Genomic DNA, 56493 nt, shown 5'->3' on the forward strand with positions numbered 1-56493 from the left:
TAACCGTTTGCTATTTTTTTGCCATCGTTTTATTCCCAATGTTCAACACGCCCTAGTGTTTTTAACATTAATCTGGCTTTTATGTCTTATTACATTGCTACATTGCTACATTGCTACATTGCGACATTCAATTTTCGCATCACTGTCCTAGCATACTTAGCGGCATCGCATTAACTTTCACTGTGTTTTCAAATAAAAAAGGATTGTCCATGACGGCATCACCATCACCGCGGCAAAATGAGCCGTCAGCGCCACAACCACTGGATAAGAACAGCACTGCTGCATCCTCCGATAGTCCAAAGCAACTATTTGGGGTTTATATCCGAGGAATGGCGATGGGGGCAGCGGATATCGTACCGGGTGTCTCTGGCGGTACCATTGCGCTGATTGCTGGTATTTACGAGCGCTTGATTAATGCCCTGAGTAGCATCGGCCCCAATCTCTGGCAGATATTTCGACAGAAAGGCGGAATCAAAGGTTTGGTTGCGGTGTGGCGACAAGTTGATGCCACTTTTTTGTTGTTTTTGTTATTGGGAATCGCCACCAGTTTTGCTACTTTAGCTGGTATTATCAAACACCTACTGGATAATCAACCGTTATTTATTTGGTCGTTCTTTTTTGGACTGGTTGTCGCAACGGTATTTATATTATTGAGTGAGATTCAGCGTTGGAATATAGGGCGAGCAGCACTATTCGTGACTGGTCTTGTTGCCGCTGTAGTCATTAGCAGCTTACCATTGCTCACGACCACACCAAGTTTGCCTTATTTGTTCTTTGCAGGGGCAGTCGCTATTTGTGCCATGATACTGCCCGGTATATCTGGGTCTTTTATTTTATTACTATTAGGTGCTTATGACGCAGTATTAGAAGCCGTACATAGCCTTAACTTTACGATAATCTTCACGGTCATTGCGGGTATGGCAACGGGATTGCTATTATTTACTCGCGCACTTAAATGGTTATTGTCTCGCTACTATCAGGCAACTTTAGCCTTGCTCACAGGTTTTATCGCAGGCTCGCTTGTGAAAGTATGGCCATGGAAAGTAGATGCGTTAGGCGCGCTTAACAGTAACGCGATAAACAACGTGATGCCATGGCAATATCCTACTGGTCCACATTGGCTAACCACTGTAGGACTGATGCTGCTAGGCGCGATTTTAGTCTCACTATTGTCTTGGTGGGGCACTCGTAGCAATCGCGCTTAAACCTGCATCATTCTCTTTTTAAAACCCAAAAACCCTCCTATACACTCTTAATAATAAGCGCCCATCCTTGCGGCGCTTATGCTTAAACCTTGCCATACAAAACCATCAAAATGTGCTAAAAAACCAAACGTCAACGGTTGTCGCAAAGTCGCTTGTCCCCTCTTTAGCTTTGTTCCCCAAACTTTCATAATGACCCTATTGGAATTCACCTTATGAATAGCGAGATGAATGATGTTACTGACTATATTTTCGGTTATTAGTATAGAAACGTGGAGCACGGCGGCACTGCTTGGTTATAGCTTGCTGGCAGGCTTGATTTTGGCGCTTGCCTTATCCTCACAGCGCTGGCTGCTCTGGTATCTATTTGGTGGTATGGCATATTGGCTAGCGGTTGAGGCGATTCAAAGCATTGTGGCGGGTCGTCCTATGCTATCAGAGCTGTCAGAATGGCACAGCTATATCATCGCCATGGGTATCAGTTGGTTGCCTTTAGCGGGCTGGGTGCTGTATCGAGCACTACGTTACGAAGATGTTAGTCGATCGGTTCAGCAGCAGCGTCAATTGGAAGCGGCACGCTATATCGAGCACACGCCTGTTTATGATGACGATTACCAACCGCGCTTCCACTGATAGAGTCGCGCTTATATCAACGAGCGACGCTGTTAGGTTGGCTCATTCTCTACTTACGGTACTTTTACTTGCCTTGTATATAACCTGTATTACATTATCTTTATTCGACTGTATCTCATCCAAAAATTACGACTAACCTGCCGTCAAATTCGCTCAATCTAGCATAGGTAGTGCGAGCATTCATTTTCGTTGCTATTCTCTTTTCTACTGTCATTTTCATAAATATTAACAACTTGTTTTAATCAAGATGACGTCATTGGATGTTACAAGATACTTAACGCTCTCTACGTAACTCCTAAAGAATAGCAACCTCTCTATCGTTTATAATCTAGTTATATATTTGTCACAAAAATTGTTATAAAGTACGCATTATTTTGCGTCTCATTCTTTAGGAGTTCGATTATGTTTACTGTTCCTGTATTAGATATTAAATCTGATCCGTTAGATGTGCTATTGGCTGTGATTGGCTATCGTTTGTCCATGCTTGCTGATAGTGATAACGAAGATGTGAAAGCACTATTCGCTGATCGCAATGTTACGATTGAGCTTGCCAGCACTGAAGCGGATATCGCCCGTTATTTTGTCTTTGATAATGGTAGCTTCAGCCAATACAGTGGTCATGCTAAAAAAGCAGATCTCACCATCAATTTCAAGGATTCGATGACGGGTGTTAAGCTTTTGACCAAAGGCAATCTTCCTGCCTTTATGACTGCTGTACAAGAAGGCAACCTCAGCATCGAAGGCGATTACAGCCTAATGATGTGGTTCAATAAACTTGCTAAGCATATCGTGCCAGCTATTCCAGAAGAATGTAAACCTTATATCCAAAAAGCCAAGCCTTATGCTTATAAAGCACAAAAACTTGCCAACCATTGGATTGGGGTGGCTAAGCATAAACTTGGTAAATCATAACGTAAATAGAGCGACGTAAACAAAGAAAACAGATCACGATTATTTAGCGCTCAGTTACTTTACTCTTTCGCAGTGTTCTGATTTTCTAAAAAGGTTGCGGTATACTATATCGCAGCCTTTTTTATTACCTAAAATTTTATGGCTTTACACACAACTCTTTTAACCACTATTCTCTTAAAAATGATTGTTTCAAAAACTATTATAAAAGGAATTATATGATGGCAGGATTACTTAACATCTCAGAGCCTAATGCCAGTAGCCCCACTGACACGTTCAATAATAAAAATAACAGCCACAGCGGCTTGAACAATGACTTTTTAAACAACTTAACAACGGATGCCACCGCCAGCCAACAAATGACCCGTAAGCATAACCGCGAAGAAATCGCCGAACTGTTTGATTTGCCTTTAATGGATTTGTTGTTGCAAGCGCAAACGATACATCGGGCGCACTTCACTGCCAATGAAGTACAAATCAGTACTTTGTTGTCGATCAAAACAGGTAACTGCCCCGAAGATTGTGGCTATTGCTCACAATCCGGTCACCACCGCGACACGACTAAATTACAAGCAGAGAAGCGCATAGAAGTCGATAAAGTCATTGCTGCGGCCAAACGTGCCAAAGCCAGTGGCTCGTCACGCTTTTGTATGGGTGCAGCATGGAAACATCCAAGCGCCAAAGACATGCCCTATGTGGTTGAGCTGATCAAAGAAGTCAAGGCCTTGGGACTTGAGACCTGTATGACCCTTGGTATGCTAGATACCAATCAAGCGACGCAACTGGCGGATGCTGGATTAGACTACTATAATCATAACCTAGATACCTCTCGCAGTTATTATGAGCAAGTTGTCAGCACACGCAGCTATGACGAACGCTTAGATACGATAGACAATGTGCGCAACTCAGGTATCAATGTCTGTAGCGGCAATATCGTCGGAATGGGCGAAAGCCGTGACGACCGTATCGATTGGGTACACGAGCTGCTAAAAATGCCTAAAGCACCAGAGTCAATTCCGGTCAACTTACTCGTCCCTATTGCTGGCACACCAATTGGCGATAAAGTCTTGGCAGAAGGTCAACTGTCAGTGATTGAATGGATTCGTACTATTGCCGTAGCCCGTATTTGCTGCCCGACCAGCTATGTGCGTTTGTCTGCTGGCCGTGAGAGCTTATCAGATTCAGAGCAAGCCTTGGCCTTTATGGCAGGTGCCAACTCATTTTTTTATGGCGATAAACTGCTGACTACTGGCAATGCAAGCCAATCAGGCGATGACAGACTCATGCGTGAGCTTGGTCTAACAAAGCAATTTGCCGCGCCAAGAGCGCCCAAAGTATTGCCTGTGATAGATGCGATGAGTGGTCATCAATCGCAAGTGGTGATGGCAGAGTAGCGTTTTTTATCGCTACCATTATTGGATAATCTGCGCTAAGCTTGCCGACATTATTGATGATAAAATATTAAATCGTAAGAGAGAATGTGATGGCAGATTATTTCAATTGGATTAAAGCGGCGCATATTATATCGATGGTCTGCTGGTTTGCGGCGATATTTTATTTGCCACGCTTATTTGTCTATCATGCGATGAGTGACGACAGCATCAGCCACGAACGCTTTGCTATTATGGAGCGTAAGCTATATCGCGGTATTATGACGCCATCGATGATAGCCACATGGGTCTTTGGTCTATGGATGTTGGGGCTAGGCTGGGAGGTATATAAAACCCAAGGCTGGTTACACGTCAAGCTATTATTAGTGGTGCTACTCTCTGGCTATCACGGTGCTTGTGGATTTTATCGTAAAAAGCTAATGGATAATCCGCATTATAAGACGCATAAATTTTGGCGCTGGTTTAACGAAGTGCCAGTGTTTGCTTTGGTCATTATCGTCATCTTAGTAGTAGTAAAGCCTTTCTAAAATCCAGTAAATATGCTCATAACTGATTTTTAAATCTGAACACCTCTAAACTAAAAGCGTCCGTTACTTATTAAAGTAACGGACGCTTTTTTTAGGACATCATAAATATGAAAGCTTAAACACTAGGGCGCATGATTTGATAGACATTACTCAAATCATAAACACGGTAACGCGCAGGTTCGCGGCGATTTTCGCCCGCATAGCTGAGGATCAGCGCTTGCTTTGCGCGCTCATCAACCCAGCCGACAAACAGTCCACTATGCTCGACGCCATTATAGCCATGATTGATATAATAGAGCCAATCCCCAACTTCAATCTCGCCACTATTGGCATACGGACCTTGACCATAAGTACCTTTATGAATGGTATCGCGTGTCACTCCGGCGCGTTTAAACACGGCATTCAAATAGTCCCAGCAGCCACCTTGAATGATCGCGCGCTCGTTCAGCGCCATCTTGCGGGCGGTGCTAACCACTTCACGGGCAGCCAAACTACTCTGCATCTCCGCACTGCTCAGTAACGGTAAATACTCGCTATCGACATTATCATAATTACCCGATAAAAAAGCGGGCATCACTGCTGGTGCTTGACGCGCTACTTCAGGATAACGATAGGATGTCTGAATCACTGGTGGAGTACTGGCAGAATTTGAGCGATAAGTTCCTGCACGTTGAATGGTAGAACGAGTACTGACTTTGGCAGAGGGCACGGAAGAGTATGATGGTGTATAGCGTGCACTGAAATCAGATTGCACAGATTTTTGGGCGATCAGCGCACTCATACTATCTGCATGGGCTTGACCTACTAGGCCAACGGTAAACAATAAAAGACTGCACGACGCTGTAACCGACGACGACATAGACACAGGCAAACGCGACATGACCAACTCCTTGTCAATAAAATATAAATGACAACATAAACTATAATAATAGGACTTTCTAATCTTACTTATAAACCATTTAGACATGACGCTGCAAGCATTATTCGGCTAAAATGACCGATAAAAGGTATAAAAATACAGACTAATGGTTAGATAAAAGGAACACGTAGAAGAACGATAGAGAGCTGGTGCTAAATAAAAAGGAAGTGAAATAAGCAGTGTTTAGATTAAATACTGCGTAGATAAAATATTACTTAGATAAAGTCACTTAGGATTTCATAGCTCAATCCAGTAGATGATTGGCTAAGAAATAAGTTAATCGTTACTCATTTTGATATTCACATGCCGCTTGCCCAATGCTTGACCCTGCAAAATAGCTTTGGCAGCGGTTGCCTCTTGGATACTATCAAAGCCGCTAATATGGTATTTGCGTATATCATCACAATCAACAATCTGTAACTGCTCACCAATAAGCATGATTTTATCACCGTCGGTCAACTGAATATGCTGACGCTTACCTTGATTGTCATGCACCAGCTCACCAGCACGCATCCACAAGATGCCGCTACTGATAAGGCCAGCCATGGCTTTTTTCTGTTGTTGGCGTTTTCGATTAAAGATAAAGCTACCAATAATCAGTAGCGCCAATGCCCCTATAGCCAAGCGCTCAGGCAGCAGACTCATTGCCAAAGCAACCGCCACTGCCCCAACCAATAATGCTGAGCCAAACCAAAACATGCCATCATCAGTCGTTTTGGGCTGATCTTGTAGCGTGATTTTGGCACCATCGTCGGTCAGCTTGAGCATGCATGACTACCTGTTACAGAGTAATAAGAAAGTAAAAGTTTAATGAAAATACGATGAGCAAGTAGTCATCAATAAGACTACCAACCCAAGGCTGTTTTTTGCATGGCAATCAGCTCAGCGATGCCTTTTTCGGCAAGAATCAACATATCGTCAGCTTGAGCACGAGTAAATGGCTTTTCTTCCGCCGTTCCTTGTAGCTCAATAAATTCGCCTTTTTGGGTCATCACCACATTCAAATCGGTATCACAGCTGGCATCTTCTTCGTAGTTTAAATCTAGATACGCTTTGCCGTCTTTCATACCAACAGAGACCGCAGCGACCAAACCAATCAGTGGATCTGCCTTGAGTTTTTTGCTTTTTTGGATACTCTCTAATGCATCGATAAGCGCAATAGCAGCCCCTGTCACACTAGCAGTACGAGTACCGCCATCGGCTTGCAAAACATCACAATCAAGATAAATGGTATTTTCACCCAGCTTACTCAAGTCAATCATCGCTCGTAAGCTACGACCAATCAAACGCTGGATTTCTTGGGTACGTCCTGATTGTTTACCACGTGCCGCTTCACGTTGGTTACGAGTATTCGTCGCGCGTGGCAACATACCATATTCAGCAGTGATCCAGCCTTTGCCTTTACCTTTAAGCCAACGCGGTACGCCAGATTCAACACTAGCGGTACACAATACTTTGGTATCACCAAAGCTGACTAACACTGACCCTTCGGCATGCTTAGTATAATGGCGCTCAAAGCTGATCGAGCGAAGTTGGTCAAGCTCACGATTGTCAATACGCATAAAAATCCCTAGTACAATGTTTTAAAGGCGGTGTCATAAAATGAGGTGTCTATCATTATGTGGCTAACCATCATTTATCTAGCAAACTATTAACAAGCTAAAATAAATAATGATTGGATGCCATAGCAGACGTAAATATTGAGATATCCTAACGTGGCAGCGGCGCAATAGCAAGATTCGTTCGAGCTATTGCGCCGCTACTTGAGCCAGTCATTGGCTTAACAAAGAAATAGCACCAACTTTATTCTAACCCTTCCATCTTACGCAATTCTTTACGCAGGATTTTACCCACGTTTGATTTTGGTAATTCATCGACGAACTGTATGTGACGCGGACGCTTGTAACCAGTCAGTTGCTTTTTACCAAAATCAAGCAACTCTTGCTCAGTCACATCGCCTTTTTTGACCACAAATAACTTTGGCTCTTCACCGCGGTCATCGTTTGGAATACCGATAGCGCCGCATTCTACCACAGCTGGATGCTCGCTCATGGCTTCTTCGATCTCATTTGGGTATACGTTAAAACCAGAGACCAAAATCATGTCTTTTTTGCGGTCAACAATTTTAATAAAGCCTTTTTCGTCCATGATACCGATATCGCCAGTTTTCAGAAAGCCATTGGCAGTAAACGTTTCAGCTGTTTCCTCTGGACGATTTTGATAACCTATCATCACCTGCGGACCTTTGACACAAATCTCGCCGCGATCACCCAATGCGACTTCATTTTCATCATCATCGATTAGTATTATATCGGTGCTAGAGGCAGGAATACCAATTTTACCCGTGAATTCAGCAATGGTCATCGGGTTAAAAGCAGCCACTGGTGAGGTTTCTGACAAACCATAACCTTCAACGATAGGCAGACCAGTGATTTTATGCCACTCTTTTGCCACGCTTGGCAAGACAGACATACCGCCACCGATAGACGCTTTTAGGTTAGAGAAATCTAAGTCTGCAAAGCCGTCTTTGTGTACTAGACCGTTAAACAAAGTATTCACCGCAGGGATAAAGGCGGGTTTGTATTTGGCCATCTCTTTAATCAGACCATCTAAATCACGAGGGTTTGGAATAAGCAAGCCTGCATAACCTCGGTACATGCCATACATGCCGCAGACCATAAATGAGAATACATGATATAGCGGTAGTGCCGTCAGGATGACATCATTGGCATCAACATCATCATCAAATGCACTGTCCATCAATGCACTAATCTGTAGCATATTGGCAACTAAGTTACCGTGCGACAGCATTGCACCTTTGGCAACCCCTGTCGTACCGCCAGTATATTGCAATAATGCCACGTCGCTTAAATTCAAATCAGGGCGCTTATATTTGCTGGCTGATACTGCATTTAAAGCGTGCTTAAAACTCACGCTGTTCGGCAGTTTATAAGCCGGAATCATTTTTTTGACATGACGCGCAACGAGATTAACGACGGCTCCTTTCACTATTCCTAGCATATCGCCAATCTTACAAACGATGACATGCTCAACCTGACCTTTGTCTTCCGCCTCTTGATAAGTGTTCGCAAAGTTCTCAACGATGAATAAAGCTTTGGTGCCACTATCATGCAGCTGATGCGATAACTCTCGGCTGGTATATAAAGGGTTGACGTTGACCAACACCATACCTGCACGGATGATCCCCAAAGCAACCACTGGATATTGCAGGAGGTTGGGCATCATCACCCCAACTTTATCACCTGTTACCAAGCCTAATGATTGTAAGTAACTGGCAATTTGGCGACTGTATAAATCCAATTCCTTAAAGCTAATCGATGCACCCATACAAATATAGGCCGTTTTTTTCCCATAACGGCTAAAGTTACGCTCAAACACATCAAGTAAAGAGGTATTGTCATCAGGCATATCGATAGTCGCATCAATGCCATAACGCTCATAAGTTTTCAACCATGGGCTGTCACTATCTATCGTCGGCATAGTAGGAAATACGCTGTCTTTATTATTCATTGCAGCATTATCGTTTGTGGTCTCTTTATTGATACTGTCGGTCATAATTTTCCCTAAATGTTACCGTTAAAAACGTAGAATAATCTAATGAAAACACCATTATTTTTTGTGATTGATCAATGACAGCAGAAGCTTGTGAATAAAAAACGTGATAACAAAAAAGGTTTATCATTCACAAGCTTTGTCAATCAAAGCGCAACGTTAAGTCCTTAATAAATAGCACAATAACTCGGCATTGCCGAATTAAAAACCCCTTTAGCCCTGATAGTTTTATCAGAGATATAGCGCAAAACTAACGTCATCTCGTCGATAAATAGACAAATATGTCGGTAAGCACTATAGCAGTTTTGCTAAAAATTCTCTATCTCTACCTGACTGGGTCATAGCGACAAAAAAAGCAATAAATACAAAAAATGATAAGGCAGCATACCAGCAACCTTACCATTTTTGGATCACGACACCCAGTATCACAACCACCACTATCACGACGACTTAGCATCCTGATAGTTTCTTTCAGATTTAGTTCGTAGCGTTAGTTTGTAGCGTTAATTTTTATCATTAGTATCGTGGTGACTTATCATGATGACTTTACGAGTGCCTAACAAACAGTAGCAGACACTCATAAAAATACTCTGCCGCTGAAAGCTAGCTGATTAACCGTGGTTCTTTTCTTCCAGCACGCGCAAATCTTTGTGCAAAATCTTACCGACATTTGATTTTGGTAATTCATCGATGAACTCAACATAACGAGGACGCTTATAACCAGTTAAATTCTCTTTGCTATAAGCAAGCACTTCTTCTTTAGTCAAACTGTCATCACTACGCACAACATAAATCTTTGGCACTTCGCCGCTCTTTTCATCTTCGATACCGATGACACCGCACTCCAAAATCTTTGGATGACCTGACATCACATCTTCGACTTCGTTTGGATAGACGTTAAAGCCAGATACCAAAATCATATTCTTTTTACGATCAACGATTTTAAAATAGCCTTCTTCATCCATCACGCCGATATCACCCGTACGGAAATAACCGTCAGACGTCATGACTTCAGCAGTAGCATCATCACGTTTCCAGTAGCCTTTCATCACTTGTGGACCACGAACACAAATCTCGCCGCGCTCACCCAGTGCGACCTCATTGCCTTCTTCATCCAAGATAGCCATGTCTGTTGCTGGCATCGGTAGACCAATATTGCCTGAGAATTCGCCCGTACCTTCTGGGTTTGCTGACGCCACAGGAGACGTCTCTGACAGACCATAGCCTTGTACGATTACATTACCAGTAATTTTTTGCCATTTATCAGCGGTGTCTTTTAATACTGCCATGCCACCGCCCATCGACATCTCAAGCTTGCTATGATCTAAAGCTTTGAATGGATCGCTATTTGCTAAAGCATTAAACAGCGTATTGACCGCTGGGAAAAACGCTGGTGGATAATCTTTATAAGCTTTGATTAAGCTTGCACCATCACGTGGGTTTGGCACCAGTAGCCCGATACAACCGCGATATAAGCCAAACATGCCGCAAACGGTAAACGAGAAAATATGATATAGCGGCAAGGCGGTCATGATAACTGGCTGCTCATCCATACCTTCAAACTTATCAAAAGCATCGCCAAGATAGGTATCACATTGAATCAGGTTGGCGACTAAATTACCATGCGTGAGCATTGCGCCTTTAGCGACACCGGTCGTACCACCGGTATATTGCAAAACGGCAATATCATCAAGGCAGATGTTATCTGGACGTTTGTAATTTTTGGCTGAGAAGCGATTCAGTGCTGTTTTGAAGCTGGTGCTGGTTTTAAGATTATAGTCAGGTACAAGCTTCTTCACGTGACGCACGACCATATTAACGATAAAGCCTTTCAATGGACTCATCAAATCACCCATCGACGTCACGACGACATGGTCAACCAAGTCTTTACCAATGTCTTCATACGTTTTGGCAAAGTTCTCTAAAATAAATAATGCTTTAGTGTCAGAGTCTGTTAGTTGATGCTCAAGCTCTTTTGAGGTGTAAAGCGGGTTAACATTAACCAAGGTCATGCCAGCACGCAGCACACCCAATACGGCAACCGGTAGCTGCAAAATATTTGGCATCATGACGCCGACTTTATCGCCTTTTTTTAAGCCAAGTGATTGCAAGTAGGCAGCAATTTGTTTGCTATAACGATCTAAATCTTCATAGGAGAGTTTTGCATCCATACAGACAAACGCTGTCTTGCCAGCGTGCTTCGTAAAATTCTGCTCAAATATATCGATTAAAGAAGTATTAGCGGCTGGCATATCAATGTCGTATTGAATACCAAGCTTTTCGTAAGTTTTGACCCATACTTTATCGTTACGACGAATTAGGTTACTGTGATTTTCCATAATCTTTTCTCTCCTAGTAATAGTACGCTACCGTCAACCCATGCGAATCACAGTGTGATAAAAATATAAAAACTCAGAGCGCAGGCTTGTCATCGTAATGGCAGGCTTGGCTGTGAGGCAATCATATGGTGATGAGCAAACAATATAGCGGTAAATAGCCCTCTGTTCATTAACATACACACTTTATACAGACTACTCAATATAAAAGATTGCTACTTGAGTTCGCAAACTGTCTTGACGGTCAATAATATCTTAGTTATCAAAACCTTAATAGCGATAAGCGATAATTTTTCAGCGATTTATTAGCGAACATTTATTCATTAATACTCTTTATAGTGTTTTATCGTTAACTATTTTTTACCTTTACTATCAAGGGCAGTAGCAAGCTCTGTTAAAGTCATAAAGTTACGCTGTGTACTCTCTTTATCATTATCCAGCACGTCACGACCTGTCGTCTATTCTGACTTATGCCTTTTTAATTTTGCCAATATCCTTTACGATAGCGCTATCCTATTTGTACGCTTGCACCAATTATTTATACCTATTAAAACTGATAAGTGAACCCTATTTTATGTCCGATGTTATTGATCATACGATTGACCCTATTATTCCCAATGAACCGATGGATACTCGCTCAGTCGCAGAGTTCACTGAGCAGGCCTATCTCAACTATGCGATGTACGTCATCATGGATCGGGCGCTGCCAAATATCGCTGACGGTCTAAAGCCTGTACAGCGCCGCATTGTTTACGCCATGAGTGAGCTGGGGCTAAAATCAACGGCGAAGGCGAAAAAATCTGCGCGTACCGTCGGTGACGTCTTAGGTAAATACCATCCACATGGCGATAGTGCTTGTTATGAGGCCATGGTGCTCATGGCGCAGCCGTTCAGCTATCGTTATCCGCTCATTACGGGTCAAGGTAATTGGGGTAGCCCAGATGATCCAAAATCATTTGCGGCGATGCGTTATACCGAAGCCAAAATGTCGGCTTATGCCAATACTTTGCTGGCAGAACTCGGACAAGGTACAGTCGATTGGCAAGATAACTTCGATGGCACCATGCAAGAGCCAACCACCCTACCTGCTCGCCTGCCTAATATTTTATTGAACGGCACAACAGGTATTGCAGTCGGCATGGCAACGGATATCCCACCGCATAACTTGAATGAAGTGGTTCGTGCTGCTATTCGCTTGCTGAAAAATCCTGAACTATCGGTTAAGCAGCTCACGCAATCGATACCAGCGCCTGACTTGCCGACCCCTGCTGAGATCATCACCAGTAAAAAAGACTTGCAGGCGATGTATGAGAGCGGCCGTGGTAGCTATAAAATGCGCGCGACCTTTCATATTGACCCTAAAGAGAAAAATCTCGTCATCATCGACGCCCTTCCTTATCAAGTCTCAGGCAATAAGATTCAAGAACAAATCGCTAAGCTGATGATTGATAAAAAGCTGCCGTGGATCGTTGACATTCATGATGAGTCAGACCATGAAAACGCTTGTCGTATCGTCTTAGAGCTAAAATCTACCCGCGTCGATGTGCAGCGCGTCATGAGTCATTTATTTGCCAGCACTGATCTTGAAAGCAATTACCGCGTCAATATGAACATGATTGGCCTAAATGGTAAACCACAGGTCAAAAACCTAAAAGAAATCCTTGATGAATGGCTAATCTGTCGCCGCTCTGTGGTCACGCGCCGTCTGCAATATCGCCTCGATAAAATCGACAAGCGCTTACACATCCTCGCAGGCTTACTGATTGCTTATCTTAATATTGATGAAGTCATTCGCATCATTCGCGAAGAGGACGATCCAAAATTATCGTTAATGCAAGATTATGACCTGACTGACATCCAAGCCAATGCTATTTTGGATATTCGTCTGCGTCAACTGGCAAAGTTAGAGGAAATTGAGCTGCGCCGCGAGCAAGATGAACTGGCTGCCGAACGCGCCATCATTCAAGAGTATCTGGACAATCCAGACAGTCTGACCAATCTGATGATTGACGAGCTGACAGCCGATATGAAAGAACATGGCAATGAGCGCGTGTCACCATTGGCAGAGCGCGAAGAAGCGCAAGCATTAAAAGAATCTGACCTTGTACCGAGCGAACCGATCACTGCCATCCTATCAAAGGCAGGTTGGATTCGTGCTGCCAAAGGTCATGACGTCGATGCCGCTGGCATGAGTTATCGTTCAGGTGACAGCTATCAAGCGCACGTCCGTGGCAAATCCAATGAGAAAATCTACGTGCTCGATAGCACTGGACGCAGCTATAGTATTGATGCACATAGCCTTGCTTCGGCTCGTGGTCAAGGCGATCCGCTGACCAGTGTGTTAAAGCCACCAGCTGGTGCCAGCTTTGAGCAGCTATTAACGGGCGCTGACAATCAGCGCATCATCCTCGCCAGCTCCGCAGGTTATGGCTTTATCAACTCCATTGGTAATCTCGATAGTAATCAAAAAGCGGGCAAAAATATCATCAATCTAGCAGCTGGTAGCCGTTTGCTCCCTGTTGCGCGTATCGATGCGCCAGTAGATACGACTGCCAATGCTGATGGTGACAATACTAATGCAAAGGTAGCGCCTGACCATATCGCTGTCGTGACCAATGCTGGATATTTGCTGATATTTGCCCTCGATGATTTGCCTGAACAGGCACGCGGTAAAGGTAATAAGCTAATTAAATTGAAAGAGAATGAGGAAGTGCTCGCCATTACGCCTCTCAGTCAGCAAGACAGCCTAATTATTACTGCTGGCAAACGTCATGTGACGCTAAAACCAAATGATTTGGCTAATTATAAGGGTGTTCGCGGCAATCGTGGTGGTCAGCTACCAAGAGGTTTTCAGAATGTGACGAGTGTTGAGGTTGGGTAGTTTTGGTTTAATTATTTTTTATAAGTTGAATATGTGATTGAAACTATATTAAAAGGTATTAATAACAGAGATATTGCTTCATTTTTTTGGGTGCTAGCAATATCTCTCTTTATGATAGTTCAAAGTTACAGGAAAAGTACTGGTATATTTTTGGCCCTTAAAGCTTTAATTAAATCGGTACTTAATAAGAAATTAATAACAATATTTCTTATTTTACTACTCAGTACTTTATGTAGTGTTTATTTTCTCAAGTTCCTCAATCTTTGGGATTTTTCTCAAGTCAAAAATACATTCCTATGGATAATATTTACAGGTCTATCATTTATTGGGAAGTCTTTTAGTAGCCAGAATTATAAATTATTATTAAAAAGCACTATTCTGACAAACCTCAAACTTCTAATATTTCTTGAGTTTTTTATAAACCTATACGTTTTTAGTTTATCAATTGAAATTTTCTTGGTGTTTATTACCACTTTTTTAGTAATATTATCTGTATTCTCTGAAAGACGTACGGAAGTAAACGAGGTGAAAGCACATAAAACTATCAATATGTGTATCTTTATAATAGTCGTTCTACTCTCCACTATTACATTTTTTAAATTTATAAATAATCCTGAATTTTTTTTAAATCGTTTAAACTTCCTAAACCTAATCACTCCAATCAACTTGACAATACTTTCTCTACCTTCAATATTGTTGTTATTCATAGTCAAGTCATACGAAGAATTTTTTGCTTATTATAGTCAGTGTCTGAAACACTCAAATGGAGCCAAAAATATTAAAATAACAATAATAAAAAGAGTAAACATTAAAATAAATAATTTAAACAAACTCAGAATACTTGTTGCTTCAAAAAATATTATAACCTTACAAGGAATTCATGAAGCCATTAGCTTAATTGAAAAGCATAATAAGCTTGAAGCTAATCCTCCAGCAGTATCATTGCAACAAGGTTGGTCACCCTATCTAGCTCTTAATTTCTTAAAAGACAAAGAAATACAATGTAGCTTTTATAAACCTATAGACATTGAAGAATGGTTCGCAAGCTCTAATAGCTACGAATTAAGTAGTTTTCTGAACAATATTTTTTATTATATTTCTGGAACTGAAAATTATGTTACTCGCTTAAGCTTAAAACTCAGCATTACCGATATTTCCACCCAACAGGAAGATATTGATAAGTTTTGTATGCTGATATCACACCTATATTTTAATGCTACAAACGAGAAAATACAGGACATAATTATTTTTAAAGTTTTAAGCGTCCAAAATTTTGAAATCACTCATGAGCTTTATAAGATATCTGTAGAAATAAATAACTATATGTATAATAACGGATTTTCAATAAACTTTATCATGAAGAACCATAATCATATCAACTAAAAAATCTATCAATATAGACGGATTTTTTACGCTAGTTATAATAGAGAACTCATCTAAGGCTTATTGGATTCAGCATCTTTAAAAATCGCTTTCAAAAAGCTTTTAATCTGAGCACTTGTCATTAGATAGGGATTATAGTCAGAACCTGCTGAGAAGCTTTTTAGGGCATATTCTTCGTCTTCAGCGCTTGATGTTAGATGTTTCACTAAAAACCCATTCCATTGACGCGACTCTATTTCCTCTATATTAACAATATTGGGAAAAATGGTTGAATGCTCGTCAAGTATTTTTTCTAAGGCAATATTGATAGCGGGCCTTGTTCCTTGAAAACTTTGAACGAAATAACCTTCACTAATGACTAAAGCTGAAGCTATATTGTTTTCTTCAAAATACCTTCGCCAATACTCAAGTGCGCGAGTTAGCTCGATTCCTGAATCTAGGTCGACATTTTTGGCGATATATATCATGTTGATAAGAATATGCTCGCCATTTATTTTTTTGCTTTCTGGAGTATGGCTTGTCGCTATAGTCATGAGAAACCTTATTTATAAAAACCTGATCTAATTTAAGATAAAGTATAATCAATAAAATTTTTTTTCTTAGTGGTTTTTTGTCATCTAGCATCATTGTATTTCTAGAAATAACCATTGGAATTTTAATGAAATAGGATGCTGACATTTCTCGGAGTACAATTGTACTATAAAACTTGGCACAATGACTGCGATATCATTAGTCTAATAATTAACAAGCCTAATCTATATTTTCCTATAGCACGGTCTCAACCCTAACATACGACTGACCCACGCTTACTCATGTCTCAGTCGTTGCAAACATCACTTACTCTTACTAAAAATCCGTCTATACACACGGTATAGACGGATTTTTTATGCTCATTAAAACGACTAAGGCATCAATACCGACCCATCTCAACCGTTGTCTCAGCAAGCACACTATCGCCTTGCCATGCCTGCACATCTACCGTATACAGATGGTTTTTGCCACCTGAACAAGGTGGTTTATATGCCCCTCCCGCTTCCCCTGCACGGCTACGATATTCCGCGACCATCTCAATCCCAACTGGCACTTCATAAGTATGCCCAAACACACGTGGAATCTCAGCACTCGTAGCACCTTCTGGTAGGTTAAACTCTACAATGCCATGTCCACCATGTTGCATACGTTTATTGCTCACATCGCTGTAAACGAAAACCAAGCTCTCCGCGCCCATCGGTATGTTTGAGACCGTCATGCTCGGCGTGGCTGGATTTTTGCCATCATAGTTTAGACACTGCTGCCCTTCAGGTATTTTTTTGCCATTCCAAGCAGCATCGTTAAACTTAACATCCATTGCAAAGGCATTGGAAGATAGTGCCAATGTTGCCAAAGCCGTCAAAGTGGTGACTGATTTTAAGGTAAAAATTTTCATACTAGCTCCTTCAGGTAGCGGATACACTGATAAAAACCGTTCATCATTTTATTAACTGATATTGATCGTTAATCTTAACCTTATAATAAATAGCCACTATTAAGTTAATTATATCGTTTAGGGTTTTTGTTAACCCTTCGAATAAGCGCAAATCAATCGCAATGCCAGCAAAGCGAATACCGCAGCAGTAGCCAAATTTGCATCATCGCAGGTTACTCTATAGGTATTTATCTCTTTGGGTGTGTTGTAGTAGTATCTAAATCATTGGTATTGAAACGACTAAAAAACAATAGGATCATCATGTTTATCGAAGACAAAATCGCCAAAGAAAGTATGACTATCAACACTCCGACACCCAAGATCATCTTTTTTGACATCGATGATACCTTGAGCCGCAATGGCATCATTGCCGAACACAACAAAGCGACCCTTGAGCAGCTTGCAGGTACTGATATTAAGCTGGTGATTTCAACGGGACGCTCCAAAGCCATATTGCCAGCAGATATTTTAGCCTTGCTCGAAGCTGATGTCTTAGATGCGATTATTTGTATGAATGGACAGTATAGTTTTGATAAAAAGGGTCGAATTAGCCACTATCCGTTGTCCGCTGAGCAAACGGATACAATCGTGCGTCTGTGCCAACAGAGCGAGTTGATTCATAAGTTTGACTCTGCCACCCATCTCGCTTGGTCAGGTGAAAATGAGCGCTTGCGCGAGTTTAATGCCATCACGCCAAACTCTATCGTTGACCCTGAATATCATAAAGGGAATACCGTCTATCAATGCTCAGTATTTTTTAACAATCAACAAGAGAAAATGCAGGACGTCGATTTTGCCCAGTACGATTTAAAGCTCGTCCATTGGCATCATATCGGCGCAGATATCTTACCGATAGAGGCATCCAAGGCGCGAGGCATTAAAGACGTCTGTCAATATTATGGGGTGGATGCCAGTGAGTGTATGGCGTTTGGTGATGGGATGAATGATTTAGAGATGTTTGACTTGGTCGGCTATGCGGTGGCAATGGGCGATGCAAAGCAAGAATTGATTGCGCGTGCAGACTTTGTTACGGGTACGATTGAGGAGCGCGGTATTCAGTCGGTGCTTGAGCAGTTTCATATTGCGTCTTAATAATCAGACTTTGCAAATTGCTATTTATCTAGGACGTGTTCTCACTTTTAAAATAAGGACACGTCCTAGCAAAATCTAACCACGCTTCGTCATTAAACTATAAACCCAACTACCGATTTTATAAAATCCGACAACAATCAAAATAAGCACCACCGCTGCCAGCATATAAGCCAACCAAACCGGCACATTACTCAACCAGCCAATCGTAAATGCCAAACCCATGTACGTTTCAACCGGCCAATTAACGATAGGTGTCGGCGAGCCAGCGTTAAACATGGTCATAAAGGCAATTATGCCAAGCACAGCAGTAATCAGTCCAGCGCGTTTACGATTATTCATCTTTTGCCTCTTTTAATTCGAACCATTTAATTAACATTCGATTATTTTTATTTTATCGGTACTCTTTGCATCTTATAAAAACCACGTTGTAAACTCATGGCTTAAGGGTAAAGCAGCTCTCATCATAGCATGATTATTTACGCTTATTATCTTACTCAAATTCAGCAGTAAATCTCATATTTCTAATTTTATACATTCTTCAGCCATTCATCAGCGCCACTTTTAACAATATTATGAAGAACGAACTTCTTTCTTGCCCTTTAAATTCTTAACAATCATAGCCATAATAGTTTCACAACTGGCTCGATACTTTATATTCAGCACTTAGTATTTAGCCCTTAGCTTCCATTATCTATCATTTAACTTTTTACTCATTTGCATCATTCTTATTTAGGAGAGATATTTTGACTCATTTATCATCGCCCCACAACATTGCTCGTCGCGCTCGTATACTACCAAAAGCACTATTAGCCGTAGCTGTTGGGCTAGCACTTGCTAGCTGTAGTAAGTCAGATAATACGGCGGCTGATGGTACAGCGGCGAGTGCTGAAACGCTCAATCTGTATAACTGGTCAGAGTATATGCCGCAAGAAATCCTTGACGGCTTTACTGAAGAGACAGGCATTCGGGTCAATTACACCACCTTTGATTCTAACGAAGCTATGTACGCCAAGCTTAAATTGCTCGATGACTCTAGCCAATATGACTTAGCCATCCCATCGACCTATTATGTCGAAAAAATGGCCAAAGAAGGCTTGCTGCAAGAGCTCGATAAATCTAAATTAAGCAACTTTAAGAATCTTGATACGTCTTTTACCAATACCAAGGTTGATCCAGAGAACAAATATTCGATTCCTTATATGTGGGGCAGCACCGGTCTTGCCATTAATGGTGACAAGGTCGATCCTGCAACCGTAAATAGCTGGAACGATTTATGGCGTCCTGAGTATAAAGGGCAAGTGATGCTGATGAACGATATGCGCGAAGTGTTTGGCATGGCGCTATTGACCCTTGGGCATTCAGGTAATAGTAAAAATCCTGACGAAATCAAAGCCGCTTATGAGAAGCTCACGACCTTGATGCCAAATGTGAAGACCTTTAACTCGGATGCCTCGCGCATGCCTTATATGGAAGGCGAAACCACGGTTGGTATGAGTTGGAATGGTGAAGCTATCATCGCCAATAACGAAGGCTTGACCAGCTTGGTTTATAAATATCCAACTGAAGGCGCTATCTTGTGGATGGATAACTTTGTCATTCCGAAAAACGCCAAACAAGTCGATGCAGCCCACAAGTTTATTGATTACTTACTGCGTCCTGAGAACTCTAAAATCGTCAGCGAAGAGATTGGTTATGCCTCGCCTAATATGGCTGCGCGTGAGATGATGCCAGAAGAGGTGAGAAACAATCCAACCATCTATCCGAGCAAAGACGTACTGGCAAAAGCGGAATTCCAAGAAGATGTGGGCGATGAAGCATTGCAAGTCTATCAGCAGTATTGGGATAAGCTAAAAACTGGTCGTTAATCACTGTTTGTTGATAGCTGTTTTTTTATAGCTCGTTTTAATAACTTTTTTTAACAGCTGTTACCGCAAGAAAACGTTGACTTAATAACGTCAGCGTTTTTTATTTATTCTTTATTTGGCTGTTATTTAACTTTTATAGTCGGTTCAATACAATTTGGATACAAGGAAGGCGAGCAAAAGTACTACAAATAGTAGACTAAGCGAGCCTGACACCGTATCTGATTTATATAGGATTGACTAATTTATAAGTGCAAATCGGTTTCACTACCTTTATGCTCGATACGGCGCTGCTCGCGGCGTTGATAGCGCAGACCGGAGGCGGCAAACCATTGCGGCTTAGTCGTTTGCAATAAATCACTAAGTCGCTGCAACTGTACTTGCAGCGTTTGGGTGAGCCAAAAATAGCCTTGCCACTCAAAGCCTAAGTTTTCTACACTTGGATATTCTGATACCGCGATACGCGTAATCGGTCGAAATACTTCATCATTTGGACTACGTAATACCGCCGCCATATGCTGCATCGCTTGCGTCAATTCGTGCTGATAATGAATAAGCAAAATATGGTTTTCATCATCAATCTCAATATTAGCCAAACGCGGTGCGGCACTTAACAGCAAATCAATGGTACCAATAATATTACGATGGGTACGCTGAATAGTCTCTAGCGTTTCTTTTTCAATCCCAGATTCGCTCGCTGTGGCGGCGATATGCGGGCGCACGGCAAGCAAACGCTTATTAATCTTCTGTAATGCTTTCACCAAAGACTTATTGACGGGTGTATCTGGTATAGAGCTGTTCGATGGATAAATAATACTGGCCGAACTGGTCGCCTTACTATATTTAAACGGCTTGGGCACTAAGACATCCGCATCAATATGATTGCCAACCCCTGCATACAAATTGCTGCAGGTTTCAAGATTACTGGCCAATAAAAACCGCCACATCAACGTCGACTTCAGCGGTAAAATTAACGTAGCGGCCACCGCTACTCCTGCACCAAGCAAAATATTGAACGCGCGATATAAGCCATCTTGAGTAATATTGCTGTGGTCAGGACTCGATACAATCATCAGCATGGTAATACCTGTCAGCAGACCGATATAACCCAATTGCTTGACCGCTACATAACCAATAATGCCACTGATAATGCCAATCAGCCCATAATACAACCACAGCCAGCCACCGATATCTTTAATCAGCCATAAGAAGCTAAGCCCAACCACCACCCCAAGCAAAGTACCCAATATCCGCTCTTTAGCCTTGGTATAAATCGCCCCTTGATATTGTAACAAACCCAAAATCACAAACACAAACACAAACACAAACACAGTAATAGTCGTCCACTCACCATGCGGCAAGTGCGTAAACTCATTTAACAAGAGCGCAATAAGTACAGCCAGACCCAAACGTATGGCATGCAAAACGTCTGCATGCTGATAACGGGCGTAAGGCTCTACAAACGGGGCGGTAAATCGTTGCCAAAAAGTCGGTTTCACGCAGGGTATCTCTTATAAGTGAAGAAAGAAAAAATCGGTTAAATTGTAGCTACTGGCTTAACCACTGATAAAGCGCTGATAAAGTCATGACCAAAAAATAACGCCTTTTACCTATTAAAAGATAAAAGACGCTGAAGGTCAAAACATGCTAGCACATAACGACAAAAAAACACCCTAACAACATCGCATTTGGCTATTGGTAATGCTGAAAGGTGCTGACAAATACTTGCCAGCATCTCCTATATTTACAAGTGTAAATCGGACTCGCCCCCCTGCTCTTTCATTCTACGCTGCTCACGCCTTTGATAGCGCAGACCAGAAGCAGCATACCACTGCGGTTTGGTCGTTTGTAGCAGATCACTTAACTGTTGCAGTTGTGCTTGCAACGTTTGCGTCAACCAAAAATATCCTTGCCACTCAAACGTTGCATACTGTACGCTAGGATATTCTGATAGCGCAATACGCGTAATAGGTCGAAAAGTCTGATCGCTTGGACTGCGTAGTACTGCCGCGATATGCTGCATGGCTTGGGTGAGCTCGTGTTGATAGTGAATCAGTAGCGTATGATTATCATCGTCGATATCGATATTCGCTAAACGCGGTGCTGCACTGAGCAATAAATCGATGGTACCGATGATATTGCGATGGGTACGCTGAATCGTTTCTATCGTCTCTTTATGAATGCCGGACTCGCTTGCTGTTGCAGCGATATGTGGACGTACTGCAAGTAGTCGCTTGTTTATTTGCTGCAGCGATTTTATCAACGCTTTATTGACAGGCATATCTGCAATAGCGCTACTTTGAGGATAAGACAGGCTAGCTGAGCTTTTTGCTCTAGTATAGACAAGCGACTTGGGAGCCACTATTTCAGCATCGATATGATGTCCGACACCAGCATAAAGAGTACTACAGGCTTCTAAATTATTTGCCAATAAGAATCGCCACATCAACGTCGACTTTAGAGGTAAGATCACTGTCACCATGACCGCAATACCTGTACCGATTAAGATATTGAGTGCGCGATAGACACCATCTTGCGCCATATTAACTTGATTCAAGTTAGAGACGATCATCAGCATAGTAATGCCAGTGAGTAATCCAGTATACCCTAGCCGCCTGACCGAAAAATAACCAATAATCCCACTGACGATACCAATAAGCAGGTACTCTATCCCTAACCAAGCACCCGTCCCTTTATTGAACCATAAGATTGCAAATGCCACGACAATACCCAAAACCGTGCCTAGTACTCGCTCTTTGGCTTTGGTATAAATAGCGCCTTGATACTGTAGCAATCCTAAAATAATAAAGACAGTGATCGTCGTCCATTCTCCGTGTGGAAAATGGCTTATTTGATTGGCTAACAGCGCAAGTACAATGGCTGCACCGATACGTATGGCGTGCAAGATATCAGCGTGCTGATAGCGCGCATAAGGTTCAATGAATGGTGCAGTAAATCGTTGCCAAATTTTTGGTTTCACGCACAGGTACTCTTATTAATTGAAGAATATATAGTCAATGAAAAGTAATATCGAACCATCATGTACTGCTGATATCAAAAAAAACGTCTCTTACCTGTTAAAAGGCAAAAGACGTTTGAGATCGAAATAGAGTGGTCAATAATTGGATGTAAACCAAACCCATTATACCTCTAAGAAGTCCAAAATACCTTCAGCAGCTTCACGACCTTCCCAAATCGCGGTCACGACCAAATCAGAACCACGTACCATATCACCACCAGCAAATATCTTGGGGTTTTTGGTTTGGAATTTAAAGGTTTGCTTTTCCGCTGCCAGCACGCGCCCAGAGCTGTCCATTGCCACTTGCTGAGACTCAAACCAGTCAGCAGGGCTAGGACGGAAGCCAAAAGCCATAATCACAGCATCACATGGGATAATTTCTTCTGAATTAGGAATCGGCTCAGGACGCTGACGACCACGGTTGTCTGGCGCACCCAAGTGAGTCGTGACGACTTTCACGCCATTCACTTTACCATTCAAGCCAATGATTTCTGTCGGTTGACGATTGAATAGAAACTCAACGCCTTCCTCGCGAGCATTGACCACTTCGCGGCGCGAACCTGGCATGTTCTCTTCGTCACGGCGATAGGCACAAACTACTTGCTCAGCGCCTTGGCGAATACTGGTACGGTTACAATCCATCGCAGTATCACCACCACCTAGCACCACCACTCTTTTACCCTTAAAGTCGATATATTCTTCAGGATTTTTTTCCCAATCGTTGCAACGATTGACGTTGGCAATTAGGTAATCTAGCGCATCATGAACACCGGAAAGCTCTTCACCAGCAAAGCCGCCACGCATATAAGTGTAAGTACCCATGCCCATAAATACCGCATCGTACTCGCTTAACAGTTCATCAATACTAATATCAGTACCGATTTCTGTCTCAAGACGAAATTCCATGCCCATGCCTTCAAAGATGACACGGCGGTTACGCATGACGTCCTTTTCCATTTTAAACTCTGGAATACCAAAGGTCAGTAAACCACCAATTTCAGGACGCTTATCAAACACAACTGGTTTTACGCCATTTCTAACGAGTATATCCGCACAGCCCAAACCTGCTGGCCCTGCACCGATGATCGCGACTTTTTTATCTGTCCAAACCACATCAGACATATCCGGACGCCAGCCAAGTGCAAAGGCGGTATCGTTGATGTACTTTTCGACATTACCAATGGTCACAGCGCCAAAGCCATCATTTAAGGTACAAGCGCCTTCACATAAGCGATCTTGTGGACAGACGCGACCGCAGACCTCAGGCAACGTATTGGTGCGGTGACACAATTCAGCCGCTTGAAATATCTGCCCTTCGGTGGCCAATTTGAGCCAGTTAGGAATGTAGTTATGTACAGGGCACTTCCATTCACAATAAGGGTTACCACACTCCAGACAGCGGTGCGATTGCTGCGCAACGGCTTCACTCTCGAACGGTTTATAAATTTCAACAAATTCCGTTGAGCGCGTGGCGATGTCTTTTTTGGTCGGCTCAAGCCGTGGTACATCTAAAAACTGAAAACTATTTTCTAAGCGTTTTGCCATGGTATTGTCTCTTTAATATGAGGCTTTTTATATCAAGCTTTTTTAAAGTGGGCGGTGACAGTCAACGATGTCTCATTTATCGCAAAATTAAGAGCTTTATATCGTGACCGTCACTTACCTGCTGAAAACCTCTGAGTTAAAAGGTTTTTAAAAGCGGAACATTGGATAATCCAAGCAAAGCTACTGTGGGTCAGCCATGGTGGTCTTGAGAAGGCTCGCAATGTTTGCCGCTTTAGGCTTCACCAAATAAAACTTACGAACATAGTGCTCAAAGTCAGCCAATATCGTCTGACCCCACGCGCTGCCTGTTTTATTAACATGCGCTTCAATCACTTGCTGCAAATGAATACGATGCTCTTCGGTTTGCTCACTTGAGATACGATTCAGATCGATCAGCTCATGGTTACAACGGTCAAAGAAGTCCCCTTCCATATCGAGCACATAAGCAAAACCACCTGTCATACCTGCCCCAAAGTTGAGACCCGTACGCCCAAGAATAGTGACAATACCACCTGTCATATATTCACAGCAATGATCGCCTGTGCCTTCGATGACTGCGTGCGCGCCAGAGTTACGCACCCCAAAGCGCTCGCCAGCAGTACCAGCTGCATATAGTTTGCCGCCCGTTGCGCCATATAAGCAGGTATTACCAATGATGGCGGTCTCTTGCGCCGTAAAGCTTGAGTCTTTTGGTGGATAAATAACAATCTCACCGCCAGCCATGCCTTTGCCGACATAATCATTGGCATCGCCTTCTAGCTCAATATTTAGACCACCTGCATTCCAGACGCCTAAACTTTGCCCAGCAGTACCAGTCAGATGCAGTTTAATTGGCATATCACTCATGCCAAGGTTGCCCCATACTTGCGCAATTTCACCAGAGATACGCGCGCCGATAGAGCGATCACAGTTACCGACATAATAGCTATAATCGCCGCCATTACCTTGACGAATATTGAGCAGCATATCACTAATCATCTGTTCAGCGAGTAAGCCTTTATCAAATGGCTCATTACGCTCAACCTGACAGGTTTGGGCTTTACCACTACTGGCCGGATGGCTAAATAATAATGGCGTTAAATCCAAATGACGCTGCTTATCCGTGTTACCTTCTAATACTTCAAGCAAGTCAGTCCGTCCGACCAACTCTTCCATACTACGCACACCAAGGGCGGCAAGCCATTCGCGCGTTTCAGTTGCTACAAATTTAAAGAAGTTAATGAGCATCTCTGCTTCACCAATGAAATGCTCGTCACGTAGCTTGGCTTTTTGCGTCGCAACCCCAGTCGGGCAATTATTAAGATGGCAAATGCGTAGGTATTTACAACCAACGGCTATCATCGGCGTGGTACCAAAGCCAAAGCTTTCTGCCCCAAGGATAGCGGCTTTTACCACATCAAGTCCTGTCTTTAGACCACCATCAGTTTGAATACGAACTTTATGACGCAAGCCATTTACTCGTAGTGATTGGTGGGTCTCAGCCAGTCCTAGCTCCCATGGTGAGCCTGCATGATGGATAGACGATAGCGGAGAGGCTGCTGTGCCACCATCATAGCCTGAAATGGTGATTAAATCGGCATAGGCTTTTGCCACGCCAGTCGCGATAGTACCAACGCCCGGACGTGAGACCAGTTTCACCGATACCAAGGCATCTGGATTGACTTGTTTTAAGTCAAAAATGAGCTGTGCTAAATCTTCGATAGAATAGATATCATGATGCGGTGGCGGTGAAATCAACGTCACACCCGGTACAGAATAACGTAAGCGCGCAATCAGAGCATTGACCTTACCACCCGGCAGCTGACCTCCCTCACCCGGCTTGGCACCCTGTGCAACCTTGATTTGCATCACTTCTGCTGAACGCAAATACGCTGGGGTGACGCCAAAACGACCCGAGGCAATTTGTTTGATCTTTGAGTTGCGCAGCGTGCCATAACGTACTGGATCTTCGCCGCCCTCACCAGAGTTTGAACGTCCACCGATGGTATTCATCGCCATGGCAATCGCTTCATGGGCTTCGGGTGACAATGCCCCCAATGACATGCCCGCCGAGTCAAAGCGCGTCAGAATGGATGAGATATCCTCTACGTCATTCACATCGATAGAGTTATCTGTTTTTAATTGCAATAAATCACGCAAGGTCGCCACAGGACGGCTATTAACCAAATCAGCATAATGACGATAATTATCATAATCACCCGTACGAACCGCGGTATGCAGGCTATTAATCACGTCTGGGTTAAAGGCATGATATTCTTTGTTGAAGACAAACTTCAGCAAGCCACCTTGATCGAGTGGCGCGCGGCGCTTAAAAGCATTCGCCGCTAGCTGTGCTTGATCAGCAGCTAAGTCAGCAAAGGTCGCACCTTTAATACGACTCTGTACGCCTTTAAAACACAGGCTCACCACCTCTTCAGAGAGACCCACTGCTTCAAATAACTGCGCACCGCGATAAGAGACAATGGTCGAGATGCCCATTTTTGATAAGATTTTTAGCAAGCCTTTATCCAAGCCTTTACGGAAATTAACCCGCGCTTGAATCGGATCACCAAGCAGCTCACCAGTCGCTACTAAGTCATCAATAACATCATAAGCCAAGTAAGGATAAATACAGGTCGCACCAAAACCAATCAAAACTGCCACTTGATGCGAGTCGCGCGCCAAACCAGTCTCAATGATTAAATTAGCATCAGTACGAATACCTTGACCAATCAAATAATGATGCACCGCACCCGTTACCATGATGGCGTTGGCTGGTACTTTATCAGCATCGATGTCTTTATCAGACAACACAATCAAAGTGTGACCAGCTCGGATGCTGTTAGCCACTTGCTCGCAGATAGCCGTGATGGCTTCTGATAGCTCAAGGATGCGATCATAGTTTAAATCAATACGCGCCATTTTAAAGGCTGGATCGCCCAAGGTCTCGAGCTGCTGCATCTTGCTGGCTGACAGTACAGGCGACGATAAGATAATACGGTGTGCATCTCGCGCTGATGGCGCAAACACGTTAGTTTCAGCACCGAGGCAGGTCTGCAATGACATCACGATAGATTCACGCAATGGATCAATCGGTGGATTGGTCACCTGTGCGAACTGCTGGCGGAAAAAGTCACCGACATGGCGGATTTGCTGCGACAGCACTGCCATAGGCGTATCATCACCCATTGAACCGACAGGTTCTTGACCATTTTCGGCGTTGGGGCGGATAATTTCAGTACGCTCTTCATTGGTGATGTGATACATTTTTTGCAGTGTTTTTAGCTCATTACCACGGCATGTTTGCGCTGCTAACTCTTCTTCTAAACGCTCATCATCACGGATACGGGTTGCTTCTTCACGCAGCCATTTACGGTACGGATGGGCTTTTTTCAGTAACGTCGCAATCGCTTTAGTATCTAAAATTTGACCCGTTAAAGTATCAATAACGAGCATTTGACCAGGGCCAACGCGTCCTTTTGCCAATACATCTTTTGGCGAGTAATCCCACACACCAACTTCAGAGGCAACGGTGATATAGCCGTTCTTGGTCGTCACCCAGCGCGATGGGCGTAGACCATTACGATCAAGCATACAGACCGCATAGCGTCCATCTTGAATCACCAAACCTGCTGGACCATCCCACGCTTCCATGTGCTGCGAATAGAACTCATAAAAGGCGCGCAAATCCATATCCATGCTATCGACATTCTGCCAAGCAGGTGGCACGAGAATCGACATTGCATGGAATAGATTCATACCACCTGACATGAGGACTTCAAGCATATTATCTAAGCTTGATGAGTCAGAGCCCGTACTGTTCACTAGTGGCGTCAACTCATTCAAATTGGGCAGTTTGTCTGATTTTAGTTTTGGTGTCCGTGCCTCAGACCAGTTGCGATTGCCTGTGATGGTGTTCAACTCGCCATTGTGGGCAAGATAACGAAACGGCTGCGCCAAGGGCCAACGCGGTAAGGTATTGGTGGAGAAACGTTGATGAAATACCACGATATGCGATGCCAAACGCGCATCTTGTAAATCCAAGAAAAATGCTGGCAAGTCTGATGGCATCACCAAACCTTTATAGATAATCGTCTGACAGCTCAATGAGCACACATAAAACAGCTCATCATCAGCCAAGCGCTGCTCTGCTTTTTTGCGTGCGACAAACAGTTTACGGTTAAAGTCATCCGCTGCCAAATCATCGGGTGCGTTGACAAACACTTGCTTAAAATCAGGTAAAGTCTCACGGCCAATGTCACCGACGATGCTCAAGTCAAGCGGCACATCACGCCAGCCAGCAACCTCTAATCCTTGGGCGACAATCTCATCGCTAAGCACTTGCTGGCTATCACGAGCTTTTGTCTCATCTAAATTGACAAAGATCATACCAACGGCAAAGTTGTCAGTAATCGCGAACCCTTGCTCAGCAGCAATACCTCTAAAAAACTCAACAGGCGTCGCCAGTAGTAGACCACAACCATCACCCGTTCTACCATCAGCAGCAACACCGCCGCGATGGGTCATACAGCTTAGACTATGAATAGCAGTTTTTACCAAATCATGGCTGGCTTGTCCCTCAATATGAGCGATCAAACCAAAACCACAGTTATCAGAAAAGTCATCTGGCGTGGCCAGGTGGGTTTGCGAGGAAATCATTGACATGGCTAGTCCTTTTAGGTGAACGGGCAATTTATGCATCCAATGCAGATCATAAACTGAAGACCGTAAGCAGAACGGGCTAATAATTAATATTCGTATATCCGAATTAATAAATGGTGTGACGCTCATAGACATCATACTTTGCGACTAAGGTAAAAGCTCTGGCACTCCCAGTCCTTGAATGATGTTTCAATAGATCATTAACATATTAAAAGATAGTAAACGGTCGCCCTTGGCAATGACATACAGCCCTGTATACCCGTTACCTAATCATCAATAACGCAATGTCGCTATCTTGTGTGTCACTTGTTATCACACCATGCCTAGCAATCCAGACTGATTGACTACGCATGTAATAACCGTGCATTTGATTAATTTTGAATATCTGACGCTCTGTAATCAAGCGCTTCATTCACTCTAAAGAGAGCGATAATAAGAGAGGTTGCGCCACTTGCGATAGCTTAATTATAGATAGCAAGTGACAACGCTTGAGACAAAAAAATTTAGTAACGTATCTTTTAAATGATAGAAGTTTACCAATTCATTGTTAAAAAACAATTTTTACGATAACTATACAGAACGTCGCCCACAGTTATATTAGTTAATGACGGACAAAAAATCTAGTCTTTTCTATCGATTCACCCACCATATTTTGTAAGAGAACTTATTACTATTGGTTATAGGATGATTAAATGTTCTATGCAAATTTTGATACATAGTATCTGTGACAAGGCTTAGTTGAGAGACTTAATTAAGATCAACTTCTTTTGGAAATGTATTTTTAGCACTAATTATATGCTTTGTGATGCCCCACAAAAAAACCCACTAACCAGCTTGTCAGTGGGTTTTTGTCAATCATAGTAGTAACGAGGTTATCATAACTATCAACGATATGGTCACAGGACAAACATACTCTAATTGCTTTTGTCTTCTATCAATGTTTTTATGCTGTCGTTATTGGTCTTAGGAGGATTGGTATTCTTGCTAGTAGCGTTTGCGCCAGAATTTGTACTACTGGTACTACTTGGCGGCTTCGGTGTTGCGACTACTGGGGGTTTTTTAGTAGTATTTTCAGTGCCTGATGTCGCTGGTTTTTTATTCTCTGGTTCAGACTTAGTTCCACTACCTTCGTTTTTGGGCGTAGTGACAGAGGAGACTTCCTCTTCATTGCCAACAATACGCTCTTCAGTGACCGATAAAGTATCGGAGGTATCCGCTGACTGACGGATACTTTCATTGTCGCTGTTACTGGCAGTTTCTTGACTGCTACGACCAGCATTGTCCCCATTATCCGTTTCTGGCAGTGGCTGGCGCACTGGCACTTCGCGCTTAGTCGGCTTTAGATCAACAGAACGTGTGCGTCTGGTGCTCAAATCTTTAACTGGATCAGGGCGTTCATAATTATCGATGATACCGACATAACGATTGATCTCTTCTGGCAACACACGCACATTGGCTGGCAACTTAAAGTCTATCAGTTTTGCCGCGCCAACCGCTTCTTGTGGACTACTCATGAGCCCATAAGTTAACATATAGCGAACTTGATTTTCATCATCAAGATAACGGAAATAAGCAAATTTATTACGGTCTGCGCGGCCTTCTAAATAACTGACAATCACATCGTTTTCGGCGACATTCATCACCTGCACTGTCCATTTGCCTTTATTCGCCAACAAATAACGTTTGTCTTTAAACTCAGCAGGATAATTGCGCAAATCACGTACCGTCGTATCAAAACTAATGGGCTGCACGTCGGTATCAAGCTCGTGTAACGACTCGATTTTTAAGGGCTGCTCAAGCTCAGCACTCAATGGTTGCGGTGCTGATATGGGGGCATTTTCAATTTTGGCACCCATCGCTGGCGTTTGACTAAACATCCAAATCAGAGCCGTAACCACACCCAGCAGCAAGGTCATTATCAGCCAAATCAACGCTTGACGGCGATATGACTGGCTAGCGGTACGCGGCGTCGATCTTGAAGCTGCCATGGGAGTATCCTTGGTGAAAATAAAGTTGACCGCATTCAAGAGATGCGCAGTAAGTAGAATGGCGGCGAGCCAGTCTGCTTTAAACCGTTGCGTTCAGTGAGTATTCACGAGCACTAAAGCTTTAAGACATTATACGCGGTGTTGTGATAATACCTCGTACAAAAGCTCTTCATCGAAATCACTGGTCAATACGGCCTGACCTAGTGATTTTAACAAAATCAGGCGGATTTGTCCGTGTTTCACTTTTTTATCATGTCCCATCAAACTTAGCGCCGTTTGTGTATCAATGCGTGGCGGGGTGATAGGCAAATTTGCTAAGTTTAAAATACGCTTAATACGAGCAATGTCTTCGACCGTTAACCAACCCATTCTCTGTGATAACTCTGCGGCTTGTACCATGCCAGCAGCGACTGCCTCACCGTGTAGCCAATTACCATAGCCTTCATGTGTTTCAATGACATGACCAAAAGTATGACCGAAATTTAACAATGCTCGCACGCCTGACTCTCTTTCATCTTGCGCGACGATATCGGCTTTATACTGACAGCAGCGTTTTACGGCATCACCAAGTACCGCTAAATTCAAATCCATCATCGCTGGCAGATTGACTTCCAGCCAATCTAAGAACGTGACATCCATAATGAGTGCATATTTAATGACCTCAGCCAACCCGGCTGACAACTCGCGCGCTGGCAAAGTCTTGAGCGTACTCATATCAGCAAGTACCATTTGTGGCTGCCAAAAAGCGCCAATCATGTTTTTGCCTTGAGGATGATTGATGCCCGTCTTACCACCAACGCTCGAATCCACTTGTGACAGTAGCGTGGTTGGAATCTGGATAAAATTTACACCACGCATAAAGCTTGCTGCAGCAAAGCCCGTCATATCACCAATAACGCCACCACCTAGAGCAATAAGCGTAACGTCACGATTAAAATGCTCGGCCATCAATACATCGTAAATTTGATTGATACTGCTCTGATGCTTATATTGCTCACCATCTGGCAATACGCAAACACGCACAGTGAACTGCTCTGTTAACTCTTTTTCTAAAGCGTTTAGGTATAAAGGCGCAACAGTATCATTAGTGACAATCAATACTTGGCGACCACGAATATAAGGTGTGATCAGCTTTGCCATACTGTTGTGATTTATCGCTGTTTTCTCAGTAATGACGATTGGATAGTCATGGCTTTGCGTATGAACCGTTAAACCGTCATGAAACAGTGGCGTTGCCATTAAGCACTCCCTAAACATTTTGAATGAGATAAAAGTAGCTGAGCTTAACTAGGGCGCGTCCTGATTTTTATCACCATTTTTAAATGAGGACACGCCTTGATAAAGTTTATCATTATGGTTAATTTTCTTTATCTTCTGGTGCTATAGCAGTCGAGTCAGTAAATGACTCTAGTTGCTGTAAGAGCTGATTGACCATATGACGGGGATAAGTATGACCAGTTGGCATAATAATATGAGCGACTTGGCGATATAAGGGATCACGAGTGCTATATAAATCTTGCAAGATTTTTCTAGGATTTGGCTGCTGTAACAGTGGTCGTGATTTGTCTTTAGCCGTGCGAGCCATTTGCACATCAACTGGCGCATTCAAATAAACCACGATGCCGCGCTGATGCAAAAACGCTCTGTTTTCAGCACACATCACAGCGCCACCACCAGTCGCTAAGACGATTTGGTCTTTTTGAGTCAACTCATCGATGGCGCGCGTTTCACGCTCACGGAAGCCCGCCTCGCCTTCTTTAGCGAATATCCAAGCTATGTCAGCCCCTGTCTGCGATTCAATGTACCAATCGCTGTCTACAAAGGTGCGCCCCAACTGCTTAGCCAGCAATTTACCGATGGTTGTCTTCCCTGCTCCCATCGGCCCTACTAAAAATACCGACGGCAATTCCTCCACCATAATACTTACTCAGCTAAATTAGCTATGATACAACGTCATTGATATTCTGGCTAGTAATGAGCGTTGATTATTGTTAGTAAAATTCAATCAATATGAAAATTTTCCCATAAAAAAAGCAAGCGTTGATGCTTGCTTCTTTTGAGCGAAAACCAATCAATAAATGATTAATCTATGCGGCTAATACCATCATTGATCAATTTTGGCGTGATAAATATCAATAACTCTTCTTTCGAATTACTACGCACGTCTTTACGGAAAGCGCGACCAATATAAGGCAGATCTCCTAAGAAAGGTACTTTATCGACACCATTGCTGGTACGATTCTTAAAGACACCACCCAACACAACCGTTTGACCATCTTCAACAATAACATTGGTCGAAATAGAGTCTTCAGCAATAGCAACCTGATTGTTAATAATGGTCGGCGTACCGTTAGTGATTAACAATTGCAAGCCGATTTTACCATCTGGGGTGATATTTGGTGTGGCCTCTAAACTCAATGCTGCTTCTTTAAAGCTAGTGGTAGTTGCTCCACTGGCAGACGCTTCTTGATAAGGAATCTGCGTCCCTGAAGAGACTTTCGCCGTTTGCTTGTCTGCTGTCAGAATCTTCGGCGTAGAAATCACTTCACCGCGATTATCCGCTTGCAGTGCTGACAATTCAAGATCAAGCATCACATCTGACATGCTCAGCAAGCCAAAGGCAATACTACCAGCAGGGTTGGCAACCCCTAAATCGACGTTTAAGTTATCAGGACGAGTAATATCGTATGAAGGATAAGAAACTGTTTGACCATTTACCGTCGTCGTTTCTACATCAAAGTCTTTTAAATCCCATAGCGTTTGATTACTACCACCGACCAATAAATTACGGTTGTTAGCAGCACCATTTGACAAGATACCCCAACGAACCCCAATCTCTTTACTAAAGCTATCAGTGGCACTCACAATACGCGCTTCAATCATGACCTGACGGACTGGAATATCAATTTTACCAATCAATTTATGGATATTTTCGATACTGTCAGCCACATCTTTAATAATTAAAGTATTGGTACGTTCATCTACCGTTACCGTTCCACGATTAGACAATAAGGTATTGTTATCAGCAGCATTTGCATTGCTGCCACCTGATGAGCCACTGCCTTGAGAAATAAGTGTCAAAACATCTGGCGCTTTTGCATAGCTAAGACGAATATATTCTGTGCGTAATGGCGCAAAAGACTCAACTGCTTGCTGTGCTTCAAGCTCACGTGCTTCTTGCTCAGCAAGCTCGGTGGAAGGCGCAACCAAAATGACATTGCCATTCTCACGCTTACCAAGATTCTTACTCTTTAGAATAATATCTAGCGCTTGATCCCATGGGACATTAATCAGGCGTAAGGTGATATTGCCCGCGACTGAATCACTAGCCACAATATTCATTTCTGTGAACTGCGCTAGGATATCTAAGACACTACGAATCTCAACGTCTTGAAACTCCATAGATAGCGCTTCACCGCTATAGACTTTTTCTTCAAGTGTTGGCTCACGTAGTAGCTCAGGTTTTCTGATATTAATATTCAGCTGATTGCCTGATTGATAAGCCTGATACTCATAATCTTCTTTGACATTAATAGTAATTACACCATTTTGACCTTGGTTTTTAGTATCAATACTATCAACCAGACCACTATTAATATTCAAACGGCGCAATAAATTTCTTGGCACGGTGCTACCCGTTAAGCGTACCACTAACTTGTTGCCTTGACGTTGCACATCAACGGGAATGGCTTCATTGGTAAGTGCGATGCTAACGTTGCCACCACCATCATTTCCTGCGGCAAAATTGACGGCACTCAAACCATCATAGCTATATTGCTTACTCACTTGCGATGCAGCAAGTTGTGGGCTTAATAACGGGTTAACTCTGACCACCATGGTATCAGCAGGTACTTGGTTTTTAACCACAGTTTTACTGGCTATATTGACTGCCGGTGCACTACTGGTTTCTACAATCGGTGTAACGACTGCTGTCGTCGTGATCGCATTATTGTCATTGAGTACGTCTTGGATAGGATCATTGGTCATTACTGGACGGTTAGGATCGGTAATGGTTAATAGTAAATCGTTACCCTCAATCGATGTCGTATAGTTACCTGCCTGTTTTAGCTCAACAATCAGGCGCGTGGTACTGTCACTATTTAAAGTCGTGACCTTATCAATCATACCAATATTGTATTCATTAAAGCGACTAGCAAGTCCATTCTGCACTTTTTCAAAATCTAGTACCAAACGGCTAGGGTTATCAAGCTGATAGGCGGCAGGTAACACTGGTAAACCGTCAAATCCCAAACGCATTTGTGTCACCGCTGGCGCAGTTTGTACCACAGAAACTTCGTTAATGCGCTGTGCGGCATGGGCACTATTACTCACTGCTACCATGCTGATTGCCAATGCTGAAATGGCAAAAGCAGAAGATACGCGGTTACTCATCATCGTTACCTTGTTATTGCGTACTGTCATTATTTATTCCTCAAAAAATCTGCCGACTTAGCTTATGGGTGAAACCAACGACTGGGGTTTTTCAACAAACCCAGCGCGGCTGTCTGGCACAATTTCAATCAAGTTAATCTGGGTCGGCGTGATTTCAACAATACGGCCGTCATTTAGTCCAAGATAATCACCTACTTTCACACTCGCGACTGAACCATCAGGGCGTTGTACCAACGCATATCGCTGACCTTCAGGTGAAATTACGACACCACGAAAAATCAGTTGCGATAGCTCATATTGCTCAAGAGGTTCTTTCACTCTGGTAATGTCAGGACGCACACCATCGATGGAAGTGATAGGACCTTGGACATTGACTAAACTCGGTGGTAAGAATGGACTGCGCTGTGCGCTGGCACTATAAACAAAGTCTTCTACTAGCTCAGCTTTGGGCGGTGGTTCAATAGGTTGAGCTGGCTGATTACGGATATCGGTCATTGATTGCTCTGCCATACCAATGCGATCCGCACACCCTGTCATGGACAATACAGCCATGCTTAAAACCAATAGCGTAGGCAGTTTTTGAATATTCATTAGTTGCCTCCTGCATTATCAGTGGTCGCAGCGTCAGTGACAGCAACCGTTTCATCACCCTCAGGGTCAGCTTCTTTTGAACGATAGGTTTTGGTTTGTAATACCAAATTAAGCTCCGGTAAAACATCCAATGTCGGCTGCGGATTGCTGACCTCAAAATCATGCATAGTAATGATTCGTGGTAAGGCGGCAAGACCACTAATAAAGCTACCAAACTGATGATATTCGCCCAAAGCAGCAATGCGGATAGGTTGCTCAATAAAAAATTCGTTTTCAATCTCAGGCTCTACTGAAATGTCTTGAAAACGTATATTGCTGCCGACACCCGTCATGTTAATGCCCTCAACCAGCTCTGATACACGCGTATCTTTTGGTAACTGATCGAGTAAGGTATTGAACTCAGCTTCCATTTGGACAACTTGCTCTTGGTAAGCTTTTAAATGACGCGCGCGTGATTCTTTTTCACGATAGCTATCAAGTAACGTTTGTTGCTGGCTCTCAGCAGCATTGATCTCATCGATTTTACTACTAATCGGTAAAGCCCACGCCAACGCTGCGATGAGCGTGATGATAAGCCCTATTACCGTTACCTTTACAGGTAATGGCCAGCTGCCGTAGTTTTCAGAGTCTAACGACTCAAAACTGCGGCGAAACTCCTGTAAATCAAACTGTTGCTTTGGTTTCAGGGCTGTTTTTTTGGTTTTAATCAGGCTTTTTTTACGGTTAAGCTTCATAACTCACCTCCAGGTACAGTGGTACCGTCAGCACCTTCTACAGGAACGGCTGTTTCCGACTGTACTTTGGTCGTGATCACAAACTGTACATAACTGTCTTCAGGATAAATAGGACGCGGCTGTTCGCCAGCGGTGACCGTATTATTAAGCACTGGTGCAGATTCATAAGCACTGATATTTTGTTGGATATTACTAACGGCTGAATCACCCATCCATTTACTATCATCAAGATTACGAATCAAACTTGATACAATATTTGGATTATCAGCTCGACCTGTCAGCGTCAAAACATCGCCTTCACGTTTGAGGTTATTCAAATAGAGTGCCGGCGGGATAGCTTTAGCAAGATCATCCCATAAACGAACGGGCACAGGACGTCGACCCTGCAAGTCTTGAATGACTTGCATACGTGAAATAATATCCTCACGGCGCTGCTCCAGACTATCAATTTCAGTCAAAGCCGTATCTAAAAGAGCATTTTCTTTTTCAATCAATGCGTTTGCATCAAGTTGTTCATCAAGCTCGTTGTTAAAGTAGCTCCATGAAGCAAATGCAGCCAATAAAGTGAGCAAAGTCACTGCCACTACTAACGTGAGAAATTCTTTATTGCGACGCTCGCGCTCTTCTTGGCGCCAAGGTAATAGGTTAATACGAGCCATTAGTCGAAGCTCCTTAACGCAAGACCGCATGCAGCCATTAAACTTGGTGCATCAATGGCCAGTTGCTCATTATCGATATTTGGTGCAATAGTCATATTGGTAAAAGGGTTGGCAATACTGACAGTCACCCCAAGTTTTTGCTGTGCCATGCCAGCAAGACCAGAAATAGAGCTACTACCACCAGCAAGGACCACATGATCGATACTACTGTATTGGCTTGAAGAAAAATAAAATTGCAATGAGCGAGTAATTTGTTGAATAGCATTTTCGATAAAAGGCGTCAGCACATCAAGATAGTAGTCATCTGGTAAGGTACGCTCACGCTTACTAACAGCCGCTTCTTCAGCAGATAGTCCATAACGGTTTTGTATCGCTTCTGTTAACTGAACACCACCAAATAATTGTTCACGGCTATAGATAAACTCACCGTTCTTAGCAACATATAAAGTCGTTTGATTGTGACCAATATCTATCAAAGCAACTAACTCAGGGGCATTTGGTAAGTTATTTACCATGAGTCCAAAAGCACGCTCTATCGCATGGGATTCAATATCCATGACCTTCGTTTGAAGACCACCAAAGGTTAAGGCATCAACTCTTTGGTCAACATTCTCCGAGCGTGATGCGGCAAGTAAGACTTGCACCATGTCATCACTTGCTAAAGAAGGCCCTAAAACTTCAAAGTCTAGGTTGACGTCTTCTAATGGATAAGGTATGTATTGATCAGCATCTAAACGTATCTGCGCTTCACGCTCAACGTCGCTTAGCGCAGCATCCATATCAATAATTTTAGTGATTACTGCTGACCCTGACACGGCAGTTGCAGCACTACTACCAGCGACATGACAACGTTTAGCTAAGTTAGCAATAATATGACCAACCGCTTCAGTATCTACAAGAAGTTTATCGACGACTATACCTTCTGGCAGTCTTTCAATACCATAAGATTTTAGATGAAACATGCCCTGTTGGCGCTGTATGTCAACCAACTTTACTGAAGTGGCACAGATATCCACACCAATTAAATTCTGACTTTTGGAAGTAAATAGCCTCACAAACTCTATACCTTATATTAAGTGTACAATCTGATAGTTATTTGTAATAATTCAGTACAATAGTTTACTTAACAGATAGATTCAAGCATTTAAACAGGTTATTAAGGTCAACTTACACATTTATTATGACCTGCTGATTTTGTTCAAGGTATAATGTTTTATCTGTTGCAAATTTTAATTGATAAGTCTTCTTATGACCAAAAAAAATGCTACCGCCCGTCTCATTCACTTTTTGGTGGGGCTTGTTATTGCCTGCTTGGCATTGGCAGTTATCTTAGCACTTGCTGTGCCCATTGGTTTTTATGGGATGGCAATGTATTTATCGCCTACCCTACCTAGCATTCAAGAGATTAAAACAGCAAATTTAGAGATGCCATTACAGATATATAGTAGTGATGACAAACTCATTGGCCAATATGGTAACCGTTTATCTTTACCCGTTACTTTTGAAGATATTCCTGAAAATTTGACTCATGCTTTTTTAGCAGCAGAAGATGCGTCCTTTTTTCAGCACAGCGGTATTAGTATTAAAGGTCTTGGTCGCGCAGTGACAGAAGTAGTGACTGACGACGACAGCCAAACGGGCGGCTCTACCATTACTATGCAGGTTGCCAAAAACTACTTCTTAAGTCCAGAGCGCACCTTAAATCGCAAATTGGTCGAGCTATTTTTAGCACGTAAAATAGAAGATGAGCTCAGTAAAAATGATATCTTGACGCTTTATGTCAACAAAATCTATCTAGGTGAAGGCGCTTATGGTATCCGCGCCGCGGCCAAAAAATACTATAGTAAATCCTTAGAAAACCTCACTATTGCTGAAACAGCAATGTTGGCAGGTCTGCCCAAAGCCCCTTCTAAATACAATCCTGTTGCCAATCCCAGTCGCGCGCTGACTCGCCGCAACTGGATCATTGGACGCATGCACGAGTTAGGCTATATCAGCAAAGCACAACGCGACGAAGCGATCAGCTCACCAGTAGGCATTAACCTCTATAAAGAGAAGCTCGACGTCAATATGCCGTATTTGGCAGAAATGACACGCTCTACATTGGTCAATCGCTATGGTGAGCAAGTGATGCATAGTGGATGGCGGGTACGCCTTACGGTTGATAGCAAAGCACAGACAGATGCGGAAGCGGCGGTACTGACCGGTTTGGTGGCTTACGAACATCGTCATGGTTGGCGCGGGGCTGAAGCAAATGATGAACCGCTAGAAAATTTCCGCCGCTATAGTAATATGACTCCCGCCAAAGTCACCAAGGTTAATGCTCGCAGTTTTGAGGCGACAATGCCCTCTGGTGAAAATGTGACCGTTGGTTGGTCTGGGATGAGCTGGGCACGCAAGTATATTTCTGCCAATCGTATCGGTTACTTTCCTGACAACGCCCGCCAAATTGTCAATAAAAACGATATCATTCGTTTGATACCGACCGCGAATGGTAATTGGCAGCTGGGACAAATTCCCAAACTACAAGGAAGTCTGGTCTCCTTGAATCCAGAAACTGGCGCTGTTAAGGCATTGGTCGGTGGCTTTGACTTTAATCACAGTAAATTCAATCGTGCTCTACAAGGCTGGCGTCAACCAGGCTCAACCATTAAACCGCTTGTCTATACCGCTGCTCTAGAAAAAGGCTATCGCCCAGATAGCATTGTTTCGGATCGACCGATTCAAGTGGGTGACTGGAAACCGAAAAATTCTGATCAACGTTTTTTAGGCGAAATCACTTTACGCCGTGGACTGTATTTATCTCGTAACTTAGTCTCTATTCGTCTCTTACAAGCCATTGGTATCTCTGATACGCGCGACCTATTAGATGAATTCGGACTTGATAAAGAAAAGCTACCGACGACTTTGTCGTTAGCGTTAGGTGCAGGACAAGCAACACCGTTACAAATGGCAACAGCCTATGCTACGTTCGCGAATGGTGGTCACCGTGTACAGCCGTATTTTATCGAACAAATTTATAATTATAATAATAACCTCCTCTTTCAGGCAAACCCACGCCAAGCGTGTGCCACCTGCTTCAATGAAAAACTTGAAGACCTCAATAGAAATCTCCTCGAAGATTATAAGAAGTCAATTGAAAATGAAGACAGTGCTATCGATGATGAAGTGACGGTTAAAGAACAAAATTTAGAGAACAATGATGATATTGATAACATTGAACAAAGCGGTAAAGCGCTAAATCTAAAGGTTTATGATGCTAGTCCACAGGCCGATCGCTTAAAAGCACCAGCGGTTCAATATGCAGTGGCTAAGCAAGCACCTAGAATCTTACAACCCAGAGTCGCTTTTGAGATGGCAGATATCTTACGTGACGTCGTACAGCGTGGTACGGCAGTACGAGCCAAGGCTTTAGGTCGTGATGATATTGGTGGCAAGACCGGTACCACCAATGAAGCAAAAGACGCTTGGTTTGCAGGTTTTCATCCTACCAATGCAACTGTCGTGTGGATGGGTTTTGATCAACCATCAACCATGGGTCGTCGCGAATATGGTGGTGTGGCAGCTCTACCCGTTTGGATGGATTTTATGAAAGCCCAACTTAAAGACACGCCTCATCAATGGGTGTCTATCAATAACCGCGCCAAATCGAAAAAACAAAAGCAAAAAATTATAGAAATGACTGATGATGGTATTCTGGCCGATGATGAAGATACGGATAGCAGCGAATCAGAAAAACCAGTTAAGACGCAGACTCAACAGCGTAAATCACCACCAGCTGAACCTGTTGAAGCACAAACTAGCTCTCAAGCAGCCAAACCTAGTAACAGCCGTAGTAATGATAGTGTGCCGCAAAACCCTTTATCGGTAACACCCGTTGAGCGTATGCCACCGATACCAGAGTAGACAACCATTAATAATATAAACTTATGACTTAAAAAAGGCTTATTTAGCACTCGCTAAATAAGCCTTTTTTATACTTAATATTTTGATCAATACCACTCTATTAAAGGACAGTCATCAGTCAACTAGGACATGTCTTCATTTTAAAAATGGTGATAAAAATGAGATAAAATTTTAATAACTATTTTTAGAACTCAACCATACCAGCACGTAGTTGCTCAATCAGCTCTAAAAACTGCTGACGCCACTCTCGTATCGTCGCCTCATCTGGCAGCCATTGATTCGACAAGGTCACAACGTTAACAATAAGATCAGGTGAGGCAGTATTGCTTGGTGTTTGATCTACGATAGCATCTGGCGGTACGGCGTACAGACAACGCTGATACGCACGCTCTATATTGGCCAAAAAACCCTGCTGCTGTAACTGCTGTAATCGCTGAATCTCAGGCGATACTTGGGTACGCTCGCTCAATGCTTGCTCAATATCTGACAATGTTGGTGCGCTCATGTTTAAACTATAAAAATAACCTAGCTCTTGGGTAAATGCGAGAAAGGCACCGTACAGATGAAAAATAGCAGTTTCACAATGGGCTTGATAGTGCTGTTTATCATCGGTACTTCCCGCCGCTTGGCAGGATAAACGACAGAAATACAGTTTTTGATTGGTTCGATCTGCTTGATATTTGGCAACGCGGGTTTTACCTGCCATTTGCGACTTATCCTTATATGAAATGTAAATTAGGGCATATTTTCCAGTGTACTATTTTTTTAGATAACAGTACCATGCATTTCTCACTTTATTGCACACACAAAAAAGCCAGCAACTTAGGCTGGCTTTTTATCAAATTAACAATAAATCAAAGACGCTTAATACTATTAATTATCCTGATTAAGCTCTTGTGCAAAGGCTTCATCAAAGCTTGCAAAGTCTTTACTATCCGTGCTCGCTGACATATCAAATGCTGCATTGTCAAACCCTGCTTTAAGATCTTTATCTAGCAGTTTTTGCTCCGCTTTCTCTTTGCGTGCTTTATGATAAGCAAGACCAGTACCAGCAGGAATCAAGCGACCAACAACGACGTTTTCTTTCAGACCACGTAGCTCATCCACTTTACCAGTCACGGCAGCCGCAGTTAGTACACGGGTCGTCTCCTGGAACGATGCTGCTGAGATAAAGCTTTCTGTTGCCAGACTTGCTTTGGTGATACCTAGTAATTGACGCTCGAACTGTACTGGGAATTTATCTTCCGCTTCCAGCTTCGCATTCAATGCTTTGATATCAGAGTACTCTGCTTGATCGCCTTTGAAGTGGTTTGAATCGCCGCCATCGGTAATCTCAACTTTACGCAGCATCTGACGAATAATCACTTCGATGTGCTTATCGTTGATTTTTACACCCTGCAAGCGATAAACGTCCTGTACTTCGTTAACGATGTAATCAGCAAGTGCAGTCTGACCTTTCAAACGTAAGATATCATGTGGATTCTGTGGACCATCAGCGATCACTTCACCACGTGCTACCGTTTCGTTTTCAAAGACGTTAATTTGACGCCATTTCGGGATCAGCTCTTCATGAATCTCACCATCTTCATTGGTGATAATGAAGCGATTTTTACCTTTGGTCTCTTTACCAAAGCTAACCACACCTGTCATTTCTGCCATGATGGCGTGATCTTTCGGACGACGTGCTTCGAACAAGTCAGCAACACGTGGTAGACCACCGGTAATATCTTTAGTACCTGAAGAGGCTTGTGGTACACGACCCAAAATCGAACCGGCTGCTACTTTTTCACCATCGCTGACGCGAATGATGGTTTCAGCTGGTAAGAAGTAAACCACTTCTTTACCTTCGTCAGTGTTCAAGATAATCGCAGGACGTAAGTCTTTTGCTGAACTTGAACGGTCACGAGTAGCAAGAATCTCAAATGAGCTCATACCCGTCGCATCATCAACTTTTACGGTAGCAGTTAAGCCATCAGTAATCTCACTGAAGCGTGCAGTACCAGCAAATTCTGTGATAATAGGATGCGTGTGCGGATCCCATTTAGCGATGGTTTGACCAGCATCAACCTGATCTTCGTGTTTCACAAGCACGCTAGAACCATAAGGCACTTTATAGCGCTCACGCTCACGACCAAGCTCATCGGTCAAGGCGATTTCAGCTGAACGCGATACGATGACTAAGTGACCATCGGTATGTTGAACCGTTTTCATGTTTTCGAAATGCGCTTGACCAGCACTACGAACTGAGATGCTGTTATCCACTGATGCTGAGCTTGCTGCCCCGCCCACGTGGAATGTACGCATCGTTAACTGAGTACCTGGTTCACCGATAGACTGTGCCGCCATAACACCGACTGACTCGCCAATGTTCACTTTATGACCACGAGCCAAATCACGACCATAACACTGTGAACAAACACCATGCTCAACATTACAAGTAATAACTGAGCGTACCCAGATATCATCAATCGCATTGTTATCAAGCACGTTTACCCAATGCTCATCGATCAAAGTACCTGCTGGAATCAATACCTTATCAGCATCATCGTTATAAGTCACATCACGAGCCGTCACACGACCTAGCACTAGCTCACCTAACTTCTCAATGATTTCACCACCTTGAATATGTGGTTTCATGAGCAAGCCTTGCTCAGTACCACAGTCATCACTGGTAATAACCAAATCTTGTGCCACATCAACCAAACGACGCGTCAAGTAACCTGAGTTAGCGGTTTTCAGTGCCGTATCCGCAAGACCTTTACGTGCACCATGCGTTGAAATAAAGTACTGAAGTACTGTCAAGCCTTCACGGAAGTTTGCTTTAATTGGCGTTTCGATGATTGAACCATCTGGCTTAGCCATCAAACCACGCATACCAGCCAACTGACGAATCTGAGCCGCACTACCACGAGCACCAGAATCTGACATGATAAAGATAGAGTTAAATGACTTCTGCTCTTCTTCCTCACCTTTGGCGTTCATGATTTTATCAGTGGCTAAGTTGTCCATCATCGCTTTAGCGACTTTGTCATTGGTACGTGACCAGATATCAACCACTTTGTTATAGCGCTCACCAGCGGTCACAAAACCTTGCTCGAATTGATCTTCGATTTCGCGAACTTCGCCTTCTGCCACTTCGATAATTTGCTTTTTCAGTGGTGGAATGACCATGTCATCAATACCGATAGACACACCAGACAATGTCGCTTGGGCAAAACCAAGATACATCAATTGGTCAGCAAACATGACACTTTCTTTAACGCCAACTTTACGGTAGCAAGAGTTAATCAAACGAGAAATATTTTTCTTCGTCATCTCTTGGTTACATTCATCAAAAGACATACCTTTAGGCATGATGTTCCAGATCAATAAACGACCTGCAACCGTTTCTTTTAAGCTGATTTCTTTAGTCTCATTGCCATCTTCATCAATATGCGTCTCGGTGACACGCACTTTGATCTTAGCGTTTACATGCAAATCGTTTGAACCAATCGCACGCAATGCTTCATTAACGGTGGCAAAAATCATGCCCTCGCCTTTGGCATTGATAGACGAGCGACTGATGTAGTACAAGCCCAATACAACATCTTGCGACGGTACGATGATTGGATCACCGTTGGCAGGCGACAAGATGTTATTGGTAGACATCATTAGCGCACGTGATTCAAGCTGTGCTTCTAGCGTCAATGGCACGTGAACGGCCATTTGGTCACCATCAAAATCGGCGTTAAACGCGGTACAAACGAGCGGATGCAATTGGATTGCTTTACCTTCGATTAGTACTGGCTCAAATGCTTGCAAGCCCAAACGGTGAAGCGTTGGTGCACGGTTAAGAAGCACTGGATGCTCACGGATAACCATGGCCAGCATATCCCACACTTGCGGCTCTTCACGCTCTACCATCTTTTTGGCAGCTTTAATCGTGGTCGCTAAACCATGAGACAATAATTTGTTATAAGTAAATGGTTTGAATAATTCAAGTGCCATTTTCTTTGGTAAACCGCACTGATGTAGACGTAGCGTTGGACCAACAACGATCACCGAACGACCAGAATAGTCAACACGCTTACCAAGTAAGTTTTGACGGAAACGACCTTGCTTACCTTTGATCATATCTGCCAAAGACTTCAATGGACGCTTGTTACTACCAGTGATCGCACGACCGCGACGACCATTATCCAGCAAGGCATCCACTGATTCTTGCAACATACGCTTTTCGTTACGTACGATGATATCAGGGGCGCTCAGCTCAAGCAGACGCTTTAGACGGTTATTACGGTTGATCACGCGGCGATATAGATCGTTTAGATCTGAAGTCGCAAAACGACCACCTTCTAGTGGTACTAGCGGACGCAAATCTGGTGGTAGTACTGGCAAGATGTTCATCACCATCCACTCAGGCTTGTTATTAGAATCACGGAAGGCTTCTAATAATTTAAGACGCTTAGACATCTTTTTAAGCTTGGTTTCAGAACCAGTTTGCGGAATCGCTTCGCGCAAATCATCGATTTCAAGATCTAAATCGATATCTTTCAATAGGTCTTGAACCGCTTCAGCACCCATTTTAGCAGTGAATTCATCGCCAAACTCTTCAAGCGCTTTATAATAGTCTTCATCATCAAGCAGTTGATACTTCTCTAAAGAAGTTAAACCTGGCTCAGTAACGATATAGCTTTCAAAATACAGAACGCGCTCGATATCACGTAGCGTCATGTCTAGCAATAGACCGATGCGGCTTGGTAATGATTTTAAGAACCAAATATGCGCCACTGGGCTGGCTAAGTCAATGTGACCCATACGATCACGACGTACTTTCGCAGTCGTCACTTCTACGCCACATTTTTCACAGATAACGCCTTGGAACTTACGGCGCTTATATTTACCACATAAACATTCAAAGTCTTTTACTGGACCAAAGATTTTGGCACAAAATAGACCATCACGTTCAGGCTTAAACGTACGATAGTTAATAGTTTCAGGCTTTTTCACTTCGCCATGTGACCATGACTTAATGACGTCAGGTGAGGCTAAAGTAATTTGAATGCTATCAAACTCTTGATTACCGTTGCCGGTAGGGCTTTGCATGATATCGAGTAAATCTTTCAAGTTGCTTCTCCGTTATCTTTATAATCATCTGATAGCGTATTATTGACGCAAATAAGATGAATGAAGGCAATGAATAGGGTTGAGACAAATCACTAAAAGCAGCAGCGATGCGCATACTGCTTTTAGGTTGACCACTAAGGATAATAATTAACTGAAGCTATGTTAAAGGTAGCTTCAGTCAGCCGTGCTTAATGGGTTTGTTTTAACTCAATATTAATACCCAATGATTTGATTTCTTTGGTCAGTACGTTAAACGATTCAGGCATACCTGGATCCATATACTGCTCACCATCAACGATGTTTTTGTACATACGCGTACGGCCTTCAACGTCATCCGACTTCACAGTCAGCATCTCTTGTAGCGTATAAGTCGCGCCGTAAGCTTCTAGTGCCCAGACTTCCATCTCACCGAAGCGCTGACCACCGAACTGAGCTTTACCGCCGAGTGGCTGCTGCGTCACAAGTGAATAAGAACCAGTTGAACGCGCATGCATCTTGTCGTCAACCAAATGGTTAAGTTTGAGCATGTACATATAACCAACGGTTACTTTACGGTCAAACTTCTGACCAGTACGACCATCATACAACGTCTGTTGACCATCACGGTCCATACCAGCAAGCTCTAGCAGGTCTTTAACTTGGCTTTCTCTTGCGCCGTCAAATACTGCTGTGCCCATTGGTACACCAGCGCGCAAGTTATCTGCTAGCGCCATGATGTCATCATCACTCAAGCTATCAAGATCAACTTGCTCACCGCCGACTTGGTTATAGATTTTGTCTAAGAAGTCACGTAAATCTTTGATCGCTGCTTGCGATTTGAGCATACCATCGATCTTCTCGCCCAAACCTTTCGCTGCCATACCCAAATGCGTTTCTAGAACCTGACCGATGTTCATACGCGATGGTACACCAAGCGGGTTCAAGACGATGTCAACGGTATTACCATTTTCATCATAAGGCATATCTTCAACTGGCATAATGCGCGATACAACACCTTTGTTACCATGACGACCGGCCATTTTATCACCAGGCTGAATACGGCGCTTAACGGCGAGATAAACCTTGACGATTTTTTGTACGCCGTGCTGCAGATCATCACCAGCGGTTAATTTGCGTTTTTTCTCAGCAAACTTCACATCGATATCTTTTTGCTTATCAACCAAATACTCAGCGATTTGCGTTAGACGCTCAGAGATTTCTTCTTCAACTGGTTGGATATCCAGTAAGGTCTCAAGGCTCATATCTTTCATATCAGCCAATGCCATCACTGTACCGGCTTTTAGACCAGAACCACCGCTGACTTTTTGACCATCTAACAAGTTACCAATACGCCCACGAGCTGCTTCTTCAAAGATACGTAGCTCTTCTTTTAAATCTTTACGATAGCTATCAAGCTGTGATTTTTCAATTGCTCTTGCACGTGCATCTTTTTCCACGCCATCACGAGTAAAGACTTGCACGTCAATAACCGTGCCTTTGCTTGAGGTTGGTACGCGTAGCGACGTGTCTTTAACATCAGCCGCTTTTTCACCAAAGATAGCCCGCAGTAGTTTCTCTTCTGGCGTTAGTTGCGTTTCACCTTTTGGCGTCACTTTACCAACTAAGATATCACCAGCGTCGACTTCAGCACCGATATAAACGATACCTGCTTCATCAAGACTTGATAGCGCCGCTTCGCCAACGTTTGGAATATCGGCAGTAATTTCTTCAGTACCTAGCTTGGTATCACGTGCTACACAAGTTAATTCTTGAATATGAATAGTCGTGAAACGATCTTCTTTAACCACTTTTTCAGAAAGTAAGATTGAATCTTCGAAGTTGTAACCATTCCACGGCATAAATGCGATGCGAATGTTCTGACCCAATGCAAGCTCACCAAGATCCGTTGACGGACCATCAGCTAAGATATCGCCTACAGCAATAGCATCACCTTGGTTGACGATAATACGTTGGTTGATACACGTGTTTTGGTTAGAACGCGTATATTTAACTAAGTTATAGATATCAATACCAGCTTCACCAGCAATCATCTCATCTTCATTGACACGAACCACAACACGTGATGCATCAACGTCTTCGATCACACCGCCACGCTTAGCGATCACACAAACACCTGAGTCACGCGCAACGTGACGCTCCATGCCCGTACCGACTAACGGCTTATCAGCACGTAGCGTAGGAACCGCCTGACGCTGCATGTTCGAGCCCATCAAGGCACGGTTAGCATCATCATGCTCTAGGAACGGAATTAGACCAGCAGCTACCGATACAACCTGACTTGGCGACACATCCATATGCGTCACTTTTTCTGGCGGCATACGGACAAATTCCCCATAGCTACGGACACTGACCATCTCATCAGATAACGCGCCTTCTGCGGTTACTGGCGAATCAGCCTGAGCAATAACTGTACCGACTTCTTCAATTGCTGATAGATATTCAATAACATCCGTTACTTTACCATCAACCACACGGCGATAAGGCGTTTCTAAGAAGCCAAAGCTGTTGGTCTTTGCAAAGGTCGCTAATGAGTTAATCAAACCAATGTTTGGACCTTCAGGAGTTTCAATCGGACATACGCGACCATAATGCGTATCATGAACATCACGTACTTCAAAGCCTGCACGTTCACGAGTCAGACCACCAGGTCCTAACGCTGATACGCGACGTTTATGGGTCACTTCAGACAATGGGTTGTTCTGATCCATAAACTGCGATAACTGGCTTGAACCAAAGAATTCTTTCACCGCAGCAGCAACAGGTTTTGAGTTAATCAAATCTTGTGGTGACAAGTTATCAGATTCCGCTGAGCTTAAACGCTCTTTGACTGCACGCTCAACACGCACTAGACCAACACGGAATTGGTTTTCTGCCATCTCGCCGACCGAACGAATACGGCGGTTACCTAAATGGTCGATATCATCGACTTCGCCGCGACCATTACGAATCTCAATCAATTCTTTTAGGACATTAACGATATCGGCATTGGTCAATACACTACGAGCGCGTTGGATGTCTGGATCATCAGTATTATCAAACTCTAACCCTAAACGACGGTTAAATTTCATACGACCGACATTTGATAAGTCATAACGATCCGCGTTGAAGAACATGCTGTCAAATAGTTTTTCAGCGGTCTCAACCGTTGGTGGCTCACCTGGACGCATGACTTTATAAATTTCAATCAAGGCTTCTTCGCGGCTTGAGGTGCTATCTGCACGTAGCGTATCGGCAATATAACTGCCTTGATCGATATCGTTGGTGAACAAAATGCTGAACTCTTTGATAGACTCGCTGGCTTCAAATGCACTTAATTTAACCAATAACTCATGGTCAATTAGAGTATTCGCTTTAGCGATAACTTCGTCATTCACCACGATATCTTCAGCTAAAATACGCTCATAGAGATACTCATCAGGTATCGCAATCTTCGTCATACCTGCTTCTTCAAGCTGACGAATACGGCGTGCATTAATACGCTTGCCCTGCTCTACGATGACATCACCTTCTGGTGATACGATATCGAACTGAGCCATCTCACCGCGCAAGCGATCAGCAACCAGATCAATCTCGAACTGCTCTTCACCTTTATAAACGGCTACTTTATCAAAGAACAAATCTAAGATTTCAGACGTTGTCAAACCAAGCGCACGTAGAATAATTGAAGCCAATAGCTTACGACGACGGTCAATACGAGCAAAAACTAAGTCTTTGGCGTCAAATTCAAAATCTAACCATGAACCACGGTAAGGGATAATACGGGCGTTATAAAGCACTTTACCACTTGAATGCGACTTACCTTTATCATGATCAAAGAACACACCAGGTGAACGATGTAGCTGAGATACGATAACACGCTCAGTACCATTGATAATAAAAGTACCGTTAGCCGTCATCAACGGCATTTCGCCCATATAGACGCTTTGCTCACGGATATCTTTAATAGCCGCTTTGCTGTCTTTGTCTTTGCTATCTTTGTCTTTGATGATCAGACGGATTTTGACGCGCATCGGCGCAGCAAATGTTGAGCCACGCAAGATACACTCACGCTCATCAAATTCAGGCGTGCCTAAATAATATTCAACGAATTGTAGCTCTGCATTACCAGAGTGACTCTCAATTGGGAAAATAGAGGAATACGCAGCTTGCAAACCAGTATTCTCACGAGCTTTTGGCTTTTTGTGCTCTTGCAAAAATTGCTCGTAAGAATCTACTTGAATAGACAGTAAATAGGGAATGTCCATCACAGTGGGCAATTCAGCAAAACTTTTGCGAATACGCTTTTTTTCAGTATAAGAATATGCCATCGAGAGTCCTTACAGTAAACGTGGAAACAAATTAAAAGCGTGGCCAGCGTGCATAAATACGATACAAACTTGGCGACGTAAACGATAATATAAAACAGGTAATCGTGTTCAGTTGATATCTTTTGTCAATTACTACTTCTGCTATCAGTGCTTACTTAGCACCCTTACTTTCATTTTATGATCGGTATCTAAGTCAGTCTATATGACCACTCAGACGACCAAATTCAATATCACATCATCTAAAACATATTACTTTTTAGGCAAAACTTACTCATAGAGGTAAGAAAAAATGACTCGTTCAAGGGTATTTCTAAGTTATCTGCTATCAAAACTGATTGTATTTAGTCATTTTTCTTTCAAAAAACCGGCTCTTTCAAAACCAACAATTCTATCAAAACTAATATCGTCGCTGATATGTACCGTCTATAAGCCTAACTACTGACAGTAATACTCTGCGAAACGGACAACCTAAACTTAATAGCTTTTCAGAATTAATAATAATCGGGGTAACTATAACTTTTAGAATCAGTATAAACTATAGTGTTAATGGGAAAGCATGCAGACACAAAAAAATGCCAAACATCTATGGACGTTTAGCTTAAATTAACTGATTTCAAAAACTGGCATGTGTGCTTGCATGTATATCGTCTGTCCTTTTGATGGGTATCCACCGTGATGTTGCATACGACTGTTGGCAGACACAAAAGGTCAAGCTACGAATTATAGTAAAAAAAAGCTGGCAATGCAAGGCATTACCAGCTTTTTTTGTACAACACTAAGATAAGCGAAGCTTATTTTAGTTCAACAGTTGCACCAGCTTCTTCAAGTTTCTTTTTCAACTCTTCAGCTTCAGCTTTGTTAACGCCTTCTTTGATTGGAGCTGGAGCGCTTTCAACCAAATCTTTCGCTTCTTTCAAGCCAAGACCAGTAGCTTCACGTACGGCTTTAATTACGCCAACTTTCTTCTCGCCAAAGCTGGCAAGAACTACGTCAAACTCGTCTTTTTCTTCAGCAGCAGCAGCAGCAGGGCCAGCAGCAGCAGGTGCAGCAGCAACAGCAGCTGTTACGCCGAATTTTTCTTCCATAGCGCTGATTAATTCAACGATATCCATTACTGACATTTCAGCGATTGCGTTTAACACGTCATCTTTAGATAGTGCCATGAGAACTCTCCGTTATCTGATAAAAATTAATTGATTTTAAAATCGCTTGGATTGCTTGCCAAATTTTCAAATAGTGTTGGCAGTAAAGTGCAATCGGCGATGTCAAAGTTACGTTAAAACAAGCAATTATGCCGCTTCTTTTGCGTCTTTGATTGCTGCTACCGTGCGAACAAGCTTACTAGGAACAGCGTTCATAGTTTGAACAAGCTTGGTAACTGGTGCATTCATAGTAGCCATCAAGATAGAGATTGCTTCGTCGCGAGTTGGTAGCTTCGATACGCGCTCTAGCTCTTCTGGACCATAAACAACACCACCAACTGATACCAATTTGGTCTCTAAAGCTTTGTGATCTTTACTGAACTCGAAAACAACTCGAGCAGCAGATCCCAAATCTTCCATAGAGAAAGCCAAAAGTAATGGACCAGTCATACGGTCTGACATGCTCTCAAACTTAGTGCCTTCAAACGCACGTTTTGCTAGGGTATTTTTTACCACTTTCAAAACGACGCCTTTTTCACGGGCTTGTTCGCGCAGCTTAGTAAGCTTTGCAACACCAATACCATGATATTCGGCAGCTACTGCTGAGTAAGCATTAGCAGCAACTTCAGACACTTCAGCCACAACTTGTTGTTTTTGCTCTAGCGTTAATGCCATAAGTTGACTCCTTTAATCTTATCAATCAGCTGAATATTTAATCATTTAAACCTAAGCTTTTAAGCATTGGCATTCAATAATTAAACGAATCGCTTAGACTGACTTGATACGACACGTTATCAGCATATTTATTAATAATAAATTTACTCATAACGACTGATTACGGCACCGTTATCAGAATGACATCAAGTGATAGATTGAACTATCGGCTCTTATCAACAACTGGGTGGGTCACCGTCTGCGTAGGACAATTGAGATTTTCATCTTTCGTCGATTAACAAAAGCAGCTCGTTGTTATTACTAATGATCCGAAAACAATTAATAAAAACGTAAAACTGCTTTCTACCTACGGTCTTAGACAGCATAGCGTTTGCTACGCTGACCTAATTCTTTAAAATATTTTTGCAGCCTTTATTTAAAATCGTCAAATAAAGGCACATATCTAATTATTTTGCTGTGCGATATGGAACTGGATCAATACTTAGACCAGGACCCATCGTGCTAGACAAGGTAATTTTCTTAATGAAAGTACCTTTAGAAGTAGCAGGCTTAGCACGTCTTAAATCTGCAATCAGTGCTTCAGCATTCTGGATTACTTGCTCAGCAGTAAAACCAACTTGACCGATAGTCGTGTGGATGATACCTGCTTTGTCTACACGATACTGTGCTTGACCGGCTTTAGCGTTAGTAACCGCTTCAGCAACGTTAGGCGTAACCGTACCGACTTTAGGGTTAGGCATTAGACCACGTGGACCTAGGATAGTACCTAGTTGACCAACAACACGCATTGCATCAGGAGCAGCAATAACGATATCAAAGTCCATGTTACCAGCTTTGATTGATTCTGCTAGGTCTTCAAAACCAACGATATCTGCACCAGCTTCTTTGGCGGCTTCAGCAGCAGCACCTTGAGCAAATACAGCAACGCGTTTGGTTTTACCAGTACCAGCAGGTAAGTTAGTAGCGCCACGAACCACTTGATCAGATTTACGCGGGTCAACACCCAAGTTAATCGCAATATCAATTGACTCTTTGAATTTAAGAGGTGGTAAATCGTTTAGGATTTGAACCGCTTCTTCAACTGTATACTGCTTTTCATGTACGATACGGCTTTGAATTTCTTTTTGACGTTTGGTTAGCTTGCTCATTTACACACCCTCCACGGTAATACCCATTGAACGTGCAGTACCAGCGATGGTACGAACAGCAGCATCAAGATCAGCAGCAGTTAAATCTGCATCTTTGGTCTTAACGATGTCTTCTAGTTGTGCACGGTCAACTTTACCGACTTTAGCGGTATTTGGTGTACCAGAACCTTTAGCGATACCAGCAGCCTTACGTAGTAAGTATGCAGCTGGTGGTGACTTCATGATGAAAGTAAAAGACTTATCGCTATATACAGTGATCTCAGTAGGAATCGGTAGACCCGGCTCTTGATTTGAGGTCGCAGCGTTAAATTCTTTACAGAACGCCATGATGTTCACGCCTTTTTGACCCAATGCTGGACCAATCGGTGGTGAAGGATTTGCTTTGCCTGCAGGGACTTGTAGTTTGATGTAACCATCAATCTTCTTAGCCATGATTTTCTCCTAAATGGGTAATAGCGCCAAATCAATGTGGTATAAACCTTATTGACTAACAGCTCCCCGGTTAATGAACTTTTTTGCTGATTTAGTCTAGCTTTTCAACTTTACTAAATTCAAGCTCGACCTGAGTCGGTCGATTAAATACGTTTACGGTTAAATGTAGTTTAGACTTCTCGTAATCCACTTTTTCTACCAACCCTTTAAAGTCAGTAAATGGACCATCGATAACCAACAGCTCTTCGCCCGGCTCAAATAAAGTCTTAGGACGTGGGTCGGTTTCAGTCTGATTCAAACGGTTTAAAATACGATCCGCTTCTACTTGCGTAATTGGCGCTGGTGTTTCAGGTGTGCCACCGATGAAACCCATAATACGTGGGCACTCTTTAACAATGTGCCAAGTATTGTCGTTCATTTCCATCTGGATCAATACATAACCTGGAAAGAACTTACGCTCACTCTTACGCTTTTTGCCGTCTTTCATTTCAACGACTTCTTCAGTAGGAACCAATACGTCACCGAATGATTCAGCGAAGTCACTACGATTAATACGATCAGTTAATGAACGCTGTACTTGCTTTTCATATCCTGAAAACGCTTGGACAATATACCAACGCATATCACGCTCCTGATCATTATAAGTAAATTTTGGGGTAAGACTCACTAATACGTGCGACTAACCAATAAAGATGCCAACGAACCAATTGAAAAAGTTATCTAATAACCAAACCAGAAAACCAACAATGGCAATCATGACAATGACCTGCCAGGTATATTGAAACGTTTCATCCTTACCTGGCCATGTCACTCGGCGCAATTCAACAGCAGCGTCTTTTAATAATATTTTAAAAGCGCGGCCTTGATGCGTTAATGCCAAGCATACTAAGGCGAATACAATAAGGGCAACGATAATACCAATACGTACCCAGATATCATTGGCAGGTTGCCAATAGCCAGGTAAATACTGATTAACTAACGTCGCCCCGATTAATACTGCTGCGGCAAGTAGCCACAGTACCACATCTTTTATTGAGCCTGTCTTAGCCACTTCAACAGCAGTTGTTTGATTGCCCGCTGAGATGTGCTTACCTTTAGACAGCATTCCACCAGCACCCGCCTTGGCATCAGATAACTTAGTCTCGAGGTTATCTTGATCATTGCTCATAAAGAACTCGCTTCGGAGATGGTGAGGTATAACAAAGATGTGATAAGAAGATGGCAGGCGATGTAGGACTCGAACCTACAACCCTCGGTTTTGGAGACCGATGCTCTACCAATTGAGCCAATCGCCTATGGGTGTAAAGGACAGCATTATACAATATTTGATATAAAATGCAAGCCTTTAGCGGTAAAATTATTACTTTACCTAGTTTTACTCTTATTTGAATGTGCTATTGAATCATCATTACTTTAACAAAATGAAGATACAAGCGACTAATAAGAAGCAGCGTTAATATAGCAAGCTCCGCTAAGAATTACAATAGATGGGAAAGTAAATTATAAACGTTATAGATATAACTGGCTAATCATGTTGGCTAAGATAACAAAAGGTTTGATCATACTACCGAAGAATAACCATATTTCCTGATCATTTTATCTAAAAAAAGCCACCCTTAAACAAGGATGGCTTTTTATGACTAACTTACAAGCTCATTACTGAGACTGATAGATTAGTTTAGTACGTTAGCAACAACACCAGCGCCTACCGTACGGCCGCCTTCACGAATAGCGAAGCGAAGACCTTTGTCCATAGCGATTGGGTGGATAAGCTCTACGCCCATCTCAACGTTATCACCAGGCATAACCATTTCAGTACCGTCTTGTAATTGGATTGCACCAGTTACGTCAGTAGTACGGAAGTAGAACTGTGGGCGATAGCCGTTTAGGAATGGTGTATGACGACCACCCTCTTCTTTTGACAGTACATATACTTCAGCGTCAAACTTGGTGTGAGGAGTGATTGAACCTGGCTTAGCTAGTACTTGGCCACGTTGTACGTCTTCACGCTTAGTACCACGTAGTAGTACGCCAC

General features: G+C 42.9%; 39 protein-coding genes, 1 tRNA gene and 1 pseudogene. 10 read left to right on the forward strand and 31 right to left on the reverse strand.

Annotation, left to right across the window (positions count from 1 at the left end; all coding sequences use genetic code 11):
* Positions 1–209: 209 nt before the first annotated feature.
* From I3257_RS07815 to hemJ, 5 genes are all read left to right on the forward strand, one after another.
* Entirely contained in the window at positions 210–1205 is a 996-nt protein-coding gene (locus I3257_RS07815; RefSeq protein WP_238049334.1) for a DUF368 domain-containing protein, read from the forward strand.
* A gap of 228 nt (positions 1206–1433) precedes the next feature.
* Complete coding sequence (gene aciT / locus I3257_RS07820; protein ID WP_238049335.1) at positions 1434–1835, forward strand: AciT family ciprofloxacin tolerance protein; 402 nt, start codon at positions 1434–1436, stop codon at positions 1833–1835.
* A 402-nt stretch (positions 1836–2237) separates the two neighbouring features.
* On the forward strand, positions 2238–2747 hold the full coding sequence (locus I3257_RS07825; protein WP_238049336.1) for an SCP2 sterol-binding domain-containing protein: 510 nt from the start codon (positions 2238–2240) through the stop codon (positions 2745–2747).
* A 356-nt stretch (positions 2748–3103) separates the two neighbouring features.
* Positions 3104–4138: a biotin synthase BioB gene (bioB, locus tag I3257_RS07830; RefSeq protein ID WP_238049350.1), complete on the forward strand. Its 1035-nt coding sequence runs from the start codon at positions 3104–3106 to the stop codon at positions 4136–4138.
* A gap of 89 nt (positions 4139–4227) precedes the next feature.
* Complete coding sequence (hemJ, locus tag I3257_RS07835; protein ID WP_045453451.1) at positions 4228–4662, forward strand: protoporphyrinogen oxidase HemJ; 435 nt, start codon at positions 4228–4230, stop codon at positions 4660–4662.
* Between the two features lie 115 nt (positions 4663–4777).
* On the opposite strand, the gene I3257_RS07840 is transcribed toward hemJ, so the two are convergent.
* From I3257_RS07840 to I3257_RS07860, 5 genes are all read right to left on the reverse strand, one after another.
* A complete protein-coding gene (locus tag I3257_RS07840; RefSeq protein ID WP_238049337.1) occupies positions 4778–5542 on the reverse strand; it encodes a hypothetical protein in 765 nt (254 codons plus the stop codon).
* 315 nt (positions 5543–5857) lie between these two features.
* Entirely contained in the window at positions 5858–6349 is a 492-nt protein-coding gene (locus tag I3257_RS07845; protein ID WP_238049338.1) for a hypothetical protein, read from the reverse strand.
* Positions 6350–6426: 77 nt separating this feature from the next.
* Positions 6427–7143 carry a ribonuclease PH gene (rph, locus tag I3257_RS07850; protein WP_045443953.1) on the reverse strand — a complete coding sequence of 239 codons (717 nt, stop codon included), beginning with the start codon at positions 7141–7143 and terminating at the stop codon, positions 6427–6429.
* A 241-nt stretch (positions 7144–7384) separates the two neighbouring features.
* Positions 7385–9157, reverse strand: a complete 1773-nt coding sequence (locus tag I3257_RS07855; protein ID WP_238049339.1) for an AMP-binding protein — start codon at positions 9155–9157, stop codon at positions 7385–7387.
* Between the two features lie 608 nt (positions 9158–9765).
* Entirely contained in the window at positions 9766–11493 is a 1728-nt protein-coding gene (locus I3257_RS07860) for an AMP-binding protein (RefSeq protein WP_238049340.1), read from the reverse strand.
* A 571-nt stretch (positions 11494–12064) separates the two neighbouring features.
* Here I3257_RS07860 and parC point away from each other — a divergent pair.
* A complete protein-coding gene (gene parC, locus I3257_RS07865; RefSeq protein ID WP_238049341.1) occupies positions 12065–14371 on the forward strand; it encodes a DNA topoisomerase IV subunit A in 2307 nt (768 codons plus the stop codon).
* A gap of 33 nt (positions 14372–14404) precedes the next feature.
* Positions 14405–15754: a hypothetical protein gene (locus I3257_RS07870; protein ID WP_238049342.1), complete on the forward strand. Its 1350-nt coding sequence runs from the start codon at positions 14405–14407 to the stop codon at positions 15752–15754.
* Between the two features lie 53 nt (positions 15755–15807).
* On the opposite strand, the gene I3257_RS07875 is transcribed toward I3257_RS07870, so the two are convergent.
* Positions 15808–16287: a BLUF domain-containing protein gene (locus tag I3257_RS07875; RefSeq protein WP_238049343.1), complete on the reverse strand. Its 480-nt coding sequence runs from the start codon at positions 16285–16287 to the stop codon at positions 15808–15810.
* Positions 16288–16664: 377 nt separating this feature from the next.
* The gene (locus I3257_RS07880) at positions 16665–17180 is read right to left on the reverse strand and encodes a hypothetical protein (RefSeq protein WP_055124819.1); all 516 of its coding nucleotides are present in this window, start codon (positions 17178–17180) and stop codon (positions 16665–16667) included.
* 300 nt (positions 17181–17480) lie between these two features.
* Here I3257_RS07880 and I3257_RS07885 point away from each other — a divergent pair, with 300 nt between their 5' ends.
* Positions 17481–18311 (forward strand): HAD family hydrolase, encoded by an 831-nt coding sequence (locus I3257_RS07885; protein WP_238049344.1) that lies wholly within the window; start codon positions 17481–17483, stop codon positions 18309–18311.
* Positions 18312–18386: 75 nt separating this feature from the next.
* Here the strand turns inward: I3257_RS07885 and I3257_RS07890 are convergent, their stop codons facing one another.
* Positions 18387–18650: a hypothetical protein gene (locus I3257_RS07890; protein ID WP_055124820.1), complete on the reverse strand. Its 264-nt coding sequence runs from the start codon at positions 18648–18650 to the stop codon at positions 18387–18389.
* A gap of 404 nt (positions 18651–19054) precedes the next feature.
* Here I3257_RS07890 and I3257_RS07895 point away from each other — a divergent pair, with 404 nt between their 5' ends.
* On the forward strand, positions 19055–20176 hold the full coding sequence (locus I3257_RS07895; RefSeq protein ID WP_087814762.1) for an extracellular solute-binding protein: 1122 nt from the start codon (positions 19055–19057) through the stop codon (positions 20174–20176).
* Positions 20177–20418: 242 nt separating this feature from the next.
* On the opposite strand, the gene I3257_RS07900 is transcribed toward I3257_RS07895, so the two are convergent.
* The 12 genes from I3257_RS07900 to I3257_RS07955 form a co-directional block, all read right to left on the reverse strand.
* Positions 20419–21672 carry an FUSC family protein gene (locus I3257_RS07900; RefSeq protein ID WP_238049345.1) on the reverse strand — a complete coding sequence of 418 codons (1254 nt, stop codon included), beginning with the start codon at positions 21670–21672 and terminating at the stop codon, positions 20419–20421.
* Positions 21673–21917: 245 nt separating this feature from the next.
* Complete coding sequence (locus I3257_RS07905; RefSeq protein WP_238049346.1) at positions 21918–23153, reverse strand: FUSC family protein; 1236 nt, start codon at positions 23151–23153, stop codon at positions 21918–21920.
* Between the two features lie 162 nt (positions 23154–23315).
* A complete protein-coding gene (locus I3257_RS07910) occupies positions 23316–24737 on the reverse strand; it encodes a glutamate synthase subunit beta (protein WP_201602883.1) in 1422 nt (473 codons plus the stop codon).
* Positions 24738–24917: 180 nt separating this feature from the next.
* The gene (gltB, locus tag I3257_RS07915) at positions 24918–29381 is read right to left on the reverse strand and encodes a glutamate synthase large subunit (RefSeq protein WP_238049347.1); all 4464 of its coding nucleotides are present in this window, start codon (positions 29379–29381) and stop codon (positions 24918–24920) included.
* Positions 29382–30292: 911 nt separating this feature from the next.
* Complete coding sequence (locus I3257_RS07920; RefSeq protein ID WP_238049348.1) at positions 30293–31366, reverse strand: hypothetical protein; 1074 nt, start codon at positions 31364–31366, stop codon at positions 30293–30295.
* Between the two features lie 129 nt (positions 31367–31495).
* Positions 31496–32605 (reverse strand): 3-dehydroquinate synthase, encoded by a 1110-nt coding sequence (gene aroB / locus I3257_RS07925; protein WP_201560979.1) that lies wholly within the window; start codon positions 32603–32605, stop codon positions 31496–31498.
* Positions 32606–32723: 118 nt separating this feature from the next.
* Positions 32724–33284 (reverse strand): shikimate kinase AroK, encoded by a 561-nt coding sequence (gene aroK, locus I3257_RS07930; protein WP_045453412.1) that lies wholly within the window; start codon positions 33282–33284, stop codon positions 32724–32726.
* A 164-nt stretch (positions 33285–33448) separates the two neighbouring features.
* Positions 33449–35788 (reverse strand): type IV pilus secretin PilQ, encoded by a 2340-nt coding sequence (gene pilQ, locus I3257_RS07935; RefSeq protein ID WP_201502547.1) that lies wholly within the window; start codon positions 35786–35788, stop codon positions 33449–33451.
* Between the two features lie 27 nt (positions 35789–35815).
* Entirely contained in the window at positions 35816–36349 is a 534-nt protein-coding gene (locus tag I3257_RS07940) for a pilus assembly protein PilP (RefSeq protein ID WP_201560980.1), read from the reverse strand.
* Positions 36349–37083 (reverse strand): type 4a pilus biogenesis protein PilO, encoded by a 735-nt coding sequence (gene pilO, locus I3257_RS07945; protein WP_045453405.1) that lies wholly within the window; start codon positions 37081–37083, stop codon positions 36349–36351. The genes I3257_RS07940 and pilO overlap by 1 nt, the downstream gene beginning before the upstream one ends.
* The gene (locus tag I3257_RS07950; protein ID WP_045443917.1) at positions 37080–37742 is read right to left on the reverse strand and encodes a PilN domain-containing protein; all 663 of its coding nucleotides are present in this window, start codon (positions 37740–37742) and stop codon (positions 37080–37082) included. The genes pilO and I3257_RS07950 overlap by 4 nt, the downstream gene beginning before the upstream one ends.
* Positions 37742–38797, reverse strand: a complete 1056-nt coding sequence (locus I3257_RS07955) for a pilus assembly protein PilM (protein WP_201554834.1) — start codon at positions 38795–38797, stop codon at positions 37742–37744. The genes I3257_RS07950 and I3257_RS07955 overlap by 1 nt, the downstream gene beginning before the upstream one ends.
* Positions 38798–38990: 193 nt before the next feature.
* On the opposite strand from I3257_RS07955, the gene I3257_RS07960 reads away from it, so the two are divergent.
* Complete coding sequence (locus I3257_RS07960; protein ID WP_238049349.1) at positions 38991–41648, forward strand: transglycosylase domain-containing protein; 2658 nt, start codon at positions 38991–38993, stop codon at positions 41646–41648.
* 184 nt (positions 41649–41832) lie between these two features.
* On the opposite strand, the gene I3257_RS07965 is transcribed toward I3257_RS07960, so the two are convergent.
* The 11 genes and pseudogenes from I3257_RS07965 to tuf all read right to left on the reverse strand — a co-directional run.
* Positions 41833–42354, reverse strand: coding sequence for a DUF6586 family protein (locus tag I3257_RS07965; protein ID WP_201560982.1), 522 nt, complete (start codon positions 42352–42354; stop codon positions 41833–41835).
* Positions 42355–42521: 167 nt separating this feature from the next.
* Positions 42522–46754, reverse strand: a complete 4233-nt coding sequence (rpoC, locus tag I3257_RS07970) for a DNA-directed RNA polymerase subunit beta' (RefSeq protein WP_055124834.1) — start codon at positions 46752–46754, stop codon at positions 42522–42524.
* A gap of 188 nt (positions 46755–46942) precedes the next feature.
* Positions 46943–51061, reverse strand: a complete 4119-nt coding sequence (rpoB, locus tag I3257_RS07975; protein WP_087814768.1) for a DNA-directed RNA polymerase subunit beta — start codon at positions 51059–51061, stop codon at positions 46943–46945.
* A 791-nt stretch (positions 51062–51852) separates the two neighbouring features.
* Positions 51853–52224, reverse strand: a complete 372-nt coding sequence (rplL, locus tag I3257_RS07980) for a 50S ribosomal protein L7/L12 (RefSeq protein WP_011514491.1) — start codon at positions 52222–52224, stop codon at positions 51853–51855.
* 126 nt (positions 52225–52350) lie between these two features.
* Positions 52351–52878, reverse strand: coding sequence for a 50S ribosomal protein L10 (gene rplJ, locus I3257_RS07985; RefSeq protein ID WP_045443904.1), 528 nt, complete (start codon positions 52876–52878; stop codon positions 52351–52353).
* A gap of 446 nt (positions 52879–53324) precedes the next feature.
* Positions 53325–54026 (reverse strand): 50S ribosomal protein L1, encoded by a 702-nt coding sequence (gene rplA / locus I3257_RS07990; RefSeq protein WP_045443901.1) that lies wholly within the window; start codon positions 54024–54026, stop codon positions 53325–53327.
* Positions 54027–54458 carry a 50S ribosomal protein L11 gene (rplK, locus tag I3257_RS07995; protein ID WP_010201717.1) on the reverse strand — a complete coding sequence of 144 codons (432 nt, stop codon included), beginning with the start codon at positions 54456–54458 and terminating at the stop codon, positions 54027–54029. It lies immediately after the preceding gene.
* A gap of 91 nt (positions 54459–54549) precedes the next feature.
* Entirely contained in the window at positions 54550–55080 is a 531-nt protein-coding gene (nusG, locus tag I3257_RS08000; protein WP_045443893.1) for a transcription termination/antitermination protein NusG, read from the reverse strand.
* A 57-nt stretch (positions 55081–55137) separates the two neighbouring features.
* Complete coding sequence (gene secE, locus I3257_RS08005) at positions 55138–55626, reverse strand: preprotein translocase subunit SecE (protein WP_238033989.1); 489 nt, start codon at positions 55624–55626, stop codon at positions 55138–55140.
* Between the two features lie 51 nt (positions 55627–55677).
* Positions 55678–55753: transfer RNA gene (locus I3257_RS08010), tRNA-Trp, on the reverse strand.
* 378 nt (positions 55754–56131) lie between these two features.
* A pseudogene (gene tuf, locus I3257_RS08015) lies at positions 56132–56493 on the reverse strand (elongation factor Tu); the annotation flags it as partial.

This window comes from Psychrobacter sp. Ps7 (assembly GCF_022129225.1).
Lineage (GTDB): Bacteria > Pseudomonadota > Gammaproteobacteria > Pseudomonadales > Moraxellaceae > Psychrobacter > Psychrobacter immobilis_A.

Bases quoted from the DNA above. Each gene is read 5' to 3' on its own strand.
- gltB (WP_238049347.1), bottom strand. From the start codon at position 29,381: ATGTCAATGATTTCCTCGCAAACCCACCTGGCCACGCCAGATGACTTT.
- hemJ (WP_045453451.1), top strand. From the start codon at position 4,228: ATGGCAGATTATTTCAATTGGATTAAAGCGGCGCATATTATATCGATG.
- I3257_RS07950 (WP_045443917.1), bottom strand. From the start codon at position 37,742: ATGGCTCGTATTAACCTATTACCTTGGCGCCAAGAAGAGCGCGAGCGT.
- bioB (WP_238049350.1), top strand. From the start codon at position 3,104: ATGACCCGTAAGCATAACCGCGAAGAAATCGCCGAACTGTTTGATTTG.
- I3257_RS07880 (WP_055124819.1), bottom strand. From the start codon at position 17,180: ATGAAAATTTTTACCTTAAAATCAGTCACCACTTTGACGGCTTTGGCA.
- I3257_RS07890 (WP_055124820.1), bottom strand. From the start codon at position 18,650: ATGAATAATCGTAAACGCGCTGGACTGATTACTGCTGTGCTTGGCATA.
- rplA (WP_045443901.1), bottom strand. From the start codon at position 54,026: ATGAGCAAGCTAACCAAACGTCAAAAAGAAATTCAAAGCCGTATCGTA.
- parC (WP_238049341.1), top strand. From the start codon at position 12,065: ATGTCCGATGTTATTGATCATACGATTGACCCTATTATTCCCAATGAA.
- rph (WP_045443953.1), bottom strand. From the start codon at position 7,143: ATGCGTATTGACAATCGTGAGCTTGACCAACTTCGCTCGATCAGCTTT.
- pilQ (WP_201502547.1), bottom strand. From the start codon at position 35,788: ATGACAGTACGCAATAACAAGGTAACGATGATGAGTAACCGCGTATCT.
- I3257_RS07840 (WP_238049337.1), bottom strand. From the start codon at position 5,542: ATGTCGCGTTTGCCTGTGTCTATGTCGTCGTCGGTTACAGCGTCGTGC.
- I3257_RS07845 (WP_238049338.1), bottom strand. From the start codon at position 6,349: ATGCTCAAGCTGACCGACGATGGTGCCAAAATCACGCTACAAGATCAG.
- aroB (WP_201560979.1), bottom strand. From the start codon at position 32,605: ATGGCAACGCCACTGTTTCATGACGGTTTAACGGTTCATACGCAAAGC.
- I3257_RS07920 (WP_238049348.1), bottom strand. From the start codon at position 31,366: ATGGCAGCTTCAAGATCGACGCCGCGTACCGCTAGCCAGTCATATCGC.
- I3257_RS07940 (WP_201560980.1), bottom strand. From the start codon at position 36,349: ATGAATATTCAAAAACTGCCTACGCTATTGGTTTTAAGCATGGCTGTA.
- I3257_RS07885 (WP_238049344.1), top strand. From the start codon at position 17,481: ATGTTTATCGAAGACAAAATCGCCAAAGAAAGTATGACTATCAACACT.
- I3257_RS07825 (WP_238049336.1), top strand. From the start codon at position 2,238: ATGTTTACTGTTCCTGTATTAGATATTAAATCTGATCCGTTAGATGTG.
- rpoB (WP_087814768.1), bottom strand. From the start codon at position 51,061: ATGGCATATTCTTATACTGAAAAAAAGCGTATTCGCAAAAGTTTTGCT.
- I3257_RS07910 (WP_201602883.1), bottom strand. From the start codon at position 24,737: ATGGCAAAACGCTTAGAAAATAGTTTTCAGTTTTTAGATGTACCACGG.
- rplJ (WP_045443904.1), bottom strand. From the start codon at position 52,878: ATGGCATTAACGCTAGAGCAAAAACAACAAGTTGTGGCTGAAGTGTCT.
- I3257_RS07875 (WP_238049343.1), bottom strand. From the start codon at position 16,287: ATGACTATAGCGACAAGCCATACTCCAGAAAGCAAAAAAATAAATGGC.
- rplL (WP_011514491.1), bottom strand. From the start codon at position 52,224: ATGGCACTATCTAAAGATGACGTGTTAAACGCAATCGCTGAAATGTCA.
- I3257_RS07960 (WP_238049349.1), top strand. From the start codon at position 38,991: ATGACCAAAAAAAATGCTACCGCCCGTCTCATTCACTTTTTGGTGGGG.
- nusG (WP_045443893.1), bottom strand. From the start codon at position 55,080: ATGCGTTGGTATATTGTCCAAGCGTTTTCAGGATATGAAAAGCAAGTA.
- I3257_RS07965 (WP_201560982.1), bottom strand. From the start codon at position 42,354: ATGGCAGGTAAAACCCGCGTTGCCAAATATCAAGCAGATCGAACCAAT.
- aroK (WP_045453412.1), bottom strand. From the start codon at position 33,284: ATGGTGGAGGAATTGCCGTCGGTATTTTTAGTAGGGCCGATGGGAGCA.
- pilO (WP_045453405.1), bottom strand. From the start codon at position 37,083: ATGAAGCTTAACCGTAAAAAAAGCCTGATTAAAACCAAAAAAACAGCC.
- I3257_RS07860 (WP_238049340.1), bottom strand. From the start codon at position 11,493: ATGGAAAATCACAGTAACCTAATTCGTCGTAACGATAAAGTATGGGTC.
- secE (WP_238033989.1), bottom strand. From the start codon at position 55,626: ATGAGCAATGATCAAGATAACCTCGAGACTAAGTTATCTGATGCCAAG.
- aciT (WP_238049335.1), top strand. From the start codon at position 1,434: ATGATGTTACTGACTATATTTTCGGTTATTAGTATAGAAACGTGGAGC.
- rplK (WP_010201717.1), bottom strand. From the start codon at position 54,458: ATGGCTAAGAAGATTGATGGTTACATCAAACTACAAGTCCCTGCAGGC.
- I3257_RS07815 (WP_238049334.1), top strand. From the start codon at position 210: ATGACGGCATCACCATCACCGCGGCAAAATGAGCCGTCAGCGCCACAA.
- I3257_RS07855 (WP_238049339.1), bottom strand. From the start codon at position 9,157: ATGACCGACAGTATCAATAAAGAGACCACAAACGATAATGCTGCAATG.